This window comes from Niastella yeongjuensis, assembly GCF_900110245.1.
Taxonomy (GTDB): domain Bacteria; phylum Bacteroidota; class Bacteroidia; order Chitinophagales; family Chitinophagaceae; genus Niastella; species Niastella yeongjuensis.
In genome coordinates this window covers 524,375-582,045 of record NZ_FOCZ01000006.1, presented here as the reverse complement: position 1 = coordinate 582,045, position 57,671 = coordinate 524,375, and the positions used below count along the sequence as shown (strand labels likewise).

General features: G+C 46.3%; 35 protein-coding genes (2 of these 35 running past the window's edge). 24 read left to right on the top strand and 11 right to left on the bottom strand.

The genetic code is table 11. The annotated features are described in order from the left end of the window. Both BMX95_RS18895 and BMX95_RS18890 read left to right on the top strand, forming a co-directional pair. Positions 1–18: the 3' portion of a hypothetical protein gene (locus BMX95_RS18895; RefSeq protein ID WP_081202479.1), read on the top strand. Its footprint begins 426 nt before the window's first position; only the last 18 of its 444 coding nucleotides appear in the window; its start codon lies off the left edge, out of view; it ends in the stop codon at positions 16–18. Between the two features lie 269 nt (positions 19–287). Next, complete coding sequence (locus tag BMX95_RS18890; RefSeq protein WP_081202480.1) at positions 288–1,922, top strand: NADP-dependent glyceraldehyde-3-phosphate dehydrogenase; 1,635 nt, start codon at positions 288–290, stop codon at positions 1,920–1,922. An 85-nt stretch (positions 1,923–2,007) separates the two neighbouring features. Here the strand turns inward: BMX95_RS18890 and BMX95_RS18885 are convergent, their stop codons facing one another. Both BMX95_RS18885 and BMX95_RS18880 read right to left on the bottom strand, forming a co-directional pair. Further along, positions 2,008–2,604, bottom strand: a complete 597-nt coding sequence (locus BMX95_RS18885) for a hypothetical protein (protein ID WP_081202481.1) — start codon at positions 2,602–2,604, stop codon at positions 2,008–2,010. Positions 2,605–2,813: 209 nt separating this feature from the next. Continuing rightward, complete coding sequence (locus BMX95_RS18880; RefSeq protein ID WP_081202482.1) at positions 2,814–3,410, bottom strand: RNA polymerase sigma-70 factor; 597 nt, start codon at positions 3,408–3,410, stop codon at positions 2,814–2,816. Between the two features lie 173 nt (positions 3,411–3,583). Between BMX95_RS18880 and BMX95_RS18875 the strand changes: the two genes are divergently transcribed. Further along, the gene (locus BMX95_RS18875) at positions 3,584–4,747 is read left to right on the top strand and encodes a FecR family protein (protein WP_081202483.1); all 1,164 of its coding nucleotides are present in this window, start codon (positions 3,584–3,586) and stop codon (positions 4,745–4,747) included. Between the two features lie 5 nt (positions 4,748–4,752). On the opposite strand, the gene BMX95_RS35005 is transcribed toward BMX95_RS18875, so the two are convergent. Then, on the bottom strand, positions 4,753–4,890 hold the full coding sequence (locus tag BMX95_RS35005; protein ID WP_165759013.1) for a hypothetical protein: 138 nt from the start codon (positions 4,888–4,890) through the stop codon (positions 4,753–4,755). Positions 4,891–4,943: 53 nt separating this feature from the next. Here BMX95_RS35005 and BMX95_RS18865 point away from each other — a divergent pair, with 53 nt between their 5' ends. The 4 genes from BMX95_RS18865 to BMX95_RS18850 all read left to right on the top strand — a co-directional run bounded on the left by BMX95_RS18865 (position 4,944) and on the right by BMX95_RS18850 (position 14,134). After that, complete coding sequence (locus tag BMX95_RS18865; protein ID WP_207631654.1) at positions 4,944–8,450, top strand: TonB-dependent receptor; 3,507 nt, start codon at positions 4,944–4,946, stop codon at positions 8,448–8,450. 18 nt (positions 8,451–8,468) lie between these two features. Then, positions 8,469–9,917, top strand: a complete 1,449-nt coding sequence (locus BMX95_RS18860; RefSeq protein WP_081202485.1) for a RagB/SusD family nutrient uptake outer membrane protein — start codon at positions 8,469–8,471, stop codon at positions 9,915–9,917. Between the two features lie 24 nt (positions 9,918–9,941). Further along, positions 9,942–12,413, top strand: a complete 2,472-nt coding sequence (locus BMX95_RS18855) for a zinc-dependent metalloprotease (protein WP_081202486.1) — start codon at positions 9,942–9,944, stop codon at positions 12,411–12,413. Positions 12,414–12,481: 68 nt separating this feature from the next. Next, positions 12,482–14,134 (top strand): amidohydrolase, encoded by a 1,653-nt coding sequence (locus BMX95_RS18850; RefSeq protein WP_081202936.1) that lies wholly within the window; start codon positions 12,482–12,484, stop codon positions 14,132–14,134. Positions 14,135–14,217: 83 nt separating this feature from the next. On the opposite strand, the gene BMX95_RS18845 is transcribed toward BMX95_RS18850, so the two are convergent. Together BMX95_RS18845 and BMX95_RS18840 are read right to left on the bottom strand one after the other, a co-directional pair. Continuing rightward, complete coding sequence (locus tag BMX95_RS18845; protein WP_081202487.1) at positions 14,218–20,418, bottom strand: DEAD/DEAH box helicase; 6,201 nt, start codon at positions 20,416–20,418, stop codon at positions 14,218–14,220. 14 nt (positions 20,419–20,432) lie between these two features. Next, the gene (locus BMX95_RS18840) at positions 20,433–23,708 is read right to left on the bottom strand and encodes an STY4851/ECs_5259 family protein (RefSeq protein WP_081202488.1); all 3,276 of its coding nucleotides are present in this window, start codon (positions 23,706–23,708) and stop codon (positions 20,433–20,435) included. A gap of 322 nt (positions 23,709–24,030) precedes the next feature. Here BMX95_RS18840 and BMX95_RS18835 point away from each other — a divergent pair, with 322 nt between their 5' ends. After that, a complete protein-coding gene (locus BMX95_RS18835) occupies positions 24,031–25,002 on the top strand; it encodes an SDR family oxidoreductase (protein WP_081202489.1) in 972 nt (323 codons plus the stop codon). 3 nt (positions 25,003–25,005) lie between these two features. After that, a complete protein-coding gene (locus BMX95_RS18830) occupies positions 25,006–25,797 on the top strand; it encodes a helix-turn-helix domain-containing protein (RefSeq protein ID WP_081202490.1) in 792 nt (263 codons plus the stop codon). Positions 25,798–25,859: 62 nt separating this feature from the next. On the opposite strand, the gene BMX95_RS35000 is transcribed toward BMX95_RS18830, so the two are convergent. Next, on the bottom strand, positions 25,860–26,036 hold the full coding sequence (locus BMX95_RS35000) for a hypothetical protein (RefSeq protein WP_165759014.1): 177 nt from the start codon (positions 26,034–26,036) through the stop codon (positions 25,860–25,862). A gap of 502 nt (positions 26,037–26,538) precedes the next feature. Between BMX95_RS35000 and BMX95_RS18825 the strand changes: the two genes are divergently transcribed. The 9 genes from BMX95_RS18825 (at position 26,539) to BMX95_RS18785 (ending at position 41,676) form a co-directional block, all read left to right on the top strand. Then, positions 26,539–27,465 carry a hypothetical protein gene (locus BMX95_RS18825; protein ID WP_081202491.1) on the top strand — a complete coding sequence of 309 codons (927 nt, stop codon included), beginning with the start codon at positions 26,539–26,541 and terminating at the stop codon, positions 27,463–27,465. 50 nt (positions 27,466–27,515) lie between these two features. Then, on the top strand, positions 27,516–28,145 hold the full coding sequence (locus BMX95_RS18820) for a dienelactone hydrolase family protein (protein ID WP_081202492.1): 630 nt from the start codon (positions 27,516–27,518) through the stop codon (positions 28,143–28,145). A gap of 64 nt (positions 28,146–28,209) precedes the next feature. Then, a complete protein-coding gene (locus tag BMX95_RS18815) occupies positions 28,210–30,837 on the top strand; it encodes a T9SS type B sorting domain-containing protein (RefSeq protein ID WP_081202493.1) in 2,628 nt (875 codons plus the stop codon). 82 nt (positions 30,838–30,919) lie between these two features. Then, positions 30,920–32,251, top strand: a complete 1,332-nt coding sequence (locus tag BMX95_RS18810; protein ID WP_081202937.1) for a family 43 glycosylhydrolase — start codon at positions 30,920–30,922, stop codon at positions 32,249–32,251. A 106-nt stretch (positions 32,252–32,357) separates the two neighbouring features. Beyond that, positions 32,358–32,873, top strand: a complete 516-nt coding sequence (locus tag BMX95_RS18805) for a sigma-70 family RNA polymerase sigma factor (protein WP_165759015.1) — start codon at positions 32,358–32,360, stop codon at positions 32,871–32,873. Between the two features lie 84 nt (positions 32,874–32,957). Beyond that, positions 32,958–34,004 (top strand): FecR family protein, encoded by a 1,047-nt coding sequence (locus BMX95_RS18800; protein ID WP_081202495.1) that lies wholly within the window; start codon positions 32,958–32,960, stop codon positions 34,002–34,004. 90 nt (positions 34,005–34,094) lie between these two features. Then, a complete protein-coding gene (locus tag BMX95_RS18795; RefSeq protein WP_081202496.1) occupies positions 34,095–37,379 on the top strand; it encodes a SusC/RagA family TonB-linked outer membrane protein in 3,285 nt (1,094 codons plus the stop codon). 34 nt (positions 37,380–37,413) lie between these two features. Continuing rightward, the gene (locus BMX95_RS18790) at positions 37,414–39,228 is read left to right on the top strand and encodes a RagB/SusD family nutrient uptake outer membrane protein (RefSeq protein ID WP_081202497.1); all 1,815 of its coding nucleotides are present in this window, start codon (positions 37,414–37,416) and stop codon (positions 39,226–39,228) included. Between the two features lie 12 nt (positions 39,229–39,240). Further along, positions 39,241–41,676 (top strand): bifunctional YncE family protein/alkaline phosphatase family protein, encoded by a 2,436-nt coding sequence (locus BMX95_RS18785; RefSeq protein WP_081202498.1) that lies wholly within the window; start codon positions 39,241–39,243, stop codon positions 41,674–41,676. Between the two features lie 186 nt (positions 41,677–41,862). Here the strand turns inward: BMX95_RS18785 and BMX95_RS18780 are convergent, their stop codons facing one another. Both BMX95_RS18780 and BMX95_RS18775 read right to left on the bottom strand, forming a co-directional pair. Continuing rightward, positions 41,863–44,409 (bottom strand): hypothetical protein, encoded by a 2,547-nt coding sequence (locus BMX95_RS18780; RefSeq protein ID WP_081202499.1) that lies wholly within the window; start codon positions 44,407–44,409, stop codon positions 41,863–41,865. Between the two features lie 22 nt (positions 44,410–44,431). Further along, entirely contained in the window at positions 44,432–45,712 is a 1,281-nt protein-coding gene (locus BMX95_RS18775; protein ID WP_081202500.1) for a glycoside hydrolase family 99 protein, read from the bottom strand. A gap of 330 nt (positions 45,713–46,042) precedes the next feature. Here BMX95_RS18775 and BMX95_RS18770 point away from each other — a divergent pair, with 330 nt between their 5' ends. The 5 genes from BMX95_RS18770 (at position 46,043) to BMX95_RS18750 (ending at position 54,262) form a co-directional block, all read left to right on the top strand. After that, complete coding sequence (locus tag BMX95_RS18770) at positions 46,043–49,201, top strand: SusC/RagA family TonB-linked outer membrane protein (protein ID WP_081202501.1); 3,159 nt, start codon at positions 46,043–46,045, stop codon at positions 49,199–49,201. 9 nt (positions 49,202–49,210) lie between these two features. Next, positions 49,211–51,046, top strand: a complete 1,836-nt coding sequence (locus BMX95_RS18765; RefSeq protein WP_081202502.1) for a RagB/SusD family nutrient uptake outer membrane protein — start codon at positions 49,211–49,213, stop codon at positions 51,044–51,046. 3 nt (positions 51,047–51,049) lie between these two features. After that, positions 51,050–51,763 carry a DUF3823 domain-containing protein gene (locus BMX95_RS18760; RefSeq protein ID WP_081202503.1) on the top strand — a complete coding sequence of 238 codons (714 nt, stop codon included), beginning with the start codon at positions 51,050–51,052 and terminating at the stop codon, positions 51,761–51,763. 76 nt (positions 51,764–51,839) lie between these two features. Beyond that, positions 51,840–52,991: a hypothetical protein gene (locus BMX95_RS18755; RefSeq protein ID WP_133053984.1), complete on the top strand. Its 1,152-nt coding sequence runs from the start codon at positions 51,840–51,842 to the stop codon at positions 52,989–52,991. 11 nt (positions 52,992–53,002) lie between these two features. Beyond that, positions 53,003–54,262 (top strand): glycoside hydrolase family 99 protein, encoded by a 1,260-nt coding sequence (locus BMX95_RS18750; RefSeq protein WP_081202505.1) that lies wholly within the window; start codon positions 53,003–53,005, stop codon positions 54,260–54,262. Between the two features lie 142 nt (positions 54,263–54,404). Here BMX95_RS18750 and BMX95_RS18745 read toward each other — a convergent pair whose 3' ends face one another. Further along, positions 54,405–55,205, bottom strand: coding sequence for a helix-turn-helix domain-containing protein (locus BMX95_RS18745; RefSeq protein WP_081202506.1), 801 nt, complete (start codon positions 55,203–55,205; stop codon positions 54,405–54,407). Positions 55,206–55,210: 5 nt separating this feature from the next. After that, positions 55,211–56,227 (bottom strand): SDR family NAD(P)-dependent oxidoreductase, encoded by a 1,017-nt coding sequence (locus tag BMX95_RS18740; RefSeq protein ID WP_081202507.1) that lies wholly within the window; start codon positions 56,225–56,227, stop codon positions 55,211–55,213. A 130-nt stretch (positions 56,228–56,357) separates the two neighbouring features. Between BMX95_RS18740 and BMX95_RS18735 the strand changes: the two genes are divergently transcribed. After that, positions 56,358–57,071: a pirin family protein gene (locus tag BMX95_RS18735; protein WP_081202508.1), complete on the top strand. Its 714-nt coding sequence runs from the start codon at positions 56,358–56,360 to the stop codon at positions 57,069–57,071. A gap of 119 nt (positions 57,072–57,190) precedes the next feature. Here the strand turns inward: BMX95_RS18735 and BMX95_RS18730 are convergent, their stop codons facing one another. After that, positions 57,191–57,671: the 3' portion of an aldo/keto reductase gene (locus tag BMX95_RS18730; RefSeq protein ID WP_081202509.1), read on the bottom strand. It continues 575 nt past the right edge of the window; only the last 481 of its 1,056 coding nucleotides appear in the window; its start codon lies off the right edge, out of view — the gene reads right to left on this strand; its stop codon occupies positions 57,191–57,193.

Below are 57,671 nucleotides of genomic sequence, written 5' to 3'. Positions count from 1 at the left end.
ACTATCCAGTTTGAGTAATAACAGGCACAAAATATTAAAAAGAGGCAATCAGTATTGGTTGCCTCTTTTTTTGCAATTCCCGCCCAAAATTCCCATCTTGTAGAGGAAAATGTTATCTGGAAAATTATAAAAGTGTATCCATTACTATTATAAAAAACTAACAAATACAACAAAAGAGGCTACCAACTGGTAGTCTTTTTTATTTATAAAGTAATATCTGCAAAAAGATAAAGTAAGTACATTTGGAACACAATAAGATAAGAATAGATAAGTAAACCATTAATTCCATGCAACAACAGATTTCCGACAGGGGAACATTACCTGTGGTATTTAAAGAGGAGAGCAGCATTCCCGACAATTACAAGATCACCGAGATCCACCAGCGGGAGTATTTATTGAATGGTGAACTGGTTCCCTGGAATGGGCCCGTTACCAATATTTATTCCCCGGTTTGTATACCTACTGCAAACGGATTTGAGAAAAAGTTATTGGGCAGCATTCCCAATACCACTCCTAAAGAATCATTGGAGGCCCTCGACGCTGCAGTAGCCGCTTATGACAATGGTTTGGGCGAATGGCCTACCATGTCGGTAGAAGGCCGTATCAAATGCATGCAGAAGTTTGTGTATTTAATGATCCAGCAACGCGAGCTGGTGATCAAGTTACTGATGTGGGAAATTGGAAAAACACTGACCGATGCCACCAAGGAATTTGACCGTACGGTTGAGTACATCAACTTTACCATCGACGCCCTGAAAGACCTCGACCGCGAATCATCCCATTTTCAGCAGGCGGAAGGCACCATTGCACAAATAAGAAGAGCGCCGTTAGGCGTTGTATTGAGCATGGGCCCCTTCAACTACCCATTGAATGAAATTTTCACCACGCTGATACCAGCCCTTATCATGGGCAACACCATTCTGTTTAAATTACCAAAATTCGGCGTGTTGTGTCACTATCCTTTGTTGAATGCGTTTAAAGAAGCGTTCCCCAAAGGCACCGTGAATACATTATATGGAAAAGGATCAGAGATCATTTCACCCATCATGGAAAGCGGCAAGGTGAATGTACTGGCCTTTATCGGTAGCAGTAAAGTGGCTAACGGACTTAAAAAGTTACACCCGAAAGTAAACCGCTTACGCGCTATCCTGAGCCTGGATGCCAAGAATGCGGCCATTGTTACCAAACATGCCAATATAGATGTAGCGGTGAACGAATGTATCCTGGGTGCGCTTTCTTTCAATGGACAACGTTGCACGGCCCTGAAGCTGATCTTCGTACAAAGAGAGATTGCCGCAGCGTTTACTGAAAAGCTGTCTGCAGCTGTTTCAGCCATGAAACCCGGATTACCCTGGGAAGCGGGTGTGAAAATTACACCGCTGCCCGAAGACAATAAACCTGCTTACTTAAAGGCCTGCATCGACGACGCCATTTCAAAAGGCGCCAAAGTGATGAATACAAACGGCGGTTTCCAGGAAGGTTCTTTCGTATTCCCGGCGGTTGTTTATCCGGTTAATGAACAAATGCGGTTGTACCACGAAGAGCAGTTTGGACCTATCGTTCCTGTTGTGCCTTTTGATTCTATCGATGAACCGGTAGCTTATCAGGTAAACGCATCACATGGTATGCAGGTGAGTATCTTTAGTGAAGATGCCAAAGAAGTGGCCAGCCTCATCGATCCGTTTGTAAACCTGGTTAGCCGCGTTAATATCAATTGCCAGGCGCAACGGTCACCGGATGTATTTCCATTTACCGGAAGAAAAGACAGTGCAGAAGGTACATTATCCGTATTCGATGCGCTTCGTTCATTCTCTATCCGTTCACTGGTGGCAACAAAACTGACCGAATCGAATAAGAGCCTGTTCAATACGATCGTTAGAGACCATGAATCTAACTTTTTGAGTACCGACTATATTTTCTAAACAGCTGTTGTTTTAAATATAAAAACCCCGATAAGCAAATGCTATCGGGGTTTTTAATTACTTTTTTCCAGCCTATACTAGCATATTAATTCTTTCCGCCGCCGATGAAGAATCCAAGTTTGATGCCCATGTAACTGTTCTTTGAGGACCACTCGGATTTGGTGCTACCAACGATCACTTCAGTGGTAGTTTTAGGAACGAAGTTGTATTCCAGACCTACACGGAAGTGTGCGATCTCAACACCAGCTCTGATCATTTCACCAAATTTAGAACCACCGCTAGCGCTTGCACTGGAACCATTATCAGATACAGACGCAGCAGCCAGTGAATAGAGACCTAAGCCAAGACCTGCGAATGGACGAACGGTAGTTGAGGTGAAATAATAATCACCAGTCAACAAATAAGAACCAGCTGCTTTTACGTCAACGTTAGCTGAGTTTCCACTTGCATCAACTTGTCCGCGTGCCATAACAGCAGCTTCCATACGAAGACCAACTGAAACGTTAGGGATTACAGCATACTTAGGTTCCAGGGCGAATAAGACACCACCTTTAGCACCTGTTCCACCAGGAATCGCATAACCTAATGCGAGATCTACTTTGAAAGGTTTGTAAGTTGCATCTTGTGCTTTTGCAACAATTACGCTTGCTAACATCAGGATACCGAGGGTAAACTTCTTCATCAATATTGGTTTTTTGATTTGGCACAAAATAGAAGGCATTTTGTTCACGTGCAAGCGAAATAAAAAATAAAAATAAATATAGAGGGAAAAAACTCGATCTTCTAGTAAAGCTACGTTCGTATAATTTCTTATGTGAAAAAATAGGCAGCTATAATTGAATGATGAAGCGATATAAATATAATAAAATTATCTGCTACGCGTTGCCTTTTTTAATTCGATGCCAGGTACCAGGTAAACAGCAGGGCATTTACCTCAAAATGACCAACGTGTTTTCGTACAATTTTAAGTGCTTTCACGATATGTTTTTCTACCGTACTTACTGAAATATTCAATTGCTCGGCTATAGCCTGGTGTGATAAATTGTCGAAACGGCTTAGTAAAAACACCTCGCGGCATTTATCTGGCAACCGGTCTATTACAGTATATATTTTTTGTTCCAGCTGTTTAACATCCAGATTGTTTTCCGGTGCCTCTGCGCTGGTTTCTGGTTTTTGTAGCTGTAAGCGGTAAATATGTTTTTTACGCACCAGTTGTTCCCGGAACCGGTCGATGATCTTATTCCTCAACATCATGTGTAAGTACCCGCCTAAATTATGTGTCTCAATTTTTTTGCGTTTGAAGTACAGTTGAACAAACAGGTCCTGTACAATTTCCAATGCATCCTCTTTTGATTGCAGGCGCTTAAATGCAGCATTTAACAACAGAATAAAATAGCGTTCATACATTTCATCAAATGCACGCACGTCATCTTGTTTCAGTAGCAGAAATAGTTCCGTATCGGTCAAATTACAATAATCAGCCGTCATATTAGGAATAAGTAAATGAGTTCATAATTGCGCCTACTAATATTGAATTTAATTAAAATATGCGTAATTCTGACTTTTTTAAAAAAATTGCAGAAAATAATAGCGGTTTAGGCGCGCTAATCCGTCAATTTAATAAGAAGAAGTAAATAAAAGTAGTGTTATTAAAATAATTAATGCGAAATAAGGTGAACACAAAAATTCCCGAAAAACTGCTTACCAGGTACCTGGCAGGGCGAAGTTCGCCGGCGGAGGAACAGCTGATCGGGGAGTGGTACGCCTCATTCGAAGCGGAGGCGCCTTATTTCGAGAATGAGAACAGCGAAGCGGCTATTGACTTAAAGACCGGCACAAAAGCTACTATTCAATCGATCATCGCCAGGGAAATGAAGTGTATACTACGGGTAAGGAAGATGATTGTCTATAGTAGTGCGGCTGCTGCGGCCCTTGTTTTCTTAACTGTCGGATTGTATTGGATGTTCTTACAAAGCAGCGCTGGTATCAATAAGGATATGGTGAAAAATGTTCCGGCGCCTGTTGATACAGCTATAATACCTGGCGCCAACAAGGCTATTTTAACGCTGGCTGATGGAAAGGTGATAGATCTCGACAAAGCCGGGAACGGGACCATTGCCAAAGAAGGCAGCATAGTGGTGAACAAAAGAGAGGACGGCCGGCTTGAATATCAGGGAACTGACAACTCACCTGCCTATAATATATTAAGTACGCCAAAAGGAGGCCAATATCAGATCGTATTGCCCGATGGAACTAAGGTATGGCTCAATGCCGCTTCTTCAATCAAATACCCTACCGTCTTCATGGGTAATGAAAGAAACGTGGAGATTACCGGTGAAGCCTATTTTGAAGTAGAGAAACATGCCGGAATGCCTTTCACAGTAAAAATGAAGAATGGCGCGGTTGTGAAAGTGTTGGGTACGCATTTTAATGTCAATGCCTACGATGATGAGGAATCCATCAAAACAACGCTATTGGAAGGCTCGGTGAAAATTACCAAAGATGCTGCGTCAGCTATCTTAAGGCCCGGTGAGCAGGTATCAATTTTCCAATCATCCCAATTATCCCAACCCATCCCTGTTCAAACAGATGAAGTAATGGCCTGGAAGAACGGCTTGTTTCAATTCAATAATGTCACCATTGAAACAGTGATGAAACAGGTAGCGCGCTGGTACGATGTACAGGTGGTGTACGTACACGATGTTTCGCAGGACCTGTTTCGCGGTAAAATATATCGCAACGCCGCTATCAATGAGTTGCTTAGGGTGCTTGAATTAAGCGGCGCGCATTTTACAATTGAAGGCAAAAAGATTATTGTACAATAATAAACCTAAACCCCGCTACGCTCAGGTTTGTGTTGCCATAAGAAAAATACCTGACCAGTTTCACAGGATTGCTGCCGGCACAGATGCCGGTCCTCAATGTGGGTATACACCATCGTTTTCCGGTAATATGTGCTGGTATCCATGTGTAACATTTTGTGTTCAACCAAATTGTTAACATCAAAAACCAGCAACACAAATGATACAATTGTTTGTGGTTGGTAGTGGTATGCGATTACGTATACCTGCCAAAACTAAACTGCTTATTCAAGTAACTATTCTGCTTTTGAGCCTGACGCCCAAGCTAAGCGCAGGCGAAACCCGGCAAAAGATCAGTCTGTCGGTTATTCAGGAAACGCTTGATAAAGTGTTCCGTCAAATTGAAGGGCAAACTGATTTCGTGTTCTGGTATAAGTTAGATAAATTAAAAAATGCCCGTAAGGTAAGCATCAAAGTAAAAGATGTTGAACTGGCCTTGGTGCTGGATGAGATCTTTAAAGAACAGCCTTTTGCTTATAACATCGTAGGAAAAACCATAGTTATAACTGAAAAGAGAAGCATGGGGGCCTTGCCGGTTATTCAGGCCTCGTATGTGCCTGGCCCATTATCAATAAGCGGCAAAGTGCTCAATGACAAAGAAGAACCCCTGGAAGGGGTGACCGTAAGAGTAAAAGATGAGCCAACCGCCACTACTACTGATGTTAAAGGAAGTTTTTCCATTAAATGTACCGACGATGCCATCCTGGTATTTTCCTTCGTGGGGTATAAGACCCGGGAAATTGAGGTGAAGGGAAAACGCATGCCGCTTTCGGTGGTATTGAACATGAACGGTAATTCATTATCAGATGTAGTGGTGGTAGGCTACGGTACACAGGGGAAAAGAGAATTCACCGGTTCCATCGCTACTATCAGTGAAGAAAAAGTAAGGGACATGCCGGTGCAAAGTTTTGACCAGGCATTGGCGGGCCGGGCGCCGGGGGTAAACATTACCCAGCCCAATGGGGTGTTAAACAATGCACCCGTGATCCGCATCCGCGGCATCAACTCCATTTCGCTTAGCTCTTACCCACTGGTGGTGGTAGATGGTATACCTATTAATACCGGTGAAGTATCGGCCAGTGCCTCTGTAACAAACAATCCGCTTGGGGATATTAACCCAAGTGATATTGAATCGATCAGTGTGCTGAAAGATGCCGCTTCCACCTCCATATATGGCTCCCGGGCTGCTGCCGGCGTATTGCTGATCACTACTAAAAAGGGAAAGACCGGAAAAGCAAAAGTAAGTTACCAGGGGTGGGTAGGGGTTACCAAAGCCATCCGCTTACCCGAACTGTTGAATGCTGAACAATACATGGAGATCAAGAATGAAGCAGTGCTCAATTCTAAATATCTCTCAGGCAATGGAAATAACGCCAGCGTGGCGGATGCCTTGTTTTTTCCAACCTATAAAGAAGATGGAAGTATTGTAGATACAAAATGGTACGATGAGGTTTATCAAACTGCCGTTTCGCAAAATCATACTGCCAGCGTATCAGGTGGTTCAGAAAATACCACCTATTATTTCTCGATGAACTACAGCAATCAAGACGGGTTTATCAAAACCAATAATTTTAAAAGAAAAGCGGTCAGGTTTAATGTTAATCATAAAGTGACCGACTGGCTGAGTTTAACCGGCAATGTAAGTTACAATACCAGCTTCAATGCCTCACCAAATACCGGATCGTTAACCGGCAATGCATTTCAGATAACCGGTATTGCCCGGTTGGCCCTGCTTTCATCGCCCAATGTATATGCAAAAAATCCGGATGGCAGTTATAATGTAAGTACCTCCAATACGCTGGGCATGGGAAACAACAAAGGGGTGGTAAGCAATTTTTATAACCCGCTTCCTTTGCTCGATCTGGACAGATATACTTCTGAGAACGACCGCATCATTGGCACCTTCAGTGCCACGGCAAAAATTGTAAAGGGGGTGGAGTTTAAAACCAGCTATGCTGTTGACCGGTTAAAAGTAGATAACGAAACATTCAACAACCCGTTGCATGGCCCCGGGGCGCCTGATAAAGGAAGTGCTACCAATATAAGCAGCCGCTATAACAGCTGGGACTGGATCAATACCCTGACTTATCAGGAGAAATTCTTTGGTCATCACAACTTGTCTCTGTTAGCGGGGTACGATGTGCAGAAATTCGATAATTCAAGATGGGGTGCTACGCGCACGCAACTGTCTGATCCCTTCTTTACCGATTTTGAAGGTAATTACGGCCGTATTACGCCCATCACCACCAATATGCTGACAGAAAAAGCCTACGCCTCTGTTTTCTCCCGCATTTCATACGACTATGATAAAAAATACTTCTTTACTATCAATTTCCGTCGCGATGGTAATTCGGCATTGGGTGGCAATAAGAAGTACGGAAACTTTGGCGGGGTGTCTGGAGGCTGGTCGGTATCGGAAGAAGGCTTTTACAAGAACCTCGCGCTCTCGCAAATAATTACCAATGCAAAACTAAGAGCAAGCTGGGGCCGGGTGGGCAATGGTAATTTGTCGAACCCCTATGCTTCATTGATGCTGTACAATTCCAACCTGTATGGGAATGCGCCTACCTGGAATTTTTCACAGGCCGGTAATCCTGAACTGGGCTGGGAAACCAGTCAGCAAACCAATGTGGGTATTGACCTGGGTTTGCTGAAAGACCGCATACAAATAGAAGCCACCTGGTTTAAGAACAACATCAACGGGCTGATCTTAAATGCGCCACAAAGCCCATCTCGGGGCATACCCGGGAATGCCATCCTGCAGAATGTAGGTTCCATGTATAACCGGGGTTTTGAATTTGCAGTGAGCGCTACCGTTATTAGAAGGGCAAAACTAACCTGGAATACCTCGTTCAATTTCTCCGCCATTAAAAACCGGGTTACCGAGCTGGCAGGTGGCAATCTGGATATTGTAGGCACTACCAGTACTGCAGCAGAAACGTCGAATATTACCCGGGTTGGTTATTCCGTAGGTAGTTTGTATGGTGCCCTTACCAATGGGGTGAACCCGGCCAATGGCCAGCGTATTTTTATCAATAAAAACGGCGATCAGGTACAATACAGCCAGGCAGTACCATCGGGCAGCAGTAGATGGACTTACCTCGACGGCTCAGTAGCACCGGCCATTACAGCCGAAGATTTTTATATCCTCGGCAATGCGTTGCCAAAATGGTATGGCGGGTTTAATAACTCATTTACCTATGAAAGATTCGATTTGAATATCGGTATTACCTTCTCCGGTGGCAACTATGTACAAAACGGCACCAAGGCCACTTTACGTGATCAGCGTTTCTGGAATAACTATACCGGGGTACTCGATCGCTGGCAAAAACCCGGACAGGTAACCGATATCCCGCGCCTGGTATACGGCGATCTATTGTCGAACGGAAATTCGTGGCCCATATCGGCAAACGTGGAGAAAGCAGACTTTCTGAAAATGAAAACAATTTCCCTGGGTTATAAAATGCCGGCAAAATGGTTTGGGAACTCGGGCATCAGCGGTTTGCGCCTGTATGCGCAGGTATTGAATGTCTTTATTATTACTCAATATACCGGTTCAGATCCTGAGATCTCTTCCAACGGTAATTCGAACCTTACACCCGGGGTTGATAAAAACTCCGCGCCCCAGGGCCGCACTTTTACATTTGGCGTAAACGTGGATTTTTAACCGATAAAATCAAGTCACATGAAATCATCAATTATAGCCTGTTTGTTGCTGACAGCATTTTTGACTTCGTGCAAAAAAGAGAAGGAGCTGTTGAACCCGGTGCCCCGTACGTCCATCATCGATGCTGCTGCATTCGATACACCCGACCGGGTATTGGGCCTGGTGAATGGTATGTATAGCAGTGTAAAAGATCCACAATTCTTTGGCGGAAAATATGTAATGTATGGTGATTTTCGCGGCGAAGAGTTTATCAACCGCACGGCCAATATCTTTACCGGTTACGATACCTGGGGGCATACCCTCAACTCCAGTTCCAATGAAGTGGTGAACTTATGGGCAGCGGCCTATACCGCCATTAACTCGGTGAATGTGTTTTTGCAAGGGCTCAATGACAATATTTCAAAGGTAGATGCGACTCTTGCCAAACAGTATGCTGCAGAGGGTAAATTTGTAAGGGCGCTTAGTTATTTCTGTCTGGTTACTTTGTATGCCCGTCCGTATGTGGAGAACAACGGCGCCTCGAAAGGGTTGCCGCTGCGCTTGCAGGCGGAAACAAATAACAGTAACAACGATCTGTCCAGAAGTTCGGTGGCAGAAGTGTATGCGCAGATCCTGAAAGACCTGGACGAAGCTGAAGCTGATCTGCCGCTCACGTACACAAGCGAGGTGTTGAATACGACCCGGGCACACCGGAACTCCGCTGTTGCCTTGAAAACAAGGGTATACCTGAATATGGGCAAGTATGATAAAGTAATAGAGGAAGCTTCGAAAATAGTCAGTGCAACAGCTCCCTTCAAGGCAAACAGCGGTGTGTCGCATACGTTACAAAACGATATCACCGTGGTATTCTCCTCTAATTATACCACTACAGAATCTATTTTTTCAATGCCCATGACCGATCTTAATTCCTCAACCGGTCAAAACGCATTAGGTTATATTTTGAATGCGGCCCCAACAGGCAATGCTGAATATAATGTAAACCCTTCAGGTATAATGGGCAATGCAGAATGGAAGGCAACCGATAAACGCAGGAGTTTTTTTACGGGTTCGGGCACTACTGTGTTTTTAAAGAAGTACAACAAGCCATCGCCCTATGCCGATTATATACCGGTAATACGGTATAGTGAAGTGTTGTTGAATTATGCCGAGGCTGCTGCTAAATTGAACGATCTGCCCAAGGCACAGGCACTGCTTACGGCGGTGCGCCAGCGCTCTGATCCTACTTATATATTTTCGGCTGCCCAAACCGGTACGGCAGATGCCCTGGTGAACAGCATCTGGCTCGAAAGAAGAATTGAATTTTTAGGGGAAGGCTTCCGTTCGAACGACTTGTTACGGAACCTGCTTACCATTCCGGGCAAGGGCAGTAGCAGCCTGACCTCGCCCTCGGTGGCGCCTTCACAGGCTTCTTATACGTTTCCGTTACCCAATACGGAAATATTGACAAACAAACTACTGCTGCAATAAGAACGCGTAACAAAACTAACAGTAATGAGAATATTGTTCATTTGGTGCATATGTGCCATGGTATGGCTGCCTTTGTTTTCACAAAACAAAAACCCGGTAACTGCTGACGCTCCGGTTACGGGCGGCATTAAAGCTGCCACTGCCGGCATGCAATCGATGCCGGGTTTTATTCCTATGTACTGGGATGCAAAAAAAGGAAAGATCTGGCTCGAGCTCACACAGTTTGATACCGAGCTGTTATATTACCCTTCATTGGCGGCCGGGGTGGGTTCCAACGACATTGGGTTAGACAGGGGCCGGATAGGGCCTTCCCATGTTATTGTTTTTCGCCGTTCGGGCAACCGGGTATTGATGACCGAATTGAATTATGATTACCGGGCTGTCAGCGACAATGAGATGGAAAAACAGGCGGTAGAAGAATCCTTCGCCCAATCTGTTCATTGGGGTTTTGAGGCGACGGCAGAAGAAAACGGCCATGTACTGGTTGATGCTACCGGCTTTTTTATGCAGGATGCGGTGGGCGCCGTACAGGCCATTACCCGCATAAAACAGGGTAATTATAAACTGGACCCGCAGCGTTGTGCCTTTTATTTGCCCCGCACGAAAAACTTTCCATTAAATACTGAAATAGAAGTAACAACAACGCTCACAGGGGAAGCACCGGGTGAATACCTGCGCGCAGTAACGCCCAGTCCCAATGCGGTAACGTTCAGGCAGCACCATTCGTTTGTGCAATTGCCCGATAATAATTATACGCCGCGCATTTTTGATCCACGCGCCGGCATCGGTTCTATTAGTTTTTTTGATTATGCAACCCCGGTAGACCAGCCGATCGTAAAACAATTTGTACGGCGGCATCGCCTGCAAAAGAAAGATCCCGCTGCGGCAGTAAGCGAAGTAGTAAAACCAATTATTTATTACGTTGATCCCGGCACACCAGAGCCTATCCGATCGGCATTGGTAGAAGGAACAGCGTGGTGGGCGCAGGCATTTGAAGCGGCTGGGTTTAAAAATGCTTTCCAGGTAAAACTATTACCACCCGATGCAGACCCAATGGATATCCGCTACAATGTGGTGCAATGGGTGCACCGGTCAACAAGGGGTTGGTCGTATGGCGGCGGTGTTACCGACCCGCGCACCGGTGAAATAATAAAAGGCAAAGTGACGCTGGGCTCCCTGCGGGTACGAACAGATTTTTTAATAGCACAGGGACTGATAGCCGATTTTGAAGATGGCAAACCACTGGCGCCGGCCATTATGGAATTGTGCATGTCGCGGATGCGGCAATTGGCGGCACATGAAGTAGGGCACACGCTCGGGTTGCCTCACAATTATATTGCCAGCGCTACCAGGCGTGCTTCCGTTATGGATTATCCGCATCCGGTCATCAAGATCGATAACAACGGCAACCTTGATCTGTCTGATGCTTATCCGTCTGCAATTGGCGAGTGGGATAAAGTGGCTGTCACCCTGGCCTATCGCCAGTTTGCTCCAGGCGCTGATGAGAAAAAAGAAATGGACCAGTTAGTGAAAGGTTATCTGGCCAATGGGCTTCGTTTTTTAACCGACCAGGATGCCCGTCCCGCTGGCAGCGCACACCCACATACCCATTTGTGGGATAATGGCACCAATGCTGCGGAGGAGTTGAACCGGGTAATGAAGGTGCGCTCGATTGTGTTAAATAATTTTTCAGAAAAAAAGATTCCCACAGGCGCACCCTTAGCTACCCTTGAAGAAGTGCTGGTGCCTATGTACCTGTTTCACCGGTACCAGGTAGAAGCCACCGCGAAAGTGCTGGCCGGAGACGATTATGCTTATGCGTTACGTGGTGACGGCCAAATACCCAATGCCATAGTACCTGCGGCTGAACAATGGAAGGCCCTGAATGCCCTGCTGGCCACCATTACGCCATCGGCGCTCGTTTTGCCGCAACGGGTAATTGACCTGATCCCGCCCCGTCCATATGGCTACCCGGCAGATGCGCGTGAAACATTCAAACGATATACCGGCATCACCTTCGATCCATTGAGCCCGGCAGAAGCAGCCGCAGGCATGACGCTGGGCATGGTGCTTCACCCCGAACGCGCTGCCCGGTTGGTAGCGCAACATGCGGTAAATCCCGAATTGCCTTCATTGGATAAAGTGATCGATCGTATTGTTGATGCCACTTTTAAAGTGCCGCAGCAATCAGGGTATGCTGGTGAAATACAACGCACCGTCAACAGCCAGGTAATAAAGCAACTGATCAGCTTAAGTGTAAACAAAAATTCGCCCGACCAGGTACGTGCCATTGCCACGTTAAAAGTAAAAGAACTACAGCAATGGTTGGGCGCCGCCATAGGGAAAGATGTAGACTGGAAAGCACATTACCTGTTTGCAAAAACGCAAATAAAGGGCTTTGAAGAAAACCCGGAGGAGATCACGCCTTTCACGCCGATAACCGCTCCCGATGGCGCGCCTATCGGTTCAACCGAAGAAGAATGGCTCGATGAGTAAAAGGTGGGTCATCCGCCAGCTGGCGGATGGCTCACCTGCTTAATAATAAACCAATCAAACTGTTCATTATGAAACTGAAATTATTGTTACGGTTTGTAGCATCCCTGTTATGTATGTCGCAACTGGTATTTTCACAAACCAAACTGCCTGCAAAAAAGATAGATGCGTTAAAAAAAGAACTGGTCGGGGAAATTGAAAAAGAGAAAGTATTTACTCAGCAAATGGTAGATATGGTGTTTAGCTTTGGCGAATTGGGATTTCAGGAAGTAGAAACATCCAAATACCTCACTGATATTTTAAAAAAGAATGGTTTTGCCGTTCAGGAAGGCATTGCCGGTATTCCCACCTCATGGATGGCCACCTGGGGTTCAGGTAAACCGGTTATTGCTATTGGCAGTGATATCGATTGTATTCCCAAGGCATCGCAAAAACCGGGTGTGGCCTGGCATGATCCGATTGTAGAAGGTGCGCCGGGGCATGGGGAAGGACATAACTCCGGTCAGCCCTTAAACGTGACTGCGGTGCTGGCGCTCAAAAAAATAATGGAACGCGAACATATACCCGGTACCATCGTCATGTGGCCCGGGGTGGCAGAAGAGCAGTTAGGCAGTAAAGCATATTACGTCCGCGATGGATTTTTTAAAGACATCGATGCCTGCATTTTCACGCATGTGGCCAGTAACCTGAGTGTTTCGTATGGTGATGGGGGTGGGAATGGAATGATCTCGGTGAAGTTCAATTTTACCGGTGAATCAGCACACTCAGCCGGAGCGCCCTGGCGTGGCAGAAGCGCACTCGACGCTGTTGAACTGATGGACATCGCCTGGAACTATCATCGCGAACATATGGAACCTACACAACGCAGCCATTATGTAGTGGTGGATGGCGGCGATCAGCCCAATGTGGTACCCTCACAGGCATCAGTATGGTATTATTTCCGCGAACGCACTTATCCTAAAATAAAACAGATGTACGACGATGCCATCAAAATGGCGCATGGCGCTGAGTTGATGACGGGTACAAAAATGTCGTACACGGTATTGGGAAGCGCGTGGCCCGGGCATTTTAACAAACCCATGGCTGAAGCCATGTACCAGAATATAAAAATGGTGGGCATGCCCGAATGGAGCGCCGATGACCAGTTGCTGGCCCGTGCCGTGCAAAAAGAAATCAACTCGCCCAAAACAGATCAGCGTAACAGGCCTATCGATGGACTGGATACCAAACTCGACAGTCTTAGGGAACCCGAAAAAGTTTCGATGGGCGGCGGGTCAGATGATATCGCCGATATCTCCTGGAATGTGCCAACAATTGTGTTGCGGTTTCCGGCCAATATTCCCGGCCTGCCCGGCCACAACTGGGCCAATGCCATTTCAATGGCCACACCTATTGCGCATAAAGGAGTAACGGCAGGCGCCAAGGCCGAGGCGCTCACGCTGCTTGACATGTTTGTAAAACCACAGATAATTGACAGCGCCTGGGCTTATTTTAAGAACGTGCAAACAAAAGACACGAAATACATTGCCCTGATATCGCCTACAGATAAACCTGCCATTGACCTCAATAAAAAGATCATGGCAGAGTTCAGGCCCGAAATGAAAAAGTATTATTACAATCCCGGCCAGTACAAAACCTATCTGGAACAGCTTGGCATTAAATACCCAACGCTGAAGCCGGCAGGTGTAACAAAAACGGCTACAGCAGCCAGTACCGAAAACTAATTTTGTAGAAGGGTAAGTAAGACAATTGCGTCACACTCTGTGTTTTTACAGGGCTGTGGCGCATTTTTTTGGACATAACGTTTTTATTCAGCTTCGTATTTCAAAAAAATGTGCGTGGGATAATTTGTATATCCCTGCACATTGATCATAGAACTGTTTTGCGCGATCCATTGTAGCTGACCCGATACCGCCAGATCGAATGGATAGTACTGGCCCGATAAATAGGCATTCCAATATCCCATGCCCTGGTCGAGACGGATATGAAGCAGGCTGCCATTGTCGAATTGGAGCTTCAATATGCGTGCATGGCTTAGCTGTCGTTTGTCGCTAAATGAGATATCGATCCCGGCCGGGGGGAATATATTGCACTGCTCCATTAATTGTTTCAACAGGTTACATTTGCTTATGCTTTCCGCTGGCCTCCAGTTTTTATTCAGGTCTCTCGGTAAACGGGTATTATGGGAATGTTCTATAACCATGGTATCTAACTGAAATGTCAACTGGCTGCTGGTTGAAAATGGCAGGGTGCTGATGAGCTGATGTAAAAGCAGTACATGAGCGGGCGTTGCCACGTATCTGTCTGTATAGGTTATTGATCTCAATTTTGTTTCATTACCAACAGTGCCAAGTTTCGGTATATGTTGGATGATCGTGTTCCAGAACCGGCTGCCAAACGAATTGATTGGCCCGTCAAATTCACTTCTGATATCTACCTGCTGTTGCGTAGTTCTCAGTTCATGGAACAGGGAACTGCGATCGAGTGAGGTGCCCTTCACCTCCACTGAATATTGATCGCTTTTAACAAGGATAGCCTCCGACGTGTCGGCCCAATGGGCATCGAAATCGCCATTGTCAATTGCGTTGATGGCAAATGACCGGTTCCCGGTTTTGTTACGCATGGTGGCCAGCAATTTCCCTTTGGACAGCACAGGCAGTTGGTCGGTAAGTATTATGGTAACCTGGGCCGAGGTTAAAAAGAAAAGATCGAGCCGTTGATCTTCATCCAGTTGTTTAAACTCATTTTTTGATAAGAAGACCCTTGTTTCTTCGAACCGGAAATCGGCCAGGAAGGCGCGTATAGGCGATAAGCTGATGTTCCAGTTTTTTGCCTCCCCGTATACATACAGATCGAGTTGCTGGTAGTTCTTCGCTGCAAAAAGTATTTCTTTATACAAAGAAAAATTGCAGTAGCGGGAGGAAGGCCCCAGGATCTTTTCTTCGGCTGGTAATTCCAGTTTGGCCAACATACTTTCCGACAGGTAGTCGATACCCAGTCGGCGATTGAGTTCCCCGGCTACATTGCGCAGGTCATATTGAAGCAGACAGCTTTCACAGGCTGCCGTACAATCCGATTTACAATGCAGGAATTGTTTTGCTTTGTGAAAGATCTCTTCCAAATATTGCGGACCGCTGGAACTGAAGCCTGCACCGCCGGCTGTTTTATCGAATAAACAAATCGCGTATACAGGTTCTTCCGCATTGATGGGGATGGTTGATTGCCGTACGGTTACCCCAATTTCTTCCATGTTTATTCCCAGTGAGCTGCTGAGCCCGTATCGCAGTGCTGCGCCCATGGTCCAGCATAGCGAATAATTGAAATCGTTTATGGTAAGGAATTCGCCCTCGTTGTTCTTTAAATAGATCTCAAAAATATCTGTTGAGTTGGAATGACCCAGGTGTATGAACCGTTTTATTTGATTGTCGGCGGGGTCGCAGGCTGAACCGGTTTGATCGCCGAATTTTCCCCGCAGCCGTTTGTGATCGGAAAAGCTGGGCGGCACTTCGCCAGCCACTGTCATGGATTGCATATGGCCACACTTTAAACAAAGGGCATAACCCGAACCGTTTTCTCCTTCACTGTGATAAAAGATCAACCCTTTTTCCCCCGCCCGGTAATAACCCAATGCTGCATTGGGAAATTGTTTGATCTCATCGTTGGCATTGATCCAGGGTTCGGGGGTAGCTATGTAGGTTTGTTTTGAAATATCGTTGTTAGGCTGGGAATAAAACCCTACACTGAAGCCGTTGGGGGAAATGAATTTGCGTTGTTGTTTAAGCTCAATTTCATGGTTACATTGTGCATTGGTGCAATGACCTTTGAACATAAGGTCTGAATCGATGCCCATATTACCACATTTCCTGCACCGCCAGGCTACGTTGAATTTCTGCGATTCCATTTTGCCTGTTTCGTGGGGTATTTGCTGATGCAGCACAATTCCCTGCGAGGTATACACTTTACCATCCAGCACCACCTGTGAGCCCGGTGCATATTCAGACAGCGCCATGGCCATATCCCGGCTGGGCATTCCTTTATAAATGGCCAGTTGTTCCTCTCTGTCGGCCCCGCTGTTTTTATTCCGCTTAAAGTCGGTTATTGAAAATGGGTTGAAAGTAGATATGTCTGTCGGAAAGCCATACCCGGGTAAATAACCACTGTGCACCATTTCGGAAATAAGATAAATGCCGAGGTGTTTTTTTAGTTCCCATTCTACCTTCCGCATATACGGGTCTTTTTCGCGGCCTTCAATGCCGGTGCTTAATTCCTGTTTCAGGGAGTCATATGTTTGTCGCCAGGTATCAAATATTTCTTCCAGGCTTTTACTGCTGGTTGCCAGTAACTCGCGGGCCGGGCGGTTTTGCAAAATGCTGTTGGCGGTGATAATTTTTATTCCGTCTACAACAGGTGGTTGAATGTTGTTGGTACTTACCTGTTCATTCAGCCAGGCAGTCATTCTTTCACAAATAGTACAAGGTTCTCCCTGTTGCCGGGTGAAAAACCATTCACAGGTAGCGGCGATCTTGTACCCTTTTAACTCGTCTTTGGTAAAATAGCCGAACAGGAATGCGTTGATGTGCCGCTGAACGATCTTTTCACTATTGAGGGTAATATTCTGTTGTCGCATGGCCGTTACGAACGGCCATTTGGGGTTGCGGAAAACCTGCAGTTCGAGCGGGTTGTTTTTGCAAAGAGTAATTGATAACGCACGGGACTCTTTTCGTCGCCCGGCGCGTCCTGCCCGTTGCAGGTAATTGGAAGGGTGGGGCGGTACGTTGTGATTGCTTACAATGGTAAGGCCGCCAATATCCACGCCCATTTCCATGGTAGTGGAGCAGCTCAATACATTTATTTTACCGGCTTTAAACAACTCTTCATACTTCTGTAACCGCTCGGGCGATTGTTGTGCCGAATGTTCGGCTACGCGGTAAAAGTTGCCGCCTTCAATGATAATATCCGATTGATCGGTCCATAACCCTTTTTTACGCAAGGTGGTAACGGCTTCATCTGTTTGCAGCCATTCCCTTACCTGTTGCAGCCGGCTGGCTTCATCGGGGGCTGTAAAAGAAGGGTATTGCGGAAACGTTAACCGGTCGCATATGAATTCGGCCTGGGTATCGAGTGGTAAAAACGGAGTGATGCGTTTTAACGTGGTGTCGAGCACGCGCAGCGAAATGGGGCATAACCAGGCTTCGGTTGGTTTTCTGAAAAGCATTTTTTCATAGGTCAATTGATAGCCATTGCCCTGCCTGGTTAAGATGTTGGTGGTAAACGTAAGGTCTTTCCACGCTTCGTTCATCAGGGTATTGAGGATGTCGATCTCTTCTTCATTGATCTTATCGAGGTTGATCCTGAAGAGTACTGCCAACAGCCGGATCAGCCGGTTTTGATGAAGCCGTCTTTGGGGATTGTAAGTTGGCCAGCGTTTGTGTTTCTGGTCATTAAAGGCGCCTTCTTCTGCAGGCAGCAGGTATTTGGCCGTGAAACGACCGCCAAGCCAATTCAACAGATCATCATCGATATTTAAGAAGGTGCCTGATCTTACATGAAAATCAAGACATATTTTTAAGAAATCCTGCCAGTCTTTTACCGTACAACCTTTGTGTTTCCAGTAGTCGGGTACTTTCTTTATTTTATCCAGCCCTTCGTAATAGATCTGAACAAGGCCCAGCGTTTCCGTTGAGTTCGATCGTTTTGGCCGGGTACTGAAATTGCTGATCAACAGGCAACGCACCAGGTTATTAAGCCCGTTTTGGCTGTCAAAAATATCAGGCGCCAGGTCGCGGTAATAATTCAGCATGTGATCCTTGATATCGGGCACATGTTTTAAACCTTTCACCAATTCATTCCAGGGTAATGTGCAATTGGCAATCCCTTCCTTCTTTCTTCTATAATCATCGAGGATGCTGTTGAGTCCCGGGGTGGTTTTTGCAAGCGGTTCCAGCGTGGCAATCTGTTTATCCAGTTCGTTTATTTCTTCCTGGTTTATGCTGTTGTGTATTTGTCTTACTATTAAGCCACGTAAGCGTGCGCGCTCGGCATCCTGTTGTAGTTTAATGGCAATTCTGGCCGTACCCTGACGGGTATCTGAAAACGTAATAAGGGCGCGTCCGTTTCCGGGTTTACTTAACGGCTCTTTGCTGCTATCGGGTATATGCTCCATTAAAACAGGGATAATGGAGGTGCTGTAAAACGGAACACCTAAAATTGCGTGCCGGAAAAGGTCCAGCTTACCGCTGCCTGCAAACCCGCATTTAGCGCATTGTTGATTGACCCCATGGTTGATGAAGATCTCTATCTGCCGGTTGTCGGGGCCATCGATTATGCCGTTCAGATCTATTTTAAGCGGTGTGGTAACGCCGGGATAGTGTTTGCCGGCGATGGCATGGCCCCTTACTTTTTTATCGGTTTCCGATTCGTCGTCTTCTGTATCTGCTGCTTCATACCCCAGTTCAAATTCTGCCACGCTTTCGCTGATGGTTTGCACCAGCTGATCGCCTTGTTCAACGCGGCTGGCCAGTAAATGTTCTTCGTTGCAATCGTTACACGATACCAGTTCAAATACGGGAGCGCCACAGGTGCAGCTTAATCTTTGCTGCATATACACGGCACCAAAATTCCATTGAGGCGTATCGAGCGGCGTATTCCTTTTGGCGGTGCAGTTTTTGTCGGCGCATGCCCATAAGCCGTGCAGGATGCGGTGAAAGAGATGACCACGCAGGGGAAGAAAATGCGCGCTGTTGAATGTCAGTTCAGGCCGTGAAAGCAGATCGAGCCACAAACGGATCTCTTCCTCTTTATCAGCTGTCATTGGTACACCAGGTGCAATGGCTTTATGTAATTCTGAAATGGTTTTGGGTGAGCTGGCCAACGATTGCCGTATTTGCCGGGCCAGGGGGTGGTGGATGATCGTCTCGGGTTCACAGTGATTGTTCTGTACAAGTTCTCTGATGTTTTTAGCTGACGATTGTTTTATGGGCGGCAGTTCAGGAATATCCCGATAGCCATTGATCACTTCAATTTGCTCTATGTTTACCCCGGCAATTCCGGAGAGGTATTTACGCAGGCTTTCCCTGGATTCCGCATCGTTGCCAGCAGTGGCCGAACAGGCTATGAAGCGTACCTGTTGCGGGTGTACACCAAAACCATGTAAGGTGCGGCGGATCAGCAGGGCCAGTTCAGCCGCACGGGAGCCGATATAGGTATGGGCTTCATCGAGTACAATGTATTGCAGCAGCCCCTGCGATTTCTCCAATATGGGCTTGTCACTGCTTCTGATAAGCATGTATTCAAGCATGGTGGGGTTGGTGATGAGGATTGGCGGGGGCGATTCCCAAATACCTTCCCGGTCATACACTTCGTTCGCCGGTTTTGTGGCCAGCGCATGTTTGGTTAATTGTAGCGGCGTATTACCATTGTATAAACTAAAACGGATGTTCTTGCCAAAATAGGCTGTCCAGGCAAGCAGGCGTTCCCGCTGGCTATTGATCAGGGCGTTGAGCGGGTAAATAATAAGCGCCCGTACGCCTTGCAATGGACCACTGCCGGCTTCTGTTTTTTTCGACAGGTCATTCAGGATGGGCACCATAAAACATTCCGTTTTCCCAGAGCCGGTACCACTGGTAACAACCACCGAAGTGGGCTTGTCGCGCTGCAGCAGCTCCCATACCTTTAACTGGTGAACATAGGGCCGGAAATGCTTTTTCAATGCCTGACCGCTGAGGTCGATTATCTTATCGGTGTCCTTGATTCGCTGTTCCTTATCAAGTGCATTTATGACAGAAGGGGTTAACAGGTTGCCGGCGAGGCCTGCAAAGGTTGTCGAACTTTCCTGCCACGGAAATACGGCTTCGAACAAGGGTTCGGCCAGCAAACTGTTTTCCCTGCGCATGGATTCGCGCAGGTAAGCCATTAATGGTTCCGATTTCAGGCTTAATACACCTACAGTGGCTTCGTGCGAGCGTTCCCGCAAACGACGGATCAGGGAGTCAAAATAAGGCTTATGCATATCGTTGGTTAGTGTTATCTGTTTATAAGAAAACCCAGTATCAGATTATATATTTCGTTGAACCACGCTTCGTCAAATGAAATAATTTCCCGTATCCTGAATTTGATGAGCGGGGTTGGTTTGGGCATGCTATAGTGTTCAGGTTGTGCTGCAGCGGCTGCCAATACAAATGGGAGGTATACGACAGACTTCAGATCGGCCGGCAGGTTGGCCGGAATCCATGCCCGTATCTCAACCGGTAATTTTTTATACAGGGTTGTAAGGTCCGACCGCAGGTAATCGGGCCATTTATCTTCCGGATGGCGGGCCCTTAACCCTGGTTTTCTTTCTTCCCCATTTAAACGCGTTGTAATGAGCATGCTGGCCAGCATCGTCGGAACTATTGACGCCTGGTTATCGCCGTTGTCAAAAAACAATTGTTCTGTTTTCCATTTTATAGCGGTTAGTCCTAAATGATGGCCGATCCAGTCAAGTTTATGTTTAACTACCTGAACAACGTAGTCAGGCGTAAGTGTCGACATGTACGCGTAATAACGGGTGAACGCCCGTATCCATTCCTCAACCGGGTATTGCGGCCAAATGATGGCAAATTCCTGGGTTAGTTGTATGGTCATGTCTTCCGGCAATAACAGCGCTGCCGTTATAATGGCATTGTTGTGATTACTGAGCCGGGTAAAAACATCCTGACTGCTTAAGGGAAGGTGTTGCAGCGACTGGTAAAGCGCATACATGTCGGGCCAGTCGGGGTGGGTGTGATCGCTTGTCATCACCTCCAGTATACCGTCCATTTCGACAAGCCGTTCTTCTTTGTTTAAAAGCGCTACTTTGTACAGGCGATTGAACGGTGGGGTTATTGTTGATACTGGTTCAACTTCCTGTTGTAATTTATAAGCTGTAGGGCGGAACTGTTTTTTCAGGTCTGCTGCCGGATATATAAACCATATTCCTTCCCGGGACGGCAGCGTCCATTGTTCATTTTCGGGTTGACATTCGATGGTTGTGATCTGCTCCTTATTGAAAGGTTCATCAAGCCGGAAAGCCAGCAAATCAAAAGGTGATGCTATATCTTTAACCTCTGCTATTTTTAAACAGCCTGCTGGCAATCGGTCCAGGTTGAATTCAAACTGGCGGATTTCGATAGCCGCTTTATCATCGCAGGAAATGAGGATACCCGCATCGATATTGGCCGAGATAGAAAGCAGGGAAAGCATGTAGTCTTTCAAGGCCACCAGGGGCAGCTCAAAGTTGCCGTAGGCAGGTACTCTGATGGATCTGTACAGTGAAATGTCTTCCTGTTGCTGTGCGTCTATCAGTTGTAGTTTTAGCCGGTAGGTTTGCGCATAGGGCAGCAGGTTGCCAATGTTTAGTCGGGAGCCGTACAAATCGTGCAGGTAAAGAGAGGCTTTATAGGGCAGCTGCTCGCTGGCTGCATTGTAAAAATACAATTGTTGTTTGGGGCAGGGAATAGTGAGTTTGATGGCGCCTGCTTTTACGCCTTTGGGGGTAAGCCCAATTTCAAAACTCTCCCGCAACAAGTTGGGATCGGTAAAGGTTATGGAGTGACCACTGCCATGTTGCGTTATAATGGTGGGGCTGCTGCTATAAACGGCAACAGAAAAGCGGCTGGAATGCAGGAGTTGTACCTTTTTCTCGTCTGTATTGAATTCCACGGAAAAGTCGGCTGGTAATACCTGGAGCGTTTTACAGAAAACAACCGCGTTGTTATTTGTTAGCCTGATCTTTACCTTTCCTATGACCTCAGGCGATAGTTTAAGCCAGCTATCATCCTGTAAATATTCAAGCCCTGTTCTTATTTGGCCGATCACTATCCCATCGGTCCTTATTTTATAAATTTTCGGCCAGCCGCGGTAGATGGCCTTGTTAGCTTCCTGGTAAAAATCAAAACCATTGGGCTGCGCAAGCACCTCATAGGTGAAGTTTTCGGGTTCATCGGAAAAGCTGAGGTGAAAACTGTTGTTGCCGTGTTCAATGCTCAAATTGGCGGTTACTTCATAAAGCGTGAACGTCGAGTCATCCGTCAGGTTATTGTCCAGTGGCGTCCACGCGCCTGATAGCAGGGTGGCGTTTTTTGCTACCAATAGCCAGTATATGCCAAACGGCAATTTGCTGGTACCGGAAGCTACCAGTTTCCAGAGGTGTGCTGTATTATCATTTTGTTTAAAGATCAGCGGTTCTCCATCTTTGAGAATACCGGCGTTGGCCACTGTAAGGGGTACCTTATAATAATTTTTCGGGTCCAGCAGGTACAGACTCCATTCATCCGTGCTGGTGCCGGGTACGGGGTATTTGTCGATCTCATCGAGGTGAAAACCTTCCTGGTCCGGATCTTTAAAGGCATACCCTATTCTTTTTACGCCCGAGCCATTACTTATATAGATCTCCAGTTTATTGGAAAGCAGATCGAAATCTGTAGTGGAAATAGACAGGTCTGCTAATTTATACAAACCCGGTTTTACGTGTATATAGGTGTTCAGTTGCCGCTGATGGGCTACATGATGGATCTCGTGTGTTGCCCGGATAAGAACAGGCTGGTGGGTATGTGCTTTTGACACGCCTGCCAGCAACTGTTCAATAAATTTTCTTCCTGCCGAATCTTCTATGCGTACCGGAAATTGCGCCCGCCAGCCCGGGCTGAGTTTATCGAGCAGGGGCACCGGGGTGTCGGCACTGGTAAATCCATGTTTTGTATTGATGCTTACCAGTTCTGTTACAAATTGCAGTAGCAGGTGAAGGAATGCGTCTTTTTGAAAAACCGGTGGTACCCTGCGTTGTATTGAAATAGCTCTTGCCAGTTCAATATGTTCTGTTTCAATAGAAGAAATAGCGCCTATTTCCTGGTATAGGTCCGTGATCAGATCGGCCAGGTAGTGTTCTGATTCAAGTACCTTTAGGGGCAAGCCGCATTCAATGATAACTGTGCCTATAAAGTCTTTCCCATTCAATCGTTCATTGAGCGGCCGTTTCCATTTTCTAAACCCGTTTGAAACAAACCGGTTCCGGTCTGCTACGGGCAGGTTGGGGTGACCAATGTATTTTAAAATGGGGTCCCAGGTCCAGGGTCCGCCTTCGTAAAATTTTCGCCACCATTCAGTAGCAAAAAGAACAAAGCAGCAGTCCCAGTACGGCAGCTCGGGCCGGTTGTCCCTAAGCGTACTGGTTAAATCAAAAAACTCGGGTTGTTTTATTTTATAACTGTAGAGAGGCTGGCCTGAAGGGATGGATAGATCTCTTGTATGCAAAAACAAATTGTACCAATCGTTCGGTTTCATTAACACGGGTTTTAACAGCGCTCCATTAAACTGGCAAGTTTAAAACAGGGAGAATACGGATTGGTGGAGCGTATAGTTATCAGGTCTGGGGCTAAACGGCATTCAAGGTAGAAATAATATCAATAAAAGCAGCTTGATTGAAATCAAGTTCTAACGGTTAGAAACAATTACAATCCGGTTTAATATATAGTCAACAGATTTTGTAAAATATGGAAAGGCTTCCTGCTTACATAATGGACTTTAAAACAAAGAAAGATTGAACTTTAAAACAAAACATGCCGTAGGTATTTACAAGAGCTTTGCTGAGAAATAAATAACAAAGATGAAAAGATCAGCAATAACAACAACCGTGTTGGTTACCGGAGGCTCCGGTTATTTGGGACTACAATGTGTATTACAATTGTTACAGGAAGGATATATCGTAAAAACAACCATCCGTTCCCTATCAAGAAAAGAAGAGATCATTAATGCACTCAAAGCGGGCGGCATCGGCAACTTCGATCAATTGAGCTTTGTGGAGGCAGATCTTACCAAAGATGACAATTGGGCGGAAGCGGTGCGCGATTGTACCTATGTATTACACGTAGCTTCACCCTTCCCGGCCATGGACCCTGCCGATGAAAATGAATTGATCATCCCGGCAAGAGATGGTTCTTTACGGGTGTTGAAAGCAGCCCGCGATGCGGGGGTAAAACGTGTGGTATTGACCTCTTCTTTTGCAGCGATCGGTTATAGCAGAAGTCCGGAGAATTATGTTTTTACAGAAATGGACTGGACAGATCCCCATACGCCTGGTCTGCGCCCGTATCTGAAATCAAAAGCCATTGCAGAAAAAGCGGCCTGGGATTTTATGGAGCAGGAAGGCGGCCAGATGGAGTTAACGGTGATCAATCCGGTAGGTATTTTTGGTCCCGTGCCTGGCGGGAACTATTCGGCATCGATGGAATTTGCGTTGAAGGGCCTGCTGAACGGGGATATAAAAGAAACGCCTAATTTTACCTTTAATATTGTCGATGTGCGTGATACGGCGGATATTCACCTCATAGCCATGACACATCCCGCAGCAAAAGGAGAGCGCTTTCTGGCCGCTTCGGAAGGGTCAGTGAGTATTTATGACGTAGCGGAGTTGATCCGGAAAGAACGGCCACAGCGGGCTGTAAAGATGGCTGAACTGAAACCGATCGGGGCAGAACTGTATGTGCACATGAGCAACGAAAAAGCGAGGACTGTGCTGGGCTGGAAGCCAAGATCAAAAGAAACCACCTTGTTAGAGACCATCGATGCATTAATTTAAAACGTGGAAATAGATAAAATACATTCCTGTTACCTGGGCCCGGGAATTTCACCGGAACACCTGATCCCGGAGCATTATTTCATGTATTTATTGCAGGGAACCTATGTAGCCTATGATGGCGAAAAAAAATATATTTCCAATCCGGGCGATGCCATCATCGCCCGGAAAAACCATTTGATCCGCTATACCAAGAATAAAGTGGACAATGAGTTCCATAAGATCGTGATTGCGCTGGACGAGCCTTTTTTGCGCTCATTTCTGGAAAAACATCCATATAAACCCGGGGTATTCGACAACGATGATTCAATTTTAACGGTAGAAACGAATGCCCTGGTGCGAAACTTCGTAAACTCGCTGGAGCCTTATTATAAAGGATCGGAAAAACTGGACCCCGACTTTGCCGATGTAAAAAGAGAAGAGCTGCTGATCATTCTGTTAAAACAAAACCCCGCCTGGGCCCATGTATTTTTCAACTTCAGCATTCCCCAGCGCGTAGACCTGGAAACGTTTATGAACAAAAACTTCCGGTTCAATATCAAGCTGGAACAATTTGCTTTTTTAGCAGGCCGAAGCCTGTCAACCTTCAAACGCGATTTTAACAAGGTCTTTAATGAAATGCCCGGCACCTGGCTTACCCGCAAACGGCTGGAAGAAGCGCACTTTCAAATAAAAAACCAGCACAAAAAGCCCGGTGATGTATACCTGGAAGTGGGTTTCGAAAATCTCTCCCATTTCTCCTACGCCTTTAAAAAACAATTTGGTAAGTCACCGGCAGCGGTGCAGAAAGCACAATAAAAAAACAGGCTACCGAATTCGATACCTGTTTTTCATATCTATGTGGTTTCTGAAATACTTTCTTATCGCAAGATCACTTTCTTGCTGTTTACAACATGTATCCACAATACAGAAGAAAGGAAGCTGGTCAGTACCAACAGGGCTGAAAAATTATAGTTGCCAAATTTGAACATTACGGCGCTTACAAAACTGGCAATTACTATAAGTACAAGAGTGGTAAGGGTGAATATCGTTTTCATATAACTGATTTTTAAGGTTTTTTATGCAAGCGTTTTATTTGTTGCTTGTTTGTATAATAGAAGGAAGCGGAGCCCGGAAGTTTATTAATGAAATGTGAAAGCAATAAAAAACCGGCTCAAAGGCCGGTTCCTTATTTATTATGAAAAAAGTAAAAATTGTTGCTTGTCTTTTATAATAAACAGTAGTAAAGCGGGGAAAGTTTATTAATGAAATGTGAAAAGGCCATAAAGGAAGTACAACTCGCACTGTATGATTGGGTGTCGGACTGTAGGGGAATGGCCTAAGCATTGCCTGGGTATTGCAATACGCCATTGGCCATGATATTTACGGACTTGCCGTTTTTATTGGTGTACTGGTGCGCCTATCGGTAATTTCTGAGGATCAAATAACATCGGATTGGTAATATCAGGCAAATAAGCACCAGCCTTTCTGAAAAGAAAGGCTGGTGTGTTTATAGAATCTGCCCATAATCAACTAACTTTCTTATGTTAATTGTGGTGTATGAGGTTGCTGTTCTGTTTCCTGCTTTTATGGCTGTGTATCGGTGAGCCATGTTGGGCGCAAGATCTTTCCGGAACCTGGGAAGGACGTATCGATGCGGAGTATATGAACCTGGTGTTGATCAAACAGGGAAGTACCTATATAGGCTATACTTATGATGAGGGTATGGGTTTTTGCAAGACCAATTTTTTAGGCAATTTTAATGATTCAACCCGGCTATTAAAAGGCGCTGGCCAAAGCTTCATTGCAAGAACAGCTAACCATGTAATGTGCACCTATAAACTTACCTTCAGCGTACAGAGCGATGGTAAATACCTGATCGGTTCTGCCAATGCCAAATCGGCCTTAACGCAAATACTTTCTATGGGTATGGCCGTGCGTACTGTGTTGCGACAGGTAAGCTCAAGGGCAGATACCACCGATTATATGTTTTCCTGGTTAGTAAAGCACAATAGTCAAAATAATACTGTGGAGCAAAACAGGAAAGCTGATACGTTTAATACGGCCATCGCTGTGCCGGCGCCCAGTCTTACCCACGACGAACTTGCTAAAAAAGCGTTTAATGATAGTATCACTGCCGTTAAGATCCTGCGGGTTCCCGATACGTTGAGTACGATCATTACTGCTGCCGACAGCATTGTGATCAGTATTGCCGATAACGAGGTGGTCGATGGCGATACGGTAACTGTTTTTCATAACAACGCGATCCTTGTGTCACGTCTTTTTGTATCGGCACATCCATACCGGGTGGTGGTGCCATTAGACCGGAATGTGCCTGTTCATGAATTTGTTCTGGTAGCCAATAACCTCGGTACCATTCCACCCAATACTGCCTTATTGACCATTGAAGCGGGCAAAGACCGCTTTCAATTAAAAGCAGCCTCCGATCTGAAAAAGAATGCGGTGATCATTTTTAAGCACAAATAACAGGCCCTGCACTGGCATGGAATTTTCAGCTTTTTGTAAAAGTACGCCCCATGACCCGCAAAAAGGAAATACAGATCAATTTACAGACTGTTGCCCTGAGTGCCAATCTGGCTGAACCGGCTAAGGCAAGGGGCGTGGTGATCTTTGCGCATGGGAGTGGCAGCAGCCGGTTAAGTCCGCGCAATAATTTTGTGGCGGATGTGCTGAATAAACACAACATGGCAACGCTGCTCACCGACCTGTTAACCGTATTAGAAGACGAAGTGTATGAAAACCGGTTTGATATTGCGTTGTTGAGCCATCGATTGGTACAGGTAACGGAATGGGTAAAGCAACATCCTGATCTGGACCAATTACCCATTGGTTATTTTGGCGCCAGTACAGGCGCTGCTTCCGCCTTACAGGCGGCGGCCATGCTCGAGAAAAATATTAATGCGGTGGTAAGCCGTGGCGGCCGGCCCGATCTGGCTGTTGCTTTGAAACAGGTAAAAGCACCCACGCTGCTCATTGTTGGCTCCCGCGATACACAGGTGCTGGGTTTAAACAACAAGGCCTTTGAACAACTCACTGGTGAAAAGGATATGGAAATTGTTGAAGGCGCTTCGCACTTATTTGAAGAACCCGGGGCTTTACACAAGGTGGCCGACCTGGCCGCCAACTGGTTTGAAAAATATTTATAACGTATAGGTATTTTATCTGCAAAAAAGCTTTTGTATTTTAGCGGCGTATATAACTCCAACGTTCATGTATAGGTTTGCTCTTACGCTGGTATTATCTTTTCTGCTATATAATAACCTGGTTGCCCAAGTAGTTTTTGTGGCTGGTACAACGGCAGCGCTTACCGGCGTAAATGCCGGAAAGGTAATGCAGGTAGATTTTAATTATGGGGGAGAGGTTTACGTGCAGGGGGGTGACAATACGGCGGGACAGATTGCGAAACTTAGTAACGGGGGTGGCTTGCTGTGGAAGTATTCTGTTCCTGTTCCCGGCTGGCAGTATGGAGGTAATTTTGGTGGCTGGGCAGTTGAAAAAACAACAGGGCACGTATATGTTGGCCCGGGGGCCGCTGCCGGTGGTGGCAGGGTTATTCGGCTAAACGGCGTTTCAGGTACCTATGATAATTATAGAACACGCTTTTTTACCGATGCCAATAACAACAATGGTGAGATCTGGAAAATGCGTTGGTACTGCAATGGCGGTTCTCCACAAATACTGATTGCCAGTGGCGGCGGGACCAATGGTGATTATCATGATAACATGGGCATGTTGTTGCCACCAGCTACGGGTTTCAGTTCTTATAACGTAACAGGTATTACCACTTATCCTTATAAGCAGGATGTGGCAGATTTTGTTGTTGATCCGGCTAACAAGGACCTGTATTGTATTCTGGCCTCCGATGGAACTCCGTTTGTTAACAACAGGATCTATAAAAACAGCCAGCCCTATACGGCAGCCGATCAGAAATGGAATACGCTAACTGGATATACTACTTTACAGGAAGATAATAATGCCCCTTTCATGGCTGGTTCCGGATCAGGTACCAATGCTGCCAATGTACTGGCTGTAAGTTCAAAATACCTTTTCTACTATGATGGTAAAAATCTAAAAGCATTCGATAAGTCAACGGGCGCAACAGTCGGTACTCCACTTACATTTTCCTCCACGGCGTTGATGCAACAGGGTATTTATGCCGACAATTGCGATCATGTTTTTATTGGTACAGCCAGTGGAAGTATAAAAGTGCTGCAGTTCAATGGAACTGTATTCGATGACAATGCGGTTGCCGATATCGATATCCCCGGTTATTCAGGAAAAGCCGTATATGCGCTTGAGTATGATGAAGACCGGAATTACGTATATGCCGGTGGTGATGGGTTTGTAGCTGCCGTGAATTTGTCTGCTTATTGTGCCTTACCTAAACCGCGCATAAACTATATACTAACAGCTAAAGCTACCAAAAATAGCGTAACAGCTACCATATTTCCGGCGCCACCTGCCAATGCGGTGATCACCTATACGTTGCTAAAACCCGATGGAGGTACGGCTACCAGCTCCACGGCTTCCTTTACCAATCTTCATGGGATTAACTCCTTTACAATTTTTGCCGATATTGTTATCGATTGTCAGAATACCACGATTCTCGATATTTTCCAGTTAAGCGACCTTGACCTGGATGCAAAAACCGAAACTGTTTGTGGTGGAAAAGGAGGACGGATCACGATCATTGGAAAAGGTGGAACCCCGCCATATACGTACGGTGTTGATAATTTAATTTTTGGAGCGAATAACGTGTTTTCAAATCTGACGCCGGGCACACATGTAGCCTTAATCAAAGATGTAGTTAATTATGTTGAAGTTTCCATCCCTGTTATTATTACCGTAAGCGACCTGGTGGTAGACGCGGGAAATGATGCAACCATTTGTGAAGGCCTCAGTACCCCGCTTTCAGGTACTTCCAATGGAATCAATTTTTCGTGGACCCCGGTTGCTGGTATCAGCAATACGACAATTGTTAATCCTTCTGCCTCGCCACCAACAACCACTAAATATTATTTATCGGCCACCAAAGGCACCTGTACACTGACCGATTCACTGGTAGTGACCGTGCTGCCTGCTCCCATTGCCCACGCAGGTAATGATACCAGCGTTTGTTATACCTATGATGGTTTGTTGCATGGCAGCGGTGGCTTAAGTTATAAATGGAAACCCGAGACCTATTTAAGTAATACAGCTGTTGACGCGCCTGAGGTAATTCATCCGGAAAGATCTGTGCTGTATACCCTGCAGGTTACCGATGCACAGGGTTGCCGTTCTTTAAAAGAAGATTCGGTATTATTCCATGTAGTTCCGCCTACACAGGTATGGGCCGGTAACGATACGATTGTTGCATTGGGGCAACCCCTGCAAATGCAGGCGGTAGATCTTAATAAAAGTGGATTTACGCAGTTTGCCTGGTCGCCTTCTTATGGATTGACAACTCCATCAACTGCCAACCCGATAGCCCAGCCGGAAAATAATATCACCTACCAGGTAACGGCCGTAACACCGGAAGGTTGCACGGCATCGGATGCGGTTTTTGTAAAGGTGTTCAAAAACGTGGACATCTATGTGCCCAATGCTTTTACCCCCAATGGCGACGGCCGCAATGACATCTTTAGAGTAACAGCACCCGGGATGAAAGCATTGAAGTATTTTGTAATTATGAACCGATGGGGGCAGGAAGTGTTCCGTACTACTGATCTGGCAGCAGGATGGAATGGCACGCTGAAAGGAAATCACCTGAGCGCCGGTACGTTTGTGTGGGCGTTGGAAGGAGTGGATTATACAGGCCGGGTTATCAGAAAAAAGGGGACAATCGAACTCATCCGGTAAAAGAAGGTGCATTTTCATCCATTAATCCTTAATTAATGCGCTATTAAGCACCTGATTAATGCCCAAACCCTTACTTGCACCTATGAAAAAAATAATTGCTTGTCAGATCCTGCTGGGCGCTTTGTTGATAAGCGTACGCTGTTTTTCCCAGAATCCTTTTATTACCAGTATATACACGGCCGATCCTTCGGCGCATGTGTGGGCCGATGGCCGGTTGTATGTTTATCCCTCCCACGACATTGACCCGGCCCGGGGCTGCGACCTGATGGACCGGTATCACGTATATTCAACTGACGATATGGTGAACTGGCGCGATGAAGGGGAAATTCTTAACGCCAGCCAGGTGGAATGGGGCCGTAAAGAAGGCGGTTTTATGTGGGCACCCGATTGCGCCTATAGGAACGGTACGTATTACTATTATTTCCCACATCCCAGCGAAACAAAATGGAACAATTCCTGGAAAATAGGAGTGGCCACCAGTAAAAAACCGGCCAGCGATTTTACCTCCGCCGGTTACATAAAAGGCATCGATAGCAGCTCCATGATCGATCCCTGTGTGTTTATCGATACCGATGGACAGGCCTATTTTTATTACGGCGGCGGCAGCAGGTGTTTAGGTGGAAAATTAAAAGACAACATGGTTGAAATGGACGGCGCCCTGCAAAAAATGGAAGGATTGGTTGACTTTCACGAAGCTACCTGGGTCTTTAAAAGGAACGGGATCTATTACCTTACCTATGCCGATAACCACGGCCGCGAAAACCAGTTGCGGTATGCTACCAGCAACAGTCCATTGGGCCCCTGGAAATACCAGGGCGTATTCCTGGGTTCTACCGATTGTGATACCAACCACGGATCCGTAGTGGAATACAAAGGCAAGTGGTATATGTTTTATCACAATCAGAATATCTCCAATACCGGTCATGGTAATTTACGGTCTATCTGTGTGGACTATGTAAATTTTAACGACGATGGCACCATAAAACTCGTTGAACAAACAAAGACCGGTCCGGCGGCTATCAAAGCGTCAAAGCCAAATACTAAAAAATCAACCCGCTATGAAGCGGAAAAAGCAGCCATGGATGGCGGCGCTGCTGTAAATAGTAATTACGTTGCCAATTTGAAAGATGGGGCTTCTTCAATAACATTCTCAAACATCGATGGTGGCAAAAAAGGCGGCCGGGCTACGTTGACCATTGTACATGCCAATGCTGCTTATGGCAGAATGAAATTACTGGTGAATGGCGCCGATCATTCTTACCTGAATGCCATTGCTACAGGGGATGCTGCTGCCTTTACCGGTAAAACGGTATTCACAGTGAAGCTGAATGCCGGTAACAATACCATCCGGCTGGAAGGAGGAGGAAAGGATGCCGTGAATGTTGATTACATAACCATTATGCCATTGGATTAATCTTACGCTTTTGCACAACGCTGCACCAGACCGAACATGATAAATATTCCTTAACATTCGAAAATTAAAATATATCTAGTTTTGCCCCGCAATGTTATCTGCTGCTTTGGACATTATTCAAGAGATAAAAACGGGGGAGGAATCTACATTCAGATCAATCTTTTATCAGTATCATAGTAAGCTTTATTACTATTTTCTGAAAAAGAGCCGGTCTGAAGAAATGTCCCGGGAACTGGTGCAGCTTACTTTTATCAAGTTGTGGCAATTCAGGCATACCCTTTCTGGCAATCATCCTTTTGAATTGCAGCTGTTCAATATTGCCAATTCTACCTTTATTGATCTTCTCCGCAGGCAACAAACGCATCGCGCCAAAATTGTTGAAATGCCCATCGATGCAGAAGACGCATTCGAAGCAACGCAGCAGGCAAATGATTTTGAACAGGCAGATCACCTGCAATCGTTGATCCAGTCACTTTCTCCGGTAAGAAAGAAAATATTTATCCTCAGCCGCATTCAGGGCCATTCATATAAAGAGATCGCCCAACAACTCTCCATCTCGGTAAAAACCGTCGAAGACCACATTGGTAAAGCATTGAAGCATATCCGCGCGCTGTTTTTCTAAACCTCAATGTTATCTAAATGTTACCAGCAGGGGTAGCAGGGGTCATGATGCGTATATATTTGTGAAAGCTTTAATAAAATTTTAGTGCAGATAAATTCAGAACTCATTCAACGGTTCTTTGAGAACAAATGTGATCAGGAAGAAAGAACCGCCGTATTACAATACCTGAAAGACCATCCCGAAGCCATGGAAAAATTTTTTCCATGGCAAGATTGGGAGCAAACAAAAGAAGGGGTGCTGCCTTCTTCTGTTTCCTATGAAATGTTACAGACCATTACCCAGGAGTTGTTCCGGGAAAAGAAAAACAGGCAAACGGTATGGTTACGGGTGCGCACAGTAGCTGCAGTAGCCGCTGCCTTCCTTCTGGTTGCCACAACTGTTGTGTTGTATATATTAAATAAGGAACAGGTACGTAACAGCGCAGTAGCAACGGTTGACCAGCCTTTACCCAAAAAGGATACCCTTTGGGTGAGAAAAGAAAACAATACCAATAGCATGCTGGCTATTTTGTTGCCCGATGGTTCAACAGTGCGGTTACAAAGCAGGTCGGTATTGAAGTACCAGTCTATATATGGCGAAACAAAAAGAGACGTGTGGCTGGAAGGACAGGCCTTTTTTCAGGTGGCCAAACAAAAAGAAAAACCTTTTACTGTTTGCACACAATCAGTAAATACAACAGCACTGGGTACTTCTTTTACCGTGCAGGCGACCGGAATGAATGCCTTGGTAAAATTACATACCGGCAAAGTAGTGGTAAAACCAGTAAACAACCTGCCCGGTTTTGACAAGGAAATTTACCTGTTGCCCGGCGAAAAGATCAGCTACAACTATATACAGTCAATGGTGAAGGTGGTAAGGAACTCCGACAAACACATCGATAAAACACCGGCGCCGGAAAAGGAACAGGATCTTGAATTTAATAATGAAGCCCTCGCTATGGTGATGGCGAAATTATCGGACAGATACCATCAAACCATCCATTTTAACCCGGAAGAAATAACCGGTATGAATTTTACCGGAACGATTGCCCGCAATGATTCATTGAACGTAATACTTCGGCTCATTGCCAATATGAATAACCTTACCGTAGAAGAAAACGGAAACAGTTTTACTATTTCCAAAAACCGGTAAGAACCGGAAAGGCAAATAATAATTTAATTCTTGTTGTAAAAAAATGAGATCCCACCGGGAAGGGGATCCTATTATCAAAAAATCAAATCAATGAAGCATTCGTTTACCAGGTTTTTGAAAATTGCAGGGTTCTGGCTAATAGCACTTATATGTGCGCCCGGCGAAAAGGGATGGGCCCAGAATAATGCGGGGATAAAAGGTACCGTTGTGGATGATCAACAGGAGCCGCTTGCCGGGGTTAACGTAAAGTTACAGAAGGCCGGCATGGTTGATTCAACAGGTACGGCCACCAATGAAAAAGGGATGTTTGTTTTTGAAGGCTTAACCCCCGGTACTACTTATAACTTAACATTTACTCATATTGGTTATGAAGTGCAGCAGCGGAATATTCACGTAAAACAAAATGAAACCAACTCAATGCTGGTGCGGTTAAAAGCCGGCAGTTCGGGTTTGGATGAAGTAGTGATCGTAGGGTATGGTTCGCAGAAAAAAATAAACCTCACGGGAGCGGTTGACCAGGTTGGCGGGGAAGTACTGGGCGACAGGCCCATGCCGAATATCTCACGCGGCCTGCAGGGTGTTATTCCCAATCTGAATATTGTAATGACTGATGGAAAGCCCACCCGTTCCCCGGCTTATAACGTCAGAGGTGTTACTTCCATAGGTACCGGCGGGTCGGCACTGGTGTTGATCGATGGGGTAGCCGGCGATCCGAATTTATTGAACCCTAACGACGTACAAAGCGTAACCGTATTGAAAGATGCAGCGTCTGCTGCCGTGTACGGGGCCCGTGGTTCTTTTGGCGTGGTGCTGATCACCACAAAAAGCGCCAACAAAGGAAAAGTGCAGGTGAACTTTAACTCAAGTTATACTGTCAATCAGAAAACAGTAGATCCCAAGATCGTAAATGATGGGTATGAATGGACACAGGACTTTGTGGATGCTTACAATTCCTGGTACGATTATAAATCACCGCCTACTACCATAAACGGTATTTTGCCTTATACACCGGCCTACCTGGATTCACTGAAAGCCCGGTCGCTGGACCCTTCTTTGCCGAAAGTTACAGTTGACCCGGCCACTGGAAAATATCTGTACTATGGCAGCACCGACTGGTACCATGAACTATACCGTAACAGCTCACCCGCTTTTGATAATTCAATAAGTGTATCGGGCAGTAACAACAATGCCAGTTTTTATATTTCCGGCCGGTATTACAACCAGGGCGGCGTGTTCAGGTACAGCTCTGATGATTTCAAACGCTATAACCTGCGCATGAAAGGCGATATCAAACTGGCGCCCTGGTTTACCCTGACCAATAACCTGGATTTTAATACCTACAAGTACTTTTATCCCGTGGTGAACGGTGGGTCACCCGTTTGGCGTTATATGGATGTATCGGCTGTTCCAATGGCTGTTATGTTCAATCCCGACGGCACCTTAACGCCTTCTTCCTATCAGTCGGTTGGTGATATGTACACGGGTAACAATAACCAGATCACTAAACAATTGTATGTAAGAAATACCACCTCGTTCAATGCCAGTTTGATAAAAAACGTGTTGAGCCTGAAAGGTGATTTTTCTTATGCGTATACCAATAACAGCATCGATGGTAAATTTTACCCGGTTTCATACAGCGAAGGGCCAGGCAAAATAGGTCCCAACACGGTTAATAAACTGAAAAAAACTACCGGTGTTACGGCTTATTACGCTACCAACCTGTATGCCGAAGCAAAAAAAGATTTTGGCGACCACGCTGTTAAACTATTGGGCGGGGTGAATATTGAAGACAGCCGGTACGATAGTACTTATGTGGAACGGGATGGTTTGCTGGATCCCTCATTGCCCAACCTGAATTTATTGAACGGGCAAAACTATGTAACCGGTGCCGGTGGTAATGAATGGTCGATTGCTGGTTTCTTTTACCGCTTGAACTATGCCTTTAGAAATAAATACCTGCTCGAGATAAACGGGCGGTATGATGGTTCTTCAAAATTTCCGTCCTATAGCCGGTTTGGATTTTTCCCTTCTGTTTCAGCAGGCTGGGTAGTTTCAAAAGAGCCGTTCATGAGCTTTGCCGACAACTGGCTGGATAACCTGAAACTGCGTGTGTCTGCCGGTAGTTTGGGTAATGGACAGATACAGCCATACACTTTTATGTCGTTGATGCCGGTTTCGTTGAATAAGAACATGGCCATCAATGGAGCGTTTCCCAGTTATGTTCGGGCGCCTAAAGTGCTGCCTGATGGCCTCACCTGGGAAACGGCTACCACGTATGACGGAGGCATCGATATGACCTTCCTGCATAACAGGTTAAATGTTTCCTTCGATTACTACCAACGGTATACAAAACACATGTATACAGCGAGTCAGCCATTACCTGCTGTATTCGGTGCTGCGGTTCCCTATGGCAACTTTTCAGACCTGAAAACAAACGGTTGGGAATTGAGTGCCAACTGGCGCGATAATATCAATGATAACCTGAGTTACAATATCGGGGTGGTATTATCTGATTATAAAGCATACATTACCAGGTATAATAATCCCAACGGTATTTTACCATACGGAAATAATGCTCCCTCGGCAACCAATGCCGGCACCTATTATAAAGGAGAACGTTTGGGCGAGATCTGGGGCTTTGAAACAGACGGCTTTTTAACACAGGATGATATCGACAAAAAAGCGATCGATCAATCGTATATCGTGGTGTCCAATTCGAATGTTCCGCTGCCCGGCGACCTGAAATTCAAAGACCTTAATGACGATAAAGCCATCAATATCGGTAAGGGAACAATGGCAGATCACGGCGATTTGAAAGTGATTGGCAATTCGAATCCCCGGTATATGTTTGGCGTAAACCTGGGCATGACATGGAAAACCATTTCCTTCAGCGCTTTCATTCAGGGTATAGGACACCGGGACTGGTGGCCTGGATTGGAAGCCGGTGCCTTCTGGGGACAATATAACCGGCCATATGAATCAGTGCCTGCTTATATGATGAAAAATGTTTGGCGGGAAGATAATCAAAATGCCTATTTCCCAAGATACCGGGGTTATGTAGCGTTGAGTGGTACCCGGGAGCTGGCTGTGCAACAAACCCGCTACCTGCAGAATGCAGCGTATGCACGTCTGAAAAATATCAACGTCACCTGGTCGCTGCCAAAGAAATGGGCCAGCCTGGTAAAAATGACAAGCGCCAAATTGTATGTAACCGGTCAGAATTTGTTTACGATTACGCCCATGCACAAGTATGCAGCGAATTTTGATCCTGAAGTGATCGATGGCGCTGATCCGGAAGTGAAAGCCGATGCGGGTAATGGCTATGCTTACCCTATGCTGAAATCTTATTCAGTAGGTGTAAACCTTACCTTCTAATCTTAAAATTGTCTGTTTAAACAAGCGTGATACAATGAAAAAATATTTCTTTTTCCTTATAGCGGCGGCAGCAGGTTTACAGGGATGCAGCAAGTTTTTGGATAAACAGCCGTTTGCAGACCTCACCACCGAAAAGGTGTTTCAGAATGCCAACGATATGGCCCTTTACGTGAATTCCTTTTACACAGACCAGATCCCTTCTGCCCAAACAATTGCCTCCGACGATAATGTGTCTGATTACATTTCCGGAAATAATATTCCTGCAATAATGCTGTCCACCACCAACCCAAATTCCGTTGGCGGCTGGTCGTCTACCACGCCCCCCAAGGATATTTATAGCTGGAGTGTTTTAAGGAATATCAATTATTTCCTCGATAATTGCGATAAAAACCCTGCTATCCCCGCAGCTACCATAAACGGTTTTAAGGGTATTGCCAGGTATTTCCGTGCCTTGTTCTACTTCAATATGACAAAGAGATATGGAGATGTACCCTGGTACGGCCACGCGCTGAGCGCCAGCGATTCTTCCATGTACAAACCCAGGGATTCCAGAGTACTGGTAATGGATTCTGTGGTGGCTGACCTGGATTTTGCCATAGCCAATTTGACTGCAACGCCTGATGTTACCTGTTCTACCATTACAAAATGGGTAGCGCTGGCATTAAAATCCCGGGTATGTTTGTTTGAGGGCACATTCCGCAGATATCACACCGAATGGAAACCAAACCTGACAGCTACAGCCGATGATTTTTTAAACAAATCACTGGATGCTTCCAGTCAGCTTATCAATTCGGGAAAGTTTAAGCTGCATAACACCGGCAGGCCAGCTTCTGATTACCGGGACCTGTTCACTACGGAAGCACCGTGGTCTGAAGAAGTGATCCTTGCCTCCACCTACAGCAATTCATTGAAATTATGGAGTCAGTTGAACCAGCTCTTTACCAGTCCAACCCTTGGTAACAGATCGAGCCTGAATAAACAATTTGTCGATACCTACCTGAACCTGGATGGCACCCGTTTTACTGATCAGGCAAGTTTCGATGCTGTTTTCTTTGTTGATGAAATGAAGAACCGGGACCTGCGCCTGCAACAGACTGTTCGTTGCAATGGCTACAAACGCACCGATGGTTCTTCCGCACCACCGGATTTTGCCTATACGTTTACCGGCTATCACATCATGAAATATACGCTCGATGATAAAAACCTTGATTACAAGGCACAGAACAATAACTCCGTTCCTATTTTCCGGTATGCGGAAATACTGCTCAACTATGCCGAAGCAAAAGCTGAGTTGAATACTTTCAACGCTTCCGACTGGAGTAACACCATTCAAAAATTGCGGGCAAGAGCGGGTATTACCAATGCGCCTTATCCAACAGTAGCCGATCCCTATCTGCGGGATACTTATTTCAGCGACCTTGGTATTGCCGACCCTGCTTTGCTGGAAATAAGAAGGGAAAGAGGTGTGGAACTGGTATGCGAGGGACTGCGTTTTGATGACATCCGCCGTTGGAAAGCAGGCAAAGCCCTGATGACCATGCCCTACCTGGGTGTATATGTACCAAAAATGAATACGGTATATGCCATGAATGGTGATGGCGTGAATAATGTTTCATTTGTATCAGCTGCTCCTTCTAGTCCGGCTACCGGTGTAACCTACTATAAGGTAGATAATAAAACGGTATCGTTGACCAATGGCACCTACGGCAATATTCATTGGTTGATAAACTATGACGATGTTCGTGATAAAAATAAATGGGACGACCGATTCTATTATTATCCTATTCCAACCAATGAAACCGTGTTGAATCCTGCCCTTGATCAACGATATGGCTGGGAAAAATTCTAAAGAAAAGTAATCATGAAGAGAATGATTCTGCTATGCGCTGCGGTAGTTGCCTGTATACATGCATCAGCGCAGGACCTGCAAACGCTGGAAAGTAAAAGAATAAAGTTGCCCAACGGCTGGAGTATCACTCCGGCCGGGCGGCACCTGACCGTAGGTGATCTGCCCCTTAATATAGCTGTTAGTCGGTCGCAGCGATATTTGGCCGTTACCAACAACGGACAAAGCACGCATTCCATTCAGCTGGTAGATGTGCAGCATGAAAAGATCCTGGATAACAAAGTGATGGCAAAAAGCTGGGGCGGACTTGTTTTCAGCAACGATGAAAAGTATTTATATGTAGCCGGTGGCAATGATAACTGGATCCTGAAATATGCCATCACCCACGATACGCTTAGTACGGTAGATACGTTCAAGCTGGGCGCGCCCTGGCCCAACAAGATCTCACCTGCAGGCATCACCATCGACGATCAGCGGCAGTTGTTGTATGTGGTGACAAAAGAAAACAACAGCCTGTATGTGGTTGATATGAAAACAAAGACTATTGTACAACAATTGCCATTGGGAGGCGAGGCTTATACCTGTTTATTATCACCGAACAAAAAGGAATTGTACATCAGCGGTTGGGCTACCAACAAAATACTGGTGTATGATACCTGGAAGCATACAATGATCGATAGTGTAGCGGTGGGCGATAATCCCAATGACATGTGTTTAAATAAAAAAGGCACGCTGCTTTACGTGGCCAATGCCAACGACAACAGCGTATCGGTCATTGATATTACAAAGCGTAAAGTGCTGGAGACGTTGAATGCAGCCTTGTACACCACGCAATTAAGCGGTTCTACTACTAACAGTGTAAGTTTAACTGCCGATGAAAAGACCCTGTACATTGCCAATGCAGATAACAACTGTCTGGCGGTATTTGATGTAAGTGTGGCGGGGAAAAGCACTTCCAAAGGATTTATACCAGCAGGGTGGTACCCCACCTGTGTACGGGTTACGGGTAAAAAGCTTTTTGTTACCAATGGAAAGGGGCTGGCGCCTTTCGCTAATCCTGACGGCCCCAATCCTATGGTCAAAAAACAACCTGTAGTGTTGCATGAGGGAATTCCCAACAAACCAAAGGAAGTACAGTACATTGCCGGTATGTTCCAGGGTGACCTGGAGATCATCGATGTGCCCAATGCGCAACAAATGGTAGTGTACTCAAAGGCAGTTTACGCCAACGTTCCGTATAATAAAGTGGAGGAACAGATCTCCGGAGTAGAGGCCGGTAATCCCGTGCCACAAAAAACCGGCGGCGTTTCTCCCATTAAACATGTTTTCTACATTATAAAAGAAAACCGTACCTACGACCAGGTGCTCGGTGATATACCCGAAGGCAATGGCGATAAAAAGCTGGTGTTGTTCGGTGAAAAGATAACGCCCAATCAACATGCACTGGCCAGACAATTTGTATTGCTCGATAATTTTTACGTAGATGGGGAAGTGAGTTCCGATGGCCACAACTGGAGCATGGGTGCCTATGCCACTGATTTTTTAGAGAAGACCTGGCCTTCCTATTATGGAAGAAAGGGCGGCACGGAAGCCTCTTCCGGGTTAAGGGAAGTGGCCAATAACAAAGCCGGTTTTATCTGGGACAATTGCAAACGGTCGGGGGTAACCTTTAGATCGTACGGAGAGTTTACCAATAACAATTTCCGGCCGCAGGTGCCGGTGCTGGAAGGACATTTCTGTACTTATTTTCCCAGCTTCAATGGTAACATCCGCGATACTACCCGTTGTGGTTTGTGGCGCAGGGATTTTGATTCGTTGTTAGCCATCAACGCAGTGCCTCAATTTGTAACGGTAAAGTTTCCCAACGATCATACGGAAGGAACTGCCATAGGCAGGCCAACGCCTTTTGCGCACGTAGCCGATAATGATTTAGCAGTAGGTATGTTTATTGAACACCTGAGCAAAACTCCCATCTGGAAGGAGAGCGTTGTCTTTGTTATTGAAGACGATGCCCAGGCTGGTCCCGATCACGTGGATGCGCACCGGTCAACTGCTTATATGGCGGGTGGTTTTGTTAAGCGTGGCTTTGTTGACCATACCATGTATTCTACTTCCTCTATTTTGCGTACCATTGAATTGATCCTGGGTATGCCACCCATGACGCAATACGATGCGGCAGCTACACCCATGTGGCGTTGTTTTAATAAAGAAACCAATCCACAGGGATTTACCGCTTTGCCCGCACTGGTAGACCTGAACGAAAAAAATACGGAAGAGAATAAACTTTCCATGGTTTCGGGTAAGCTCGATTTTTCAAAAGAAGACCTCATTCCTGATCAGTTGATGAACCAAATCATCTGGCAATTCGTGAAGGGGGAGCATGTACCGATGCCTGCACCGGTACGAGCGGCGTTTTTTAAATTGAAGGAAGATGAGGATGATGATGAATAAAGGCAATGGGCAGTAGGCAATAGGCAATAGGAAGAGGGCAAAAGGTAGAAAGCCCAAAGGCTAAAGTACAAAGCAGACCGCTTTTTGCTTTAGCCTTTTGTGTATTTTACTATAAGCTTTAATCTTGGGTCTTAGCCTTGTATTTGCTTACAGCCTCCACTATTGCCTATTGCCCATTGCCTATCACTACTGATTAGCTATCTCATTAAAACTCTTCCCCGGTTTCTCGCCATAACTGTGCTCATATTCTTTTTCGAATTTTTGGAAGGTTTCCAATGCAAGGCCGTATCTGCCCTGGGCAATAAGGGCCTTGCATTTGTATTCCAGTGCTGTTTCGTTCAACTGATCGAACTGGAATACGGCATTGGCAATTCTTATAATAACACTGCTGTCGGTAACCGTATGGGTGTTGAAATGGGTGAGTAACCAGTCGATGGCCAGCCCGGATACTTCCGATTTAATATCATCGAGCCAGGAATAATTTACTTCATTCAGGAAGGAGCCTCTTTCCAGGATCTTCAGCAGGGTTTGTTTTTCTGCCGGCGTGCAGGCCTGTTTTCTTACAATTGTATTAAACGTAAGGTAATCGATGTAGACCGCATTTTCTTCCGCTACCAACTGAATTTTTCCATTCACCTTCTCGATATGGCAGGCGCCGATGCTTTCGAGGATCGGTTTTAGTTTGGCAATGTTTACCGAGTAATTGTTCTTGGCGTCTTTCTGTTGTTTATCGCGCCAGAGGATCTCGAACAGTTTTTCCTGTGGAATGCCTTTCCCGGTACGAATGGTATGGGTGACTATTAAGATCAATAATTCTTTCAGCAGAGGGGTTAATTGGGTGGTAATGTCGTGGGCAGCTTTATCGTATACTTCGAAGTTACCAAACAGGTAAATGGCCGAGGTGGTGTTTAGGTGTGTAGGTGCCTGTAATTCAGCCACTGCCGGTTCGGTAACGGAAATCACTGACCTTTGCTTCAACCGCGACCGGTATTTCCTATAGAAATACCAGCCGGCACCTATCACTGTTAAAATCCCCAGTATGAATAGAACTACAACAAAGGCAAACAATTTCTCTGCGCCAGCCGGCGCTGAAGTGAATAGGGCAAGTGATCCTGGTGGAAAATCAAGCGTGTATACATTTATTTCACTCCGGTTGTTCGCTGTATATAAAGTGACCGCCACCAGTTTTTTACTGCTTTTACAATAGTACAGATCAGCGTAAGACGCAATGTCATAATAGGAGAAGGGGATGGAGTCACCCAGCTGGTTATACGTATTGGCGTAGAGCGAGCCCTGTATCAATTGCAATGCTGCATTGAACCGGTCGGTGGGATACACCAATGCATACCAGGTATTGGTGGGCGCATCAATCACCATTTGATTGGCGAAACAGAATTGCCGCGTTGGCTCCTGCAATTGAAACAGCGTGTGAAATGATTTACTGCGCACATCGAATAAGGTGAAATCATAGGTGAACCTTGGATTAATGGTTTGGTCGCCCGAAGTGCTGCCATAGCCGCCTACCAGGTAAGCCGTATCTCCTGTTTCATTGGTGCCTGCAGAAGCCATATAACGCGGCATAAAAAAATCGCCGGTGATTTTTACGGGTTCCCATCGCTGGCTGTTCAAATGATAACGTTGTACCTGGTTTTTGTATTGAAGTTGTCCATACCCGCCCATGATGTATAAACAGGTATCCCAGGCAGAAAAGAATTTATTCGCCTGCCAGTAAACGGTCAGGTCTTTAAAGTTAAAATTATTGTTCCAGCGTTTGCCGCCTGAATCGTAGCGGCTTACCTGTTTGCTGTCGATATAAAAATTGTATAAAGAGTCTGTGAGGGGGATGTATATCGATTGGTTGCCGGGGGGAATGCTGTCCCGTTTATTATTGAGCCCAATTGCCTGTACGGCCATATTGGTAAGGCTCAGGGTGAATAAGGAGTCTGCTGCAACGATATATACTATTTCCTTCTTTTTATCGAAGGCCACACTGGCGGTGGCTTTCGTGTTGATGGAATATACGTTTTCCCATTTCTGGTGCCGGGGTTTTATCCATACCGGGTTTTTCACCACTGCTTTCCGGTGTTCTTTGGTGTCTTCGGCTGTTACGCCATCCGATTCTGACAAAGGAAAATTATACAGCAGCTTTCTATTGTTCGCTATCTGAATATCTTTAATACAGGCGGGGGGAATATCGGTGGTTTGAAAACCTTCATAGCTGTTGCTGCCAAAATACAGGCGGTAGTCGCTTTCCCGTTTAATGGTCAGCGGCCCTTCGCCGGTAATTGTATTGATACTGAAAAACAGTTTCTTTTTATCGGTGTTGATCCGGAGCCTGAAATGGTTCCAGTCGTTCAACAACAGGGCGGTATCGATGGCCAGGGTACCGGAAACCTGTTCGCCATTTACAAAATTAAAACTTGCCGAACGCTGGTTGTAAATGATATCGATATGCTGGTTAGCCGCCGTGACCAGCCGCATTACATAACCGAAATAGATGTTTTTATGGGGCTGGAACATCAGGTCGAAGGAGATCTCGGTTTCCCCGGTCAGCCGGAACGGGCCACTGGCCGTTACGTCGAGCGAGGTCCGTTTTTCCGGAATCACTTCATGACTGGAAAATTGTAATCCATAGGGCTGCGCAAAAGCAGGCAATCCACCAAGAAGAAATAGCAAAGCAAAAGCCAGTTTCAGCATGAGCAAATAAAAAGAAAAAAATCTAATTATGCTCATGCCAAAACCAGCCTGTTATATACTAATTCCGCACCGGCATTTTAGGCTCCAGCGGTTTTTCTTTCCGCAGGCGTTTGGCGGCTTCGCCCGTTAGCCATAAATAGGTGTCTGAAGGCTGCCCGTCCAGGCCTGCAAAACTGGTTTGCGTGCTTACCGGCGGGTGATCGGTCACTTTAAAAATAGCTGTTCCCTCGTTCACTTCGTCGAACATGGCTACATATAACATTTCGGCACCGGCCGTAAGGGTGGTATAGATCTGCTGCCAGTAAAAACGGCCGCCCTGGCGGGGAATGGAACCTACTGGTTTTACATCGTCGGGAAATTCATGTTTGCTCAGGTTATGCCAGGTAAAACCGGGGTAAATACAAGGTACATACGTAATCTGGTTATTGCGGCACCAGTTGATGTCGGCAATGGTATTGTCGCGTAACCGGTCCATATCGTTGTGTAGTAAAGGTGAAAAGCGTTGTACGGTCCAGGGCAGCACCAGGTCGGCCTGGCGAATGATCGTATGCAGATAATTATCATGCACACAATCGGCATCGAGGGTGCGCCAGGCGGTGGGTACACCCAGCATGATGCTGCAATGCCCATACACGGGATCGTTCTTCAGAAAGTCGAGCAGTCTTTCCAGTCCAATGTTCCTGATGTCATAGGGCCTGTCAGGAAAACCAATGCCCCAGATCACTACTAAAGGTTTCCCATTAAACTGCACATAGGTTTTGGCGCCCGGCTGGTTGGTTACCCGCAGGCTGTCTACCAGGTATTTCCAGTCTTCTATAATGGCCGAGCAATCTTCGCCCGACCGGCCCAATCCGCTTAAGTCGTACATAATGGCAATGGCTCTTTTTTTGTCGGAGGCCGCCTTGAGGGCATTGGAAAGAATAGTGGAAGATGCCCTGTCGCGGTGTTTGGCATTGCCGAAAAAGCGTTGCATAAAAACACCGTCGATGCCATAGTCCTGCATCCATTTAAAATGCAGATCGATGGCGCTTTTGTCGTACGAACTGAAAAAACGGGCGGTTTCCCCGCTGGCCAGTTTCCAGGGCGTGGGGTAGGTTTTTTCATACTCGCTTACATCGGGCCACATGTCTATGCCGCATCGTTTTTCATCGCCATAGGCGAAATGACTGGCGCCGCTGCCATCACCAGCGGCCCTGAACCAGCCCTGGTAACCGGCCATGATCAATCCTTTGTAACTGGGATATAAAGTTTGCGTGCTGTGTTTTAACTGACACCAGGTAATACCAGGTACAAATAAAACGAATAACAAAAGGCAGAAGGGAAAAGCGATACATTTCATTTTTTCATATTTGGTAGCACTTGCAAGTAAATGGTGGAGGCTTAATTAAGTCTTAATTAGTGATTAATGGTATAAAGACCTGTAAGGTGCGCCATAGAAATTTGAATATTTAGAAGGTTCATGCGCTCCTGACAGGTCTTTTTTAGGGATACAAACCAGACCTGTCAGGTCCAGGCACCAGGCTGATTGTGCAAGTTCCGATGATGGACCTTACAGGTCTTTTTAGGGGCGAGGGGGTTAATTAATACCGCATTAATGGGTTTGTTAATAGTTTTTTAGGGCGTGGGCGCTTAATTGCCGGTATCAGTATAAAAACTAATTGCTTGTTGTATGAAAATTATCTGTAAGCTCCTGCTTGCCTGCCTGTTTCCTGTGGCGGTGCTGGCACAGCAGAAAACTATCACAGGAAGGATCACCCATGTGCAAACAAAAGAACCGTTGTCTGGTGTAACCATCACGGTATTGGGTGATTCCAGCGTTTCGGTGATGTCCGATCAAAGCGGACGTTATTCCATTACCGTTCCTTCCTCGGCCGTACGGCTTTCTTTTTCCCATGTTACCATGAACGCCATTACCGTTCCTATTAATGGCCGCGCCACCATCAACCTTACTATGGAGGAAAACAGCCGGAACCTCGATAATGTGATCGTGGTGGGGTATGGAACGCAAAAGAAAACCACCCTCACCGGTTCGGTATCCATGTTAAAAAGCAGTGATATCGTGGTCACCAAAAACGAGAACGTGCAGAACATGCTCACCGGAAAAATTCCCGGCTTACGCATGATCCAACGTACGGCTGAACCCGGTGGTTATGAAAACAGTTTCGATATTCGCGGCTATGGGGCCGCACCCCTGGTGGTGATCGATGGCGTACCACGCGGCGGCTTCGAAAAACTGGACCCCAATGAAATTGAAAGCGTGTCGGTGTTAAAAGATGCGTCGGCTGCTATTTATGGTAACCGCGCTGCCAATGGTGTTATCCTGATCACTACTAAAAAAGGAAGCGCCCGCAATGGCCGGTTTGATATTACGTACTCCTTCAACCAGGCCTGGCAAACCTTTCTCGGTATGCCCGATGGTGTGGGGCCGGTTGATTACATGATGCTGACGAATGAAAAAACAAAACGCGATTTCGCCAATAACTTCATCAGCAACCAGCCGCCTTCCTATTCCTACAACGATATTAAACCCTGGATGGATGGTACTTATGCAGGCGCCGACTGGATAGGCGCCGCGTTTAACACCACTTCGCCCCAGGTACAACACAACCTGAATATTACCGGCGGTACCGATAAAGTGAATATGTTCTTTAATGTAGGTTATATGAAACAAAGCGGTTTGCTGAAATCGGGCGACCTCGACTACAACCGCTGGAACATGCGCTCGAATATCAATGTAAAGATCAGCGACCGCCTGCGTGCGCAGGCATTGATCTCTGGCCATATGGATGAAAAGAACCAGCCTTACCAGGACCTTTGGACCATTTTCAAATATACCTGGAACCAGATCCCCATCAACCAGATCTACGCCAATAATAACCCGCAATACCTGAACGTAATGCCCGATAATGCCAACCCCGTTGCCATTACCGACGCCGATAAAGTGGGCTTTAGAAAAAGGACCCAGAAAAACCTGCAGGGACAGGTGAACCTTGAATATGATATTCCGGGGGTAAAAGGCCTGAAGGCAAGAGGCATGTTCAACTATGGGTTGAACGTTGATGACAACAGCGATTATAAAAAGTCCTACAACCTGTACACATTCGATGCCAACTCGAACGAATACAAGGTGTCGAATGTAAACGGGCCTTCCAATCTTACACGTACATATGGTACCAGTTATCAAACGCTCAGCCAGTTGTCGTTGCAATACAACCGTTCGTTCAACAGTACGCATAACGTATCGGCCATGGCTTTGCTGGAAGAGAACCATTCAAAGAACGATAACATCTACGCCTCGCGCAATGTGTTGCTGCCTGTTGATTACCTGTTTGGCGCCGAATCGGTTGACCAGATCGGCAATACATCGCCCGGCGGTGTAACCGAAATTGCCATGCGCTCCTGGGTTGGCCGTGCCACCTATGACTATAAAGGAAAATACCTGGCAGAAGCAACGATGCGTTACGATGGTACCAATAAGTACAAACCCGGTAACGGGCAATGGGGCTTTTTCCCGGCCTTCCTTGCCGGCTGGCGCATCAGTGAAGAAGCCTTTTTTAACCGGCTTATTTCACCCAGGATCATTACCAATCTGAAACTCCGCGCTTCCTATGGCGAAATGGGAGATGATAATGCAGCCGCGTTCCAGTATGTAGCCGGTTACAACTATCCAACCGTAAACCCCAACGACAACAGCGTTTGGGGGTATATGTTCAACGGGGTGTTTGTAAATGGTGCCGAAACCCGGGGGCTGGTAAATGAGAACATTACCTGGACTACCTCCACTACTAAAAACATCGGGCTCGATTTTGGCCTGCTCAATAATAAACTAGAAGGCTCTATTGAGGTATATAGAAGAGACCGCAGCGGCTTGCCTGCTCAACGTTCGGTAGTAATTCCCGGCACCGTAGGGGTTACCGTTCCGCAGGAAAACCTTAACTCCGACAGAACACAAGGGTGGGAGTTGACCCTGACGCATCGCAATACTATTGGTGACGTAAGAATGAACATTACCGGCAATGTTTCCTATGCCCGTAACTACTTCCGTAATCAAACCCAGGGCCTCGCCGCTAATGAATACCAGCAATGGCGCAATGGCCTCACCAACCGGTTTAAAAACATTTGGTGGGGGAAGGATTATGGTGGACAATTCGGAAGTTACCAGCAGATCTACGACTACAAAACAAATACGGGCGGCGGCAACAACAACGTGGTGCCCGGCGATTATTACCTGCAGGATTGGAATGAGGATGGCGTTATCAATGACGACGATAATCATCCCATTGCCGTACAGGACCTGCCCCTTATCAATTTCGGTTTAACCATTGGGTTATATTATAAAGGTTTTGACCTCACTGCTGTAATGGCGGGTTCCACCGGTTTTTGGGTGCAGTACGATGAACAATACGCCGAACCGCTGATGTATGGCCGCAGCTCGCTCACCAAATTCCTCGACAGCTGGCATACGGTGAACCCCGATGACAATGTGTTTGATCCCAACACCCAATGGGTGGCTGGAAAATACCCCGCCATGGGGTATAACTATGGCAACATCAACAACTCAACCAAGGCGGTACAGGACGCCAGCTTTCTGCGTTGTAAAACGCTGGAAGTAGGGTACAGTCTGCCCACCGCGTTGATAGGAAAACTGGGTATCAAAAACAGCCGCCTGTATGTGAACAGTTATAACCTGTTTACCATTACCGGGCTTAAAGACAGTGATCCGGAGCACCCGGGTAAAATTCCCAGTGCCGGTTTTGAATATGGTTTGGGTGGCTACAAGTATCCGCTCAACCGCACCTTTAACGTTGGCGCCTCCATTACCTTCTAAACGATTCATATGAACATGTATAATAAATTATTTACAGTATTGTTAGCTGTGCTGGCTGTTGTTTCATCCTGCCAGAAGCTCGATATAAAACCGGTGAACCTGCTTACCGATGATCAGATCTTCAGCAGTGAATCGGGTGTTAACGTATATATGGCCCAGGTATACCGAAAATTACCCATCGAAGATTTTACATACCGGCCTACCGGGCGAGACAACCAGCCGGGTTTTAACCTGCACCATGAATGGGAACATTTCTGGCATGCAGGTGCAGCCTGTGGCGAAATGGTGGGCCCCTGGGGTGGTATGGATATCGGCGGTGGTTTTGGTTACTGGCCCTATGCCGACATCCGCGCGGTGAACTATTTTATTGAAACGCTGCCGAAGTATGCCGCCAATTTTACCCAGGATAAAATAGACCAGTTTACCGGGGAAGCCTATTTCCTGCGCGCTTATTATTATTTCGCGCTGGCAAAAAGATATGGCGGTGTTCCTATTGTAGAGGTAGTGCAGAAATATCCCGAACAAACCATCGAGGAGTTGCAGGTGCACCGCAATACAGAAGAAGAAACCTGGAACTTCATTGGCAAAGACCTCGATCAGGCCATTCTGTTATTATCAGGAACCAGTGCACCTGAAAGAGCCAATAAATATGTGGCGGCTGCCTTAAAGTCGCGGGCCATGTTGTATGCTGGCAGTATTGCCCGCTATGGTTCGCAGAACTTCATAAGCGGCGATGCGCGTACGCAGGGGTATGTTGGCATAGCACCGGAAAAAGCAGCCGATTATTTCAACCAGGCCATTGCTGCGGCCAAATTGCTGGAAGGCCATTACAATTTATATACTTCCAATTCAGATAAAGTAATGAATTATGTGGATGCCTTTCTCGATGAAAAAAGCCCCGAGAACATCCTGGTAAGAAATTATTCCATCCCCAGTCGTACGGCTCATAGCTGGGATGCTACTTTTTCACCCCGCTGGATGACGGCTAATGCTTTGTCGCGCGCCTATCCAACCCTGGAATATGTGGAGCGATTTGGTTTGCTGGATTTCAATAACCCGGATGGTACACCGAAACGGTACAGTCAATTGACCGATGCCTTCCAGGGCCTGGAACCACGGTTAAGAGCAACCGTCTACTTCCCTGGTGATATCCTGCGCACCCGTACGTTTGATGTACAGCGCGGCATCTATCCTGCCTTCAGTGGTACGGCTGCCGCCGAGGTGGCCAAACTTGCTGCCTCGCGCAGCTATCTGTTGTCGGGCGATCCCAATACGATGTACAACGGCAAAGCCATTATTGGTCAAACCGGTATCAGTACGGCCGGCGATGAACGCACCCGCACCGGTTTTTATGTACGCAAGTACATCGACTATCGCCGTCCACAGGCAGATGTAGATCTTTTCACCAGCACCACGCACTGGATCGAATTCCGCTATGCTGAAATACTGTTGAACCGGGCTGAGGCGGATATTGAAACCGGTCAGGCCGCAGATGCGCTTGCCTGCTTGAACAAGATCAGGGACCGCGCCGGTGCAACGCCCCTGACCATTGCTGATATGACCATCGACGTAGTGCGTAATGAACGAAGCAAGGAACTGGCATTCGAGAACCACTACTGGTGGGACATCCGCCGCTGGCGCATTGCCGATGTGATCCTGAACAACGCCCGCTTTCAGGGAATAATGCCATACTATGTTTTCGACGAACAGAAATACATTATCCTGAAAGAACCGGAAACCTTTGGCCGCAATTACAATTTCGAAAAGAAATTTTATTATGAACCTATGCCGGGCGGCGAACTAGGCAAGAACCCCAATCTCTATCCGAACAATCCAAATTATTAGTATATGAAACTACAATTGCGCACCATACTTCTGACAGCAGGTATGTTGATGGCAGCTGCCTCCTGTGTGAAAAAAGACAATTTCGACGCGCCCGAAGCTTCTTTGGAAGGCAACCTGGTTGACCAGGGTTCAAAAAACAATATTCAAACCGCTACGGGTAATGTTACCATCCGGCTGGAACAGCTGAGCTGGAGCGCCACACCAGCACCCCAGGACATTCCGGTGAAAATGGATGGCTCTTTTAAAAACTCCAAACTGTTTAAAGGCCATTACCGTGTATCCATAAAAGGCGGTGCCTTCTGGGCCGTGCCACCGGTTGAGATGGATATTGACAAAGGCAGCAAATACGATTTCAACCTCACGCCTTATTTATACCTGAACAGTTTCACCCACCAGTTAGACAGCAATCAATTAACGCTTCGTTTTACCATGCAGGCGCCCATTGCCGGTATGCCTGCCATTGCTGAAATACAACCTTACGTAAACACGACCTCCCTGGTAGGGCCGGGCGCTTCCATCCGCGATTATTCAGATGTTTACAAGGTTGCGGTGAATAAAGAGTGGGCCGATATGTCGCCCGCCGATAAATCGCCGGAGTTTGTGATCCCCAATTTAGTAAGGGGCAGGACCTTTTATGTGCGGGTAGGCGTTCGGTTTAACAACGACGACAAGAGTTCTAATTTATCGGAAATAATTAAGATCGATATACCTAAATAAAGAAACCCCTCCCCCCAACCGGGGGGAGGTTGGGAGGGGGGCCTGCATTTAACTAAACAAATTCAAATTGCAAAAAATGAAACTATATCTAACTATAATAGTTTGCACAATGTTGCTGGCTGTTGTTTTACTCACAGCCTGCAATAAAGAAAACTATTCAAGCCGCGACACCAGCGGGTTGAAACCGCCGCCACCGCCACCACCACCGCCGCCGCCAGATCCAACCCTGGTTTCTTTTAACCCGGCTGATGCCATCGACAACTGGGAATCGGCCGGAAACAAAGGCGCTATTGAAAAAACGGGGGGTAAGGAAGGGGCCGGCTGGCTCAAAGCTTCCATTGTAACAGGTGAGGACTATATGCACCTGATCTATAAACGCCCGGCACCCGTTGATCCCAAACTCACCATTGATAATGGCCAGTTTGTATTCTGGTTCTATGTATCGAGTGTGGCTGACCTGAAAAACAACGACGGACAAATTGAGCTGACCAGCTCCAATGAATCGGATAAAAGAGAATATGCCTGGAACCTGGCCGATATCATTCCAGGTTTGAAGAACGGCTGGAACGAAATAAAACTCAACTTCAGCACCGCCGATGTATCCAATGACGGCGGGCCCGATATTCATGCCTTTAATTTCTTTCGCATCTATTTGTGGACGGCCAATAAAACCCATAGCGATGTAGCCATTGGTGTAGACGACCTGCATTTTAGGGTAAAACCCAAAACGCTGGAAACGTTTAACAATGCCGATGCCCTCGATAACTGGGAAACCGCCGGTAACAAAGGCGCCATTGAAAAGCCAGGGGCCAAAGAAGGGCAGGGCTGGCTGAAAGCTTCCATTGTAAGTGGGGAAGATTACATGCACTTTATTTACAAACGTCCTGCTGCACTCAATGCCGGGCTTACCAAAGCCAATGGCGCATTGAAAATGTGGTTATACATTGGCGATATCAGCCAGATAAAAGCTGATGGCCAGTTTGAACTGACCAGCTCGGGTGAAAGCGACAAAAACGAATATTCCTGGAACCTGGCCACGCTGTTGCCCAATTTGAAAAATGGCTGGAATGAAATCACGCTGAACTTCAGTGATGCCGGCGAAAGCAGCGGCGACGGCGGACCCAAACTCAGCGCCTTTAACTTCTTCCGGCTTTATTTATGGACAACCGGTAAAACGCATGCTGATGTGGCATTGGGTTTGGATGATCTAAGACTGGTAGAAAAATAAAAACCACATCTATGAAAAGAAACAACATTATCCTGATCGTTTTCCTGCTTACGCTGGTGTATTGCAGTAAAAGCAATGACAACGGCAGTAACAATAATGACAACGACAATAAAGAAGATACGGTGCCTTCACCACCCGGTGATGTAGTAGGAAAAATTACCGTGGGTTACCAGGGATGGTTTGCCTGCAAAGGCGACGGCTCTCCCATCAACGCCTGGTGGCATTGGGGCCAGGACTGGGGCACTACGCCCTCAACTACCAATAAGGCGTTCATCAGCTGGCCCGATGTGCGGGAATACACCAATAAGTTCAATACCGATTTTGCCAACCTGGGCAATGGCCAGCCGGCACAGTTATTTTCTTCGTTCAGCGATCAAACGGTAGCTATACAGTTCTCGTGGATGAGCCAGTATAAGATCGATGTGGCCGCCCTGCAACGGTTCAACCCAAATGGTATTGAAGGCCCGGTACGCGATGCCATGACGGCCAAAGTAAAAACGGCTTCAGAAAAATACAACGTAAAGTTTTACATCATGTACGATGTAAGCGGGTGGACGAATATGCAAACCGAAGTCAAAGCCGACTGGACAAACAAAATGAAGCAATACACCCAGTCATCGGCTTATGCAAAGCAAAATGGAAAACCTGTAGTATGTATCTGGGGTTTTGGTTTTAATGACAACAACCATGATTTTACTACAACTGCCTGTCTCGATGTGATCAACTGGTTTAAAGGCCAGGGTTGTTATGTGATCGGTGGCGTGCCAACGCACTGGTTGAACCAGACCAGCGATTCGCGCCCGGGTTTTCTGGATGTATATAAAGCCTTCAACATGTTATCGCCCTGGATGGTGGGCCGTATTTCAAAAGCATCGGAAGCTGATAATTTCTTTGCAACCGTAAACACGCCCGATCTGGCGTATTGCAAAAAGAACGGCATCGACTATCAGCCATGTGTTTTACCGGGTGACCTGCAATCGCGGCACCGCGCGCATGGCGATTTTATGTGGCGACAGTTTTATAATATGACCCGCCTCGGCTGCCAGGGAATTTATATCAGTATGTTCGATGAATACAATGAAGGCAACCAGATCGCCAAAACCGCCGAAACGGCCAACGATGTGCCGGCAGGCTCAGGTTTTGTGGCGCTCGATGAAGACGGCACTAAATGTTCAAGCGATTACTATTTACGATTGACACAAGACGGTGGGAAGATGTTTAAGAAAGAGATTGCATTAACGGCCGTGCGGCCAACACCGCCGATGCCGTAAGGGCAGAGGGCAGAAGGCAGAGGGCAGAGATTCAAATATATGATTATATCGAAATAAAGATCCCAAGGTTGTTTCTGACCTTGGGATCTTCTTTTTAATGTATTTCTTTTTGCCCTCTGCCTTCTGCCCTTCTTCTGCCTTTTTACAAATTAGCGGGGCTATGGCCGAACTTCTTTTTAAAGGCAAATGAAAAATGCGAAAAGTTTTCAAATCCCGCATCGAGGTAGATATCAGATGGTTTTCTTTTTTGTATGGATAATTGATAATGGGCAAGCTCCAGGCGTTTAGCTGTTAACCACCTGCCCGGTGTATCCTTAAACACTGTTTTAAAATCTTTTTTAAAAGTGGTTAAGCTGCGTCCGGTGAGGTAGGCGAATTTTTCCAGGGGCAGGTTGTACATAAAGTGCTGGTCCATGAAACTGACGAGGTCAACCTTGCCCGGTTCCTGCAAAGAACCCAGTAACTGGCCTGCCTGCGGGGCCACATTGTTCAATACGGTGAGGCTTTCCTGTATTTTTAATTCCGCCAGCCCGTTCGGCAGACCATCCTCCAATTCAAAATAAGGCAAGAGGCTGTTGAACACGCTTTCCAGCAACGGATGTGACGGTATCGCCATAAAATTGGCGGGTTGATGTGGCGTGGTATTCACGGGATGCGCTGCATAAAATTGCTGCAACATGCCAGCCGAATAATAAATAGAAACAGACCGGAAAGGTTCATCGGCTGCCGGTATTTTGGCTACCCGTAAAGGCAGATTTCTTGGCACGATGACGGTTTGGCCGGGATGAAAAGTGTAGGTTGCCCGGGCATCGGTAATGGAAAAAATGCCAGTGACAATATGCGAAAGCGCGTGCTGGTCGAGCACCAGTTCACGGGTATACTCTTTTTCCCGCTTGCACGATAGGAATACCTTGCTTTGATATAACGTTTCCGGTTGTCCCATGTTACTTATAGATTAAAGGAGCTATTGGTTAACTGCTCGCTTAACGTCCACAATTTTTTCGCATTGGTTTCATTGATGGCATACTCCATTACACCTTTGGCATTGAACCTTGTTCTGTTTACCGAATCACTGACATCCTGCCCGCCGGTGTGCAGTGCGGCAATGTTATTGTCTTCGCAATATACGCCGCCTTTATCTTCCAGTATAGGATTGGTTGCGCACCATACTGAGGTGGCAGCGCCTTGCGCAACTGTTTTTAACCCTCTGGAGATGTCATGTACCGGGTTGCCATCCTTATCCACCACACCCATTTCGATCAGTTTTTCCATCGACATCGTTCTTTTCAGGTCGGTATCTACTATGGCGCCGGGGTGTACGGAGTACGATCGCACGTTGTAAGCCTGTGCCCGTTTGTTCAGTTCAACAGAAAAAAGAATATTAGCCGTTTTCGACTGTCCGTATGCCGTTTGCGGATCATAAGGTCTGTGTTCGTAATTAGGGTCTTCAAAATGCACCGGCGAAGCAAAATGGCCACGTGAAGAAAGGTTGACAACCCTTGCCCCGTGGGCGTTTTTTAAAGCCGGCCATAGGTGTACGGTGAGCAGAAAATGGCCCAGGTGGTTGGTGGCAAACTGCGATTCGTAACCGCGGGCGTCGCGCTGCAGGGGCGTCCACATGATACCCGCATTATTAACCAGTATATGCAGGGGATTGTTCAGAGCCAGGAATTTGCTGGCAAAAGCAATGATCGAAGATGGGTTTATAAGATCCATAGTTTCGATGGTTACCCGTTCAACGCCCTTCAAATTGGCCTGGGCCTTAGCCAGATCCCGCGCCGGTACAATTACCTGTGCCCCGGCCCGGACAAAAGTTTTTACGGTTTCCAACCCAATACCGGCATAACCGCCTGTTACGATAGCTGTTTTTCCCGTAAGATCGATGCCTGCGATAACCTCATCTGTAGTGGAGGCTGCATTAAACCCTGACTGGACAGGGTATTGTAAATGTTGTATTGATTCCATATCCACTGTTTTTTCGTATACAAAGGTGGCATAGAATGATGCCGGGCTGTTTTGTTTAAAAGGCTTTTTTTTGTTTGTTTAAAAGGCGGGGAAAATAGGTACCTTTCTATTTTATAATTTAATACTTGTTATGCAAACTCATTTTTTCAGTGGTAAAGAAAGAGGTAAGAAAGATATTGGCTGGTTAAAAAGCAATTTCTATTTCAGCTTCAGCGATTATTATCATCCATTAAAAAGTGCATTTGGCACTCTCGTTGCTTTTAACGACGATTATGTGGAACCTGGAAAAGGGTTTGGCGTTCACCCGCATATAAACATGGAGATCATTTCTATTTTACTGAAGGGTAAAATGAATCATAAAGACTCGATGGGTTATAGTACCGTAATTGAAGCAGGCGGTGTGCAGATCATGAGTGCAGGCAGCGGTTTGAAACATGAGGAATATAATATCGGCGAGGAAGACGTGAATTTTCTCCAGATCTGGATCCAACCCAAACAGCAGAATATTATACCTCGTTATCAGCAACGCAGTTTTCCGGTTGAAAGCCGGAAAAATAAACTGACCACTATTATTTCCGGCGAAGAAGGATTAAAACATTGCTGGATCAATCAGAATGCAAAATTGTTACTGGGGGCCTTTGATAAAAATGAAATAGTCAGGCACAACCTTAACAAGGAAAATATGTGTGTGTTTGTGTTTGTTATTTCCGGCGATATAATGGTTAACCGCATTCCGGTATTTACCAGGGATGCGCTGGGAATTTGGGATACGTCTCATTTCGAGATCGAGTGCAGGGAATCCAGCGAGTTTTTGATCATAGAAACACCGATCAATCAGAAATAGGAGGGAAGAAGTAGGAGGTAAGAGGTAGGAGGTAGGAAGAAAGAAAATTCGCGAGCTTCCTACTTCCTACTTCCTACTTCCTACTTCCTACTTCCTACTTCCTACTTCCTACTTCATAATCAGATATGTTCGTCCAGTAAAATTTTATCAGCCGGGCTTAACCGGTTCTTTGCCAGCGCAGCCTGGTGCCAGTAAGGATACAGCATAGGCAAGCGGCTCACTTCATTTAAACGCTCTCTTTCCTTTTCTGTTAAGGTTACCGAAGCCGCCTTGATGTTATCTTTTACCTGGTCGAGGTTACGGGCGCCGATCACCAAAGAAGTAACAGACGCGCGACCCAGTACCCATGCCAAAGCAACCTGGGCAGGTGTTACCTGTTTTTCAGCAGCAATGGCTTTCAACACATCTACGATATTCCACAGGCGATCGAAATCCCGGATTGGGGGTTCTGTCCAGCCCGCTGCAAAACGGCCTTCATTACGGGTTTGCATGTCGCGGGTATACTTCCCGCTGAGTAAGCCACCGGCCAGGGGGCTCCAGATCAGGGCACCCAGTCCCTGGTCGATACCAACCGGTAATAATTCATATTCTGCTTCCCTT

Bases quoted from the DNA above. Each gene is read 5' to 3' on its own strand.
- BMX95_RS18890 (WP_081202480.1), top strand. From the start codon at position 288: ATGCAACAACAGATTTCCGACAGGGGAACATTACCTGTGGTATTTAAA.
- BMX95_RS18885 (WP_081202481.1), bottom strand. From the start codon at position 2,604: ATGAAGAAGTTTACCCTCGGTATCCTGATGTTAGCAAGCGTAATTGTT.
- BMX95_RS18880 (WP_081202482.1), bottom strand. From the start codon at position 3,410: ATGACGGCTGATTATTGTAATTTGACCGATACGGAACTATTTCTGCTA.
- BMX95_RS18875 (WP_081202483.1), top strand. From the start codon at position 3,584: ATGCGAAATAAGGTGAACACAAAAATTCCCGAAAAACTGCTTACCAGG.
- BMX95_RS35005 (WP_165759013.1), bottom strand. From the start codon at position 4,890: ATGGATACCAGCACATATTACCGGAAAACGATGGTGTATACCCACATT.
- BMX95_RS18865 (WP_207631654.1), top strand. From the start codon at position 4,944: ATGATACAATTGTTTGTGGTTGGTAGTGGTATGCGATTACGTATACCT.
- BMX95_RS18860 (WP_081202485.1), top strand. From the start codon at position 8,469: ATGAAATCATCAATTATAGCCTGTTTGTTGCTGACAGCATTTTTGACT.
- BMX95_RS18855 (WP_081202486.1), top strand. From the start codon at position 9,942: ATGAGAATATTGTTCATTTGGTGCATATGTGCCATGGTATGGCTGCCT.
- BMX95_RS18850 (WP_081202936.1), top strand. From the start codon at position 12,482: ATGAAACTGAAATTATTGTTACGGTTTGTAGCATCCCTGTTATGTATG.
- BMX95_RS18845 (WP_081202487.1), bottom strand. From the start codon at position 20,418: ATGCATAAGCCTTATTTTGACTCCCTGATCCGTCGTTTGCGGGAACGC.
- BMX95_RS18840 (WP_081202488.1), bottom strand. From the start codon at position 23,708: ATGAAACCGAACGATTGGTACAATTTGTTTTTGCATACAAGAGATCTA.
- BMX95_RS18835 (WP_081202489.1), top strand. From the start codon at position 24,031: ATGAAAAGATCAGCAATAACAACAACCGTGTTGGTTACCGGAGGCTCC.
- BMX95_RS35000 (WP_165759014.1), bottom strand. From the start codon at position 26,036: ATGAAAACGATATTCACCCTTACCACTCTTGTACTTATAGTAATTGCC.
- BMX95_RS18825 (WP_081202491.1), top strand. From the start codon at position 26,539: ATGAGGTTGCTGTTCTGTTTCCTGCTTTTATGGCTGTGTATCGGTGAG.
- BMX95_RS18820 (WP_081202492.1), top strand. From the start codon at position 27,516: ATGACCCGCAAAAAGGAAATACAGATCAATTTACAGACTGTTGCCCTG.
- BMX95_RS18815 (WP_081202493.1), top strand. From the start codon at position 28,210: ATGTATAGGTTTGCTCTTACGCTGGTATTATCTTTTCTGCTATATAAT.
- BMX95_RS18810 (WP_081202937.1), top strand. From the start codon at position 30,920: ATGAAAAAAATAATTGCTTGTCAGATCCTGCTGGGCGCTTTGTTGATA.
- BMX95_RS18795 (WP_081202496.1), top strand. From the start codon at position 34,095: ATGAAGCATTCGTTTACCAGGTTTTTGAAAATTGCAGGGTTCTGGCTA.
- BMX95_RS18790 (WP_081202497.1), top strand. From the start codon at position 37,414: ATGAAAAAATATTTCTTTTTCCTTATAGCGGCGGCAGCAGGTTTACAG.
- BMX95_RS18785 (WP_081202498.1), top strand. From the start codon at position 39,241: ATGAAGAGAATGATTCTGCTATGCGCTGCGGTAGTTGCCTGTATACAT.
- BMX95_RS18780 (WP_081202499.1), bottom strand. From the start codon at position 44,409: ATGAGCATAATTAGATTTTTTTCTTTTTATTTGCTCATGCTGAAACTG.
- BMX95_RS18775 (WP_081202500.1), bottom strand. From the start codon at position 45,712: ATGAAATGTATCGCTTTTCCCTTCTGCCTTTTGTTATTCGTTTTATTT.
- BMX95_RS18770 (WP_081202501.1), top strand. From the start codon at position 46,043: ATGAAAATTATCTGTAAGCTCCTGCTTGCCTGCCTGTTTCCTGTGGCG.
- BMX95_RS18765 (WP_081202502.1), top strand. From the start codon at position 49,211: ATGAACATGTATAATAAATTATTTACAGTATTGTTAGCTGTGCTGGCT.
- BMX95_RS18760 (WP_081202503.1), top strand. From the start codon at position 51,050: ATGAAACTACAATTGCGCACCATACTTCTGACAGCAGGTATGTTGATG.
- BMX95_RS18755 (WP_133053984.1), top strand. From the start codon at position 51,840: ATGAAACTATATCTAACTATAATAGTTTGCACAATGTTGCTGGCTGTT.
- BMX95_RS18750 (WP_081202505.1), top strand. From the start codon at position 53,003: ATGAAAAGAAACAACATTATCCTGATCGTTTTCCTGCTTACGCTGGTG.
- BMX95_RS18745 (WP_081202506.1), bottom strand. From the start codon at position 55,205: ATGGGACAACCGGAAACGTTATATCAAAGCAAGGTATTCCTATCGTGC.
- BMX95_RS18740 (WP_081202507.1), bottom strand. From the start codon at position 56,227: ATGGAATCAATACAACATTTACAATACCCTGTCCAGTCAGGGTTTAAT.
- BMX95_RS18735 (WP_081202508.1), top strand. From the start codon at position 56,358: ATGCAAACTCATTTTTTCAGTGGTAAAGAAAGAGGTAAGAAAGATATT.